Here is a 40,400-nt window from a genome sequence, read left to right on the forward strand (position 1 = left end):
GTATCCGCAAGCAACTGGAGTACTTCCCTACCTTGCGAGCGGCAATGGAGTATGTTCTGAGTTTAGTGTCCTAACCAACCTGGCGGTTGCTATAGAAAATACAGGAACCTATCCCACTATTCTAAAAATCCCTACTTCTTTTCGTAAAATGTGCTTGAAAACCTTGATTTTTCATTTTCCGTTCTCAATAAGCTTAAACTTTTTAGCACAAATATTATTAGTGGGATAGGTTCAGTTAACACGATTGTTTTATCGCCACTGCTATTTATTGGCAGGTTTTACCTATCTCCCTTTCACCTCAAATTAGAGAAATCTATCGAGATTGAAACACAAGACAAGCAAACTATCATCAAAGGACGAATTGACTTCTTACTTCTCAATCAAAAATTTTGGGTAACAGTTATTGAGTCTAAACAGATTGGTGTTTTACTTCTGAATTCTGAATTTTACTATAACTATCTTCCCAACTTATTGGGGATACCTTCACAACCGCCAGGGATAGTAGCTCTAGTTTTTTCGCCACCCCAAGTGCAACAGTAGTTACGTGTAGACTCAGACATCCGTTGCACATTGGTGAAATCGGCATTTTCCACCACAGCGCCAGTTTGTTCGCCGATTTCATAATCTGGTGGTTCAGTGCGACTGCGGGGTGATGCTTTATCTACTACGCCATAGAATAGGCGAATCCCGTTGATGTCAGCACCATTGAAATTAGCATTATATAAAATTGTGCGGGAGAGGTTAGCTTTTACTAAATCACAACCAGACAGGTTAGCGCGAACAAGATTAGCTTCGCTGAGATCAGTCCAACGTAAATCAGTACCAGAAAGGTCAGCTGCGGCTAGCATTACGCCTAAATCAATGACGCGCACACCTTCGAGGCGGTCTTCTGCATATCCGCCAGTTCCATCAAGAATGGCTCGACCTAATAAGCGATCGCGTTTTAGAGGTGACAGCAATTTGGAACGTGATAGAAACCGGAGAATTTTCGCTTTCCCACTACCATCGACACTACTTAAAATTGCCGCAGTGCGTCCTTCAGCGATCGCTCTCTCTTGGGGCCAATCTTCTAATAATCCTTCTTCATCTAATACCAAGTCGGAAACGCCTTGAAAATAGGAATCAATCGTCTGTTGCTGGGTGATAATATTTTGTTGAACTGTTAACAGGTTTTGCTGAATTGTCAAGTCTTTAGAAATGACATATTGTCGCCATGCTACGTAAACAGCGATAATGGCGATGAGAATTTGCCCCAAAGCGCCAAACCATTCTGCTAGGGTTCCAGAAACATCCCAGTTAATTTGGCGTCCTAAAACAAGCAAGCGCTCGCCTACACCTGTGAATCTAATCAAACCGATGATGGCTACTATTAGTCCCAAAAAAGCCACAAACAGGGTGCGTTCTTGGGGTGAAAACCATTCGTCTAAAACTTCTTGCAACCAAGGCAATAATATCGCTAAGGATAACAACAAAGCCATCAGCGTTCCGATAATGCCAACGATCCAGTTATTGAGGATAATTCCAATGAAGGTGATGGCGATCGCGATTAGAGTAATCAGCAATGCCCTTGGCTTAACTATAAATTTCTTAGTAATGGGTTGCTTGAAGTCAGAACGGGCTTGTTGTAAAGCAATTGTCTGTTGCGGAGATTTCAAAGATGCGATCGCCGCTAGAGCTTGTTGTGTCGCTAGTACTTCTGAGCTTAGGTTGTTATCAGTTGCACTCCCGTCAAAGTCATCCGGTTGCAAATCGTTTTCGGGGGCTGGTTCTGGGGTTGGTAGATTAGAGGAATTGGATTCAATTGTCATGTTTTCTATTTTGCCCCCTCAATCCAGGTTATGCAGCGTTCCTACCGCAGTAAATTCTTAAAAAGCAGGCTGAAGATTATTCTGCTTGTCCTTTTGGCAACTACGACTATTGCCCTGACAGCCATTGCCAGACCTGTTACTCACCTGACTTTAACAGCCTGGAGCGATCGCTTTATTATGCTTACTCCTTTGAGGTGAATGAGTATTCGTGACAATCGCAAATGGGGCGGTATCCAATCGCTTGATAAATATGATTGGCTGTGGAATTGGCTGAATCTGCTATGAGGAGACAATGGTGGCATCCCTGGTCTAGCAGTTTTTGGCTTAACGCTATGACACAGGCAGTAGCATATCCTTTGCGACGATACTCTGGTGGTGTATAAGCTAAATTGATCCGACCAATTGTAGGTAACACTTGTTTACCAGATGCAACTGAAACTGGAGTGCTATCAACCCATAAGTAAGTATTTTGCTGTTTCAACTGATTATCTACTTGGTGTTCGACATCTTCGCTCACTGCCTGATTTATCTCAGATAAAAATGCAGAAAGCCACTCGATCAAAACAGAGCGATCGCTTTGAGTTGCCAGTCTGAGATATCCACTGGCGGTTGAGACTTTTGGCACTGCCGTTAATTGGTAAATTTTCATTACCACCGACCGTTGATAAAATTGTCCTGTCAGCGCTTGCCAAGTCTGCGAAAATATATCTGCTTCTTTAGCCAGTCCCATGCTTCCTGGCAGTTGCTCTTGACGTAAATCTTGAGCAATCAACCGCAAGGCATCCATATTCTGGGCTTTGGATAATATCAATTTTTGGGGTGGGGTGCGGATGGCAACAGCTAGTATCTCGCCACTTGTTTGGACAACTGCTAAATAAGGCTTACCCAAATAACGTTCTGGGTTATGCAACAAGGTATGCGAAATACTGAGCAAAACATTATTTTCTACCTGATGCTGGAGTAAGTAAGCCTGAGTACAGTGCCAGAATTCCTGAATATTGTTAAATCGATGTAGTTGCATGATTTGCCTAACCAAGTAAAGAGTTGTGCTATCTAGAACTACGAAAACTTACTAGTTTACATAAAGTACTAAATATGTGTTGTCTGAAAACTATGTCTTATGGGCAATACCCTGCGGGTACTCCCTTAGAGAACTCGTAGAGTGAGCGTAACTCTTGGAGACGCTTTGCAAATGTGTTTACATGAATTGCCCTGACAACATAAATCTATTTACTATCAAATGATAAAAATATATATTGTGGGGTGGGCATCTTGCCCGCCCTGATTCATGAGCGTGCAGGATGTCCACCCCACAAAATTGAGTGATATACTTGTTGTAATTTCCAGTGCTTTACACGCAATTAAGGTGCAAGGGCATTACCCCGAATGAGACTACCAATGGTTTTGGCAGTAATTTTTAGTTGGGTGATGGGATTCGCTGGGACAACCGTCTTATACAGATAGCTATCGAATGTTAGCCGTTGTACATCGAGGTCATCACACATTTCTACAAATGCCTCGCGGGTAGCATCAGAACGATAGAATACGCTTTGCAGAATGTCTAGCACTTTGTAAGTGAGTCCGTATTTTTTATCCCAACGCTTCAGGTAAACCTTCAGGTCGCCTTCTGTAGGAATACGGCTACCACTATTAGATGCTTCCACAATGGTTTCAGCACACATCCGCCCAGATTTAGCGGCAAAATAAATACCTTCACCAGAAGACTTGGTAACGTAACCAGCAGCATCTCCCACTAAAGCAATGCGACCGACAACACGACGGGGACGGGGATGTTCAGGAATGGGGTGGGCTTCGACTTTGATGATTTTACCGCCTGCCAACTTCTCCAAAGCACGGGCGCGGATACCAGCTTGTAACTGTTTGATGCTGGCTTTATTGATTTGCATCGTACCAGTACCAACAGCTACGTGGTCATATTTGGGAAAAACCCAAGCGTAGAAATCGGTAGAAACGTCATCACCGACATACATTTCGGCGAGGTCGTTATAATAGGCCATTTTGTCTTCGGGTAAGCGAATTCGCTCTTGGAAAGCGATCGCATAATTGTAATCCCCAGCGTCCATTTCTTTGGCAACCCGAGAATTAGCCCCATCTGCCCCAATAATTACATCCACTTTCAGAGTTTTGGCAATACCCTGTGATATACCTTCTGTATGGTCAACGTAATGAATAGTATACGGTTCAGTATTGTTTCCTGGTATATCGAGTTTATGAACAGTGGCATTAATTAAATTTGCGCCTACTTTTGCCGCGCGATCGCGCAAAAAGCCATCTAACACTTCCCGGCGGCACATTCCTATATATTCATCTTCATTTACCAGATTGATATCTACCTCCCGATTGGAAGGCGAAATCATTTTCATCTTCCGTACCCGGCGATCTATAATCTCTGGTGGTAAGTCAAATTCACTCACCATACATAAAGGAATTGCACCCCCACAAGGCTTTGCATTGTCTAGCTTGCGCTCAAATAGGTAGGTTTCAATCCCAGAGGCTGCCAGTGTTTCTGCGGCAGATGAACCAGCAGGGCCTGACCCAATAACAGCAACCCGTAGTGTCAAAGGTCTTTCTCCCAATCTTCACATTTACCGAGAGCATACTACCACGGTCTTTCTAGTGATTTGGCGCTTTACCTTCAGGTTTCTGCTTAAATGCAATATTCCTTAATGTTTCGATACAAAAAAGAGATTAGGAATCAGGAACTTGGTTAATGGATAATTTTTGTAAACCAACTCAATTACCACCCAAAATATTAATCGTTATAAGGTTGTGGATCGAGAATCTCTATATCACCAGGTGATATTTCCCTTAGTCCACCAGTTGGAAATAAGTCTTCTGGATTGAGAATTTCAACGATTATTTTAGAACCATGACTACCCAATTGATATCCACCAAAAACTGCATATTCACCTGTACTCTTGATTCTTAAAATTAACTTGTAAACTTGCCCTGAAGTCTTAACAGCTTTGTACTCTTCACCTAACATCTGTTTCTCCTTATGCAAAAGCTCTTTTAGCAATCTTGCAGCCCGATCATTACCTTTTGGTAAAAATTTGGGCAACCAGTATGAAGCTTTACGTACTTTCTGAGGATGTTCTGATAATTTGTCAGATAGGATGTCTATAACACGTTGGAAGCCAAGACGCGGGAGTAAATACTTTACCCAAAGTTCTATTTCACTAGCATTTGCTTCTGCTACTCCTCGCTCAAGCAGAATCTCAAAATATCTTTTATTCTTCAGTATGGAATTAGCTAACTTTAGACCGATGACAGAATCTCGATCTAAGATAGCGTTGATCTCATCGAACTGAGCTTCCTCTGATAAACTCATCAGCCTCTTTTGTAAAGCTTTATGGTCTTCAAAATCTTTATCAGCAATAAATCGGCTAATCATATTCTTTATACCTATTAATATATGATAATCTTTATGCTCCGATTTAATTACATTCCAATGTTACCAAATACCATCTTCTATCTATCATGATAGAGGCTGTTTTGTCTTAATCATTACCAGAGATTAAATTGAGATTAATTATACTTTTGAATTGACCAGGCTCAAAAAGTTCTTGAGGTAGTAAATCTGCGTTACTTATGGATTCAGCGTTAGGTCGATAATGTCCAGATTCATTAGTCCACTTGCGGAGGATGCCTCTATTAGTGCGTCCTGAAAAGTAAAGCCGACCAGCGTATTTTACATCTTCTCCCTTTGCTAAATCTATATGACCAATTGCTCTATCTGCAACCCTAGCACTGGCTCTACGAATAAACACTATTCCTTCTAGAGTAACAATAAAATTATAGACTCCTGATGCGGTGCGTTCTTCGCGTTTGTATCTAACCTCTCGCCATTTTCCTTGCTTAACAACAAGCCGCGATCTTTGGATGATTCTTGGCAAGTCTTCGGGAAACAGGTTAGGAAATATCTTCAACCCCAAGATTCCTCACACTTTGCTTCTGATTGTAGCTTCCTCAATTGCAGCAGTTGCGGTAGCTAAATCTTATTCATGCATAAATAATGATATATGGTATATGTAAGACACAGTAATCCTACCAAGGATCTGTAGATTTAGTTGCAGAGGTATAGTAGCAGTGGGTATAGTAGTTGAGAACGTCTCCAAACAATTCGGGAGTTTTAAGGCAGTTGATCAGGTCAGCCTGGAAATTAAGAGTGGTTCGCTAGTTGCATTACTTGGGCCATCGGGATCAGGAAAATCTACCCTACTACGGTTAATTTCAGGTTTAGAAATGCCAGATAGCGGCAAAATCCTGCTTACCGGTAAGGACGCTACATACCAAAGCGTGCAACAGCGCAATATTGGCTTTGTATTTCAGCACTATGCCTTATTCAAACATCTGACTGTCAAGCAGAATATTGCTTTTGGCTTAGAAATTCGTAAGGCACAGCCAAAGAGGATTAAGGGGCGAGTAGAACAGTTGCTGGAATTGGTGCAATTGACTGGACTAGGCGATCGCTATCCATCACAACTTTCTGGTGGTCAAAGACAACGGGTAGCTTTAGCAAGGGCATTGGCAGTAGAACCGGAAGTTTTATTGCTAGATGAACCTTTTGGCGCCCTTGATGCTAAAGTTCGCAAAGACTTACGGGCATGGTTACGCCGCCTCCATGATGAGGTTCATGTTACCACAGTTTTCGTTACCCACGATCAAGAGGAAGCAATGGAAGTTTCCGATAAGGTTGTGGTGATGAATAAAGGACGTGTGGAACAAGTGGGGACACCAGCAGAAATTTACGATAATCCCGCCACTGCATTTGTGATGAGTTTTATCGGCCCGGTGAATGTGTTACCCAGCACCTCGAAGATTTTTCAAAGCAGCGGGTTTAATGCGCCACACCCACAAGTCTTTTTGCGTCCGCAAGATGTGATTTTAGAAAAGGCTGCTAACGGTACTACTACACCTGCAACAGTAAGCCGATTGATACATTTGGGTTGGGAAATTCAGGTAGAATTAACTTTCGATGATGGACAAGTATTGACGGCGCATTTAACACGCGATCGCTTTAATGACTTAGAGTTAGAACCTCTACAGCGAGTGTATGTGAAGCCAAAGGATGCAAAGTCCTTTCCAGTGTCTTATTCAATTTGAAAAGGGCAGAGGGCAGGAGTCAATATTAGCTAATCCTAAGTTATTCATAAATAATGAGATGCCCGATTTCTTAAAGAAGTCGGGCATCTCAGCCTGGGAATTTTTCCCAATCACATAGGATTGCTGTATATCTGATGTAATTAGTTGCCTTTGGTTACAGCATCTTCAGGGCCAGCAGTGACAATCACCAGATTTTCTGGCTTAATTAAATTTTCAATTGCCTTTTGTGTATCAGCCATAGTAACTGCTTGAATCCGCTGAGGAAACTCTCGGATTTCTGAGCGTGAAAGCCCTAAAACAGCATTATCCAAAATGATATCTGATACATTACTAGGATTAGCTAAATCCACAGGGTAGCCATTAGTAATTGAGCGTTTTGCTGCGTTGAATTCAGCTTCAGTAACTCCTTGCTCGCGTAACTGTTTTAGTAAAGCCAGAGTACTGGCGATCGCTTTTTGAGCATCTCCAGGAGCAGTTTGCATTTGAATCAAGAAGGGCCCCGGATTGATTCCGGCGGCAAAACCACTATATATACCATAAGTTAGACCTTGGCGATCGCGCACTTCCGTACCGAGGCGGCTGGCTAAGGTATCACCACCCAAAATTTGATTTAGCACTAGTGCCGCATAATAACGCGGATCTTTCCGAGAGATGCCGTTGTAGCCGATGTATGTCACAGCCTCAGCTTTACCGGGAATTACTTTGCTTAGTTGTGTCAAAGTTTGCGGAAATGGTACGGTTTGAATTTTGAGAACAGGTGGCTTACCTGTGGCTTGCCATTTACCAAACACCTCATTTAGCAAAGCTTTTACCTTAACTTGATCGAAGTCTCCAACTATTGCGATCGTTGTGGTATCCGGTCGGTAGTGTGTCTGATAGAAACCAAGCAAATCATCACGAGTAATAGTCTTTAAACTCTCGGCTGTGGGAAAGCTGTGGAATGGATGATTTTCAGGATAAATTGCCTGTTGAAATACTTGTCTTCCCAAACCTCTAGGGTCATCTAGCTGGACTTTCAGGCTTGTCAGCGCCCTTTGGCGACTCAGTTCTAACTGATCGGCGGGGAAAGTGGCGTTTTCTAACACATCTGCCAGAGTTTGAATCAATATTGGCAGATTTGCTGAAAGTCCCTCACCACTAATGTTAGTTCCCTCGCGGCTAGCACTGAAGCTCAAATCGGCTCCCAGGTCTTCTAAGGTTTTTGCTAAGGTCAGAGCATTTTTAGTCTGCGTCCCATTCATTAAGTTATTTGCAGTTAGATTCGCTAATCCAGCTTTTTGATTGCCATCAAATTCAGCACCAGCGTCAATTTGTCCGCTCAGGTTAATGGTGGGAAGGTTGCGATCGCTCAACAGCAGAACCTTCAAACCATTCTTTAAGGTAAACTCTTCTGGTAGTGATTGTTTATTAGAATCTGTCTCTGATGTAGCAGGTGGCAAATATTTTGCCAGTTCTGCTGGATCTACAGGCTTACCAGGGCTGAAATTTTCCACCGTACGTCCAGAGCCAGCGTTAGAACTCCCTGGTTTACCATCTGGTTGAGTCGGCTCAAAGAAGCCGATAGTTTGTTGAGCCGGATTGAGGTAAGTTTTCGCTGCTTTCTGAACTTGAGCAGGGGTAACTTTAGCGATCGCAGCCAGATACCTTTCAATAAAATGATAATCTCCTGCGATCGTTTGGTTATATCCCAGTTGATTAGCTTGACTAGTGATATCTTGGTTTCCCAAAATATACGAGGCTTGCAGTTGCGTCTTCGCTCGGTTCAACTCTTCTGAGGTGACAGGTTGCTGTTGCAATTTTGCGAAAGATTCCTGGATTACCTGGGCGATTTTACCCAACTCTTGACCGGGAGCCGCTGTAGCATTAATTTCATACCAACCCGGTTCGATCAGTTCAGCAGCACCGCCACTCACTGAACTCGCCAGTCCAGATTCCACCAAAGCCTGATAAAGCCTAGAGCTACGCCCACCTGTGAGAATAGCATCCATCAAATCAATTGCCGGAACATCAGGATGTTTGATATCTGGCAAAGGATACACTGCTTGCAATAATGCTGCACTTCCAGGTTGCTTGAGGACAATCGGCGCTTTTTTAGTAACAGGGGTAGATGAGGAAGCGTCGCCAATGGAAGAAGATGCCGAGGAATTATCAATTGCTCTGCTGGCATTATGGAGTGGCGTATTCTTTTTTGGTCGTTGCGATAACTTACCAAAAGTTTCTTGGACAACTTTGAGTGCAGGTTTTGTGGCAAAATCTCCGGTAATGACCAACGTGGCATTTTCTGGGCTGTAGTAGGTTTGGTAATAATTCCGTACCTGCTCCACCGTGAATTTTTCTACATCGGCTTTTGTGCCTCCCACCGATAAACCATAGGCTCGATTGGGGAAAGCAGTTCGCATCACTGCCTTACTCAGGCGATAACCTGGTGAATTTTCGTACCCCTGTAACTCAGAGATCACTACCCGCTTTTCACTGGTGAGTTGTTCAGGCCCAACTAAGGAGTTTTCCATGCGATCGGCTTCCAGTGTCAGCAGTGCTTCTAATTTGTCTCGCTGCACTGTGCCAAAGTAAGCTGTTTCGTCATAACTAGTAAAAGCATTGAACTGGCTACCCAAAGCACTAAACAACCGTCCAAACTGTACTGGACGGTCATTTGTGCCTTTGAACATCAAATGTTCTAGCTGGTGAGAAATGCCATTCTCTCCCTTCACCTCGTTGCGCGAACCAACTTTATACCAAACTTGCACACTCACCACTGGAGCGGTATGAACTTCTTTGGTTAGTACCGTTAAACCGTTGTCTAATACCGTTTTTTGCACTCCTTGAGTGAGTGAGAGAGCAGAGACAGGTGTGACTGTTGTTGGTGTTGCAGCATTAGTGAAATTGCCTGACAAAGGCACGATACTTAAAAGAAGGCTGAGGAAAAATCCTAGAAGCATGTACGATCGCCGTTTCATAAGCAATACAAAATTTCCAATTTTAAAATAAAACCCCAAAGGGTATTTCAAAATCTAAATCTAACTCAAGTTACTAGTAGACTGTGGCGGAAGTTTGCCTACCTTTAACAAGTCGCTCAAGCAATTTGTTTGGTTAATTGAGATGGTAAGCTGGATTTATTTCGTTAAATCTACTGAGGTTAATCAGGTTTGTAGATAAAATTTTTACGCAATCTCAGAAATTATTACAAGTAAGTATATTAACAACCTTTACAATGTGTTCCATTTGACACGATTTTCGGAATATGCTTTTTTAAAATTGATTTGATGCCTGTTGTAATTCCATTAGAGCAGGTATCTCCGTCAAAGCAACAACTTTTTGAGAGATGCAAACAACAAACTTAATTGGATCGTTTACATTAGGTATGCTGTTAACAGCAATACCTGTATTATCAGCTCAAGCCTCAGAAGCAGTACCAAACTTATACCAGTTTCAAGGTAAGAATGTCAGCATTACTTACTCAACGACAAGCTTTATTGGCAAGCCTCTTTTTACTTATAAAGATAAGCAACAGACATTAAACTTTCAAGGGACTGAGCAGATCCGTAGTGTAGAAACAGAAATTGGTACACTAGTAACTGTAACTATCCGTAAGACAGTAGATAGTGGCAACACCGTGTTTACCTTGGTCTTACCGCGTGTAAAGCTTGGAAAAAGCATCTCAGCGCCAGTTCAAACTAAGGGAATCACAACAACAAACCTCTTTTCTGTGATTCCTAAATTCAACCAGGGGCAAAGACAAACCTATACAACAATCGATTTGACTGGTACAGCCCAATCTGTCGCATTTTAACTATATAAGAAGGATAAAGATATTAAACTTTTGCTTAGATGGAGCAAAACATTAAGGGTGAAAGGAAATAATTGTTTACCTTCACCCTTTGCCAAGATTAATATCGTGTCATTTATGAAATAGATAAGAATTTAAATCAATAAACGATTATTTTAATTCAGCATCGAAGTAGAGTTGCTGGATAATTTTAAGATATCTCATAAAAATAGCTAATTTAGGCGATCGCTCCTCTTCTCTAGAATTACCGTTTAATTTGTTTAGGAAACTTAGGAACTAACAAAGATGCCCTAATTTCCCTTGTTCATTATAAAATTTCATTTGACCTTGTTCATTACATCACCATACTTCAATAGCTTGAGCTGATAAATATAAATTTCTTTTAAATTCTATTTCTTCCAAAGTGTTACCAGTTGATTTTACTCCTATACAAATTTCTGGTGCAATAGACGCTGATACTTCATCTTCAATTTGAAAAAATCGTTCTTTTGAACACCAGACAATATCAGCAACTTTCACACCGTCTGATGTGTTGATAGCACACTCTGGCATTACTTCTCCTGTATTTAATAAAGATTCCAATAAATTCACTCAAGCGTATTGCAGTATAAAGAGGTTTGATTTTTAATACCTATTACTGCAATTTAGGGATAATTCTAGGGAACCATATAACTGTAGTTTTCACTCCTGCTTTCTCACGTAATTCTTTTATGGCTCAAAGTTTATCTCCAAAAATCCAACTCACGACACCAATCAAAGAAGCTTCTTTAGAAACAACTGGTAATTATTTAAATATTAAATACCTCAAGCTTGTCAATCATACTGTTAGTGGAAGAAAACACTGGTCTTACAAAGAATATTGTAAAATTGATGCTCCTCCCTTCTATTTACATTGGGCAATGAACGAAGACAAGAAGAAAGGAATAAGCGAAGAGGAAATCAATAAGATATTGGCACGAAAAGAAAAGGATGCAAAGAGAGCAGTTCAAGGCGATCGCATTCTCTTGTGCCAAAACCATTACAATCATGGTCATCGCGTAACTCATGTGGTGGAAACAGTTATTTCCACTGCTGAGAAGACAGATCGGATGTGGACACGCCTAGTTCAGGTAGTTTGGGTTGCACAAGATCCTTGGGAATATGCACCAGAGACAAAAAATGTCATTGGTGACAAGTTTTTATTCAAAGGTGGTAACTTGATCAGTGCTAATGCTCCCTCAATTGTTCTGAATTTAGATGCACTGAAATAATTGAGCTTATGGAAATAATGTGGTGCGTTACACTGCGTCAACGCACCCTACAAATAAATCAACCTTTAAACTTCTACATTCAAAGTCCGCACCAAAAAAGCCCATTTGTCTGCGGCTTCTTCGATAATTTTAGCCGTGGGTTTACCTGCGCCATGTCCTGCTTTAGTCTCAATTCTAATTAGCGTTGGCGCATCACCTGCGTGAGCCTCTTGTAAAGCTGCGGCAAATTTGAAACTATGAGCAGGGACAACGCGATCGTCATGATCGGCTGTGGTAATTAAGGTTGCTGGGTAAGCTGTATCTGGTGTGATGTTGTGTAATGGTGAATAAGCATACAGTGCGGGAAACTCTTCTGGATTATCTGCTGAACCATATTCGGAAGTCCAAGCCCAACCGATGGTAAATTTATGAAACCGCAACATATCCATAACGCCGACTGCTGGTAAAGCTGCACCAAATAAATCGGGACGTTGCGTTATACAAGCACCCACTAATAAACCGCCGTTACTACCACCTGCGATCGCTAGCTTCTCAGTTTTAGTATACTTGTTAGCAATCAACCACTCAGCAGCTCCAATAAAGTCATCAAAGACATTCTGCTTTTTATCCTTCATTCCTGCTTGATGCCATTCTTCACCGTATTCTCCACCACCGCGGATATTAGGCATAGCATAGACACCACCCATCTCCATCCACACCAACAAACTCACAGAAAAGCCAGGTGTCATTGAAGCATTAAAACCGCCATAAGCATAGAGATAAGTAGGGTTATTTCCATCTAATTTAATGCCCTTTTTGCACGTAATAAACATTGGTACTCTAGTACCATCTTTGCTGTGATAAAAGACTTGTTTTGTCTGGTAATCATCAGGATTAAAATCTACCTGCGGCTGGCGGAAAACCTCACTTTTTCCTGTCACCATGTCATAGCGATAAATAGTGCCTGGTATGGTAAAGCTGGTAAAACTATAAAAAGTTTCAGTATCATAACGCTTACCTCCAAAGCCTCCGGCTGAACCGAGTCCGGGTAGTTCTACCTCTCGAATAAACGCACCTTTGAGGTCAAAAATTTTGATTTGACTGTGAGCATCTTTGAGGTAATCAGCAACGAACTGATTGTTAAGTATACCGACACTTTCCAATGTTTCCGCAGATTGGGGAATGATTTCTTGCCAATTTTTGGGTACAGGGTTTTTCGCGTCAATCGCAATAACCCTTCCCCTTGGTGCATTTAAATCTGTACGAAAATAAAAGACATTATCATCATTGTCTATAAAGCTATAATCTGCCTCAAATTGGTTAATTAGTTCTACAACTTCCGCATTAGGGTTAGTTAAATCTTTGAAGAAAACCAAATTTTTAGAGTCAGTACCTAGCCAAATCGAAATTATTAGATAACGTCCATCTTCAGTAACGCCACCACTAAAACCCCATTCCTTTTGGTCAGGACGATGGTAAATTAGTACGTCTTCTGATTGAGGTTTACCTAGTTGATGATAGTAGAGCTTTTGATAATAGTTGACATCTTCTAATTGAGTTTTTTCATTTGGTTCATCGTAGCGACTGTAGAAAAAACCTTGATGATCGTGTGTCCAAGATGCGCCAGAAAATTTAATCCACTTCAGATAATCTTGGAGGTCTTCACCAGTTTCAACATCGCGGACTTTCCACTCTTGCCAATCAGAACCAGAGGAGGATAAACCATAAGCTAAAAGTTTACCATCCTCGCTAATCGACAATCCTGAAAGAGCAACAGTGCCATCTTCTGAGAGTTTATTGGGATCAAGTAAAACTTTGGGTTGATCCTCAAGGGTTTTCAAGGTGTAAAGGACACTTTGATTTTGCAATCCGTCATTTTTGAAATAAAAGTAGTGATCGCCTTCTTTAAAAGGGATACCATATTTTTCATAATCCCAAAGTTTGGTAAGGCGCTGTTTAATTTTTTCCCTAGCAGGAATTTCACTCAGGTAGCCAAACGTAACTTGATTTTGTGCCTCAATCCAAGTTCTTGTTTCTTCAGAGTCAGAATCTTCTAACCAACGATAAGGGTCTGCAACTAAAGTACCGTGGTAATTATCAGCTTGATTGCTCTTATGGCTGGTTGGGTAAGTAAGAGATTTTTCAGAAGAAGGCATAGTCTTAGGTCAAAGTGCTTCTTTACATACTACAAAGATAGACCCAAGACTTGGGGTTATACACTCTAATTGTTCTCAAAGAGAAAGCCCCAGTTTCTGGTGGGGCCAATACGTGCTATTGATCTCTATAGAACAATTGTACTATAAAAACTAGTATCAGCTTTAACGAAATTAGAAGCGTGTAAAGTTTTCTCTAAAATCTAAGTCTTTTGGTTGGTTTAGCTAACGAGTTTCTCTCCTTTCAGCATCCGCGCTGCGGCTTCAAGTAGAGCTTCTTCAAGATAAGGCTTGGTAAAGTAGCCACTAGCACCGAGTTGAGCGGCAATTTGTCTGTGTTTGTCTGCACCCCGCGAAGTGAGCATAGCGATCGGTAAGTGGTTGAGGTTGGAGTCTTTCTGGATGCGAGAGAGTAACTCTAGACCATCGCAACGGGGCATTTCGATGTCGCAAAATACGATATCGCAAGGCAGACCGGAGCGGAGTTTATCCCAAGCTTCCTGACCGTCACGCGCCTGTTCTACGCGATAACCTGCTTTATTAAACGTTAGGGAGAGCAGTTCTCGGACTGTAATCGAGTCATCAACAATCAGCACTGTCGGGTCAATCTTTGTAGGAGAGGTATCTGGGGGAGTAGTTTTCTGTTGCCAAGAATTGCCACCAGTTTGTGTAGAAATCCGTCCTTGGAAGATGTCAATTATTTCCAGTACGTCAGCAATGGGCATAATCCGACCATCGCCCAAGACTGTAGCACCAGCTACACCAATGGGTTTAGGTGCTGGACCTTCAAATTGCTTAATTACAATTTCTTGTTCGCTCAATACCAGGTCAATCTGTAGAGCAATCAGGGTATTTGCCGATCGCACCACAACCACAGAAACCATATCATCATCTCTGGTGCCGCCATAGACATTACCGCGACTGATTTGGCGATTGAAGGTTAAAAGTTCCTTCAGAGGTCGGAATGGTAGCACCGTATCGCGCCAAGAAATAAATGATTGCCCATTGGCATCATGCTGAATATTTTTGACTGGTATATCTAGCGTATCTTCTACACCATCCATCGGGAAGGCAATTCTGGCGCGATCGGAGACGCAGCAGAGAGCTTTACAAATACTTAGAGTCAGTGGTAAACGAATGGTGAAGGTGGTTCCCTTGCCGATCGCAGAATCAGTGTTAACTGTTCCCCGAATTTCGCTAATTTCGGAGCGCACTACGTCCATACCCACACCACGACCGGAAATTTCATCGGCTTGGTCTTTGATCGTAAAACCAGACTGGAACAGCAGATCGTAGACTTCTAGACGAGACATAGCTTTTGCCTGCGCTTCTGTAATCATGCCAATCTTCACCGCCTTAGCCTTAACTCTTGCAGAATCGATACCTGCGCCATCATCGCCTACAGAAATGATCGTTTGGTTGCCTTGGTGGAAGGCACGGATAGTAATGATTCCTACAGTTGGTTTACCAGCAGCTTGCCTCTCTTCTGGCCTTTCAATGCCGTGAGCGATCGCATTATTCAACATGTGAGTCAGTGGATCGGTAAGATGATCCAAAATCATCTTGTCAATTAAGGTATCGCCACCTTCGATCACCAACTCTACTTGTTTGCCACACTTAATGGCGTTGTCGCGCACTCCTCGCCGCCAGCGATCAATAGTTTGAGCAAAAGGCACCATTCGCGCTCTAGTTAATCCCTCTTGTAACTGGGTGGTTACTTGGCGGAACTGTCTGGCGACTCGTTCGGTTTCTTCGGTAACAAAATCAATGTCACTAGCCGACTCACGCACGCGTACAATCCGCTCAATCATCTGCTGTGAGAGTGTATGGAAGGGGGTAAAACGATCCATTTCTAGCTCGCTAAAACCCCTGTCAGCATTGGAATCAGAGGCTTGTAAGCCGGAGTCTTTCTTTTTACGTCCAGCTAACAGAGACGCTTCCAGTAGCGATCGCTCATACAACTCCTGCATCCTTGCACCTACATCTGAGAGTTGTTGTACCTGAATCAGCAAGTTATCCAATGACTGTCGCAGTCGTTCATGATCCTGTTCTAAGGTATTGCGGTTTACCACCAACTCCCCAACTAAATTACTCATATCGTCCAGTTGCTTAACTGGAACCTTCATCGTTTCTTCAAATCTCGCAGCCCGACGAGTAGAGGGGCCAGTAGTTTTGTTAGTGTTCGATTTTACTACAGTAGAATGGGATATTGTTTGATTCGCTTCTGCCAGCAACTTCTCTAAGTCACCAAATTCGTCTTTTATGGGTGGTGATGGAATAGCATTTTTAGCTAAGACTGGTTGAGTGTTGAAAGGCTGGCGTTGGCGTGGCCCGTCGTAGACATTGCTGTTGTTATCTGTACTTAGCAATTCTTCCAGAGCAGCAAAATCTACTTCTGGTATCTTCTTAGCTTTGGGGATAGGTGCTACTTCCTCTCCTAATAATGCTGCCAAGTCTGCAAATTCATCTTCTTGAGCAACTATTTCAGTGGTTTTTGTAAACAATAAATTATTTTCAACAACTGTGTTTTCTCTTAGATCAAAGGTAGTTTCTAAATTATTATTTTCCTCATTTTCTAAAACTTCTGGGCTTGGCTGGGCTGAATCTGAAGTTTTTCTCAAACTGATAGTTTCTGATAGTTCATCCACAGTATTCTCTATGGTGTCCATCTGAATATAGGTCAATTCATTTGTTGCAACATCTTCAAACAGCAGTTGTGGATTTTCATCGAAAGAGCCAAACAAATCACCTAGCTGTTCTTCGGGTGATACTGAATTTGAACTTTCTCCAAAGCTGACGGTTTTTGATAGTTCATCTACAGTATTCTCTGTGGTGTCCACCTGAATATAGGTCAATTCATTTGTCGCGACGACTTCAAACAGCAATTGTGGATTTTCATCGAAAGAGCCAAACAAATTACTTGGTTCTTCTTCAGGTGATGCTGAATCGGAATTTTTCCCAAAACTGATGGTTTCTGATAGTTCATCCACAGTATTCTCTGTGGCGTCCATCTGAGTATAGGTCAATTCATTTGTCGCAACGACTTCAAACAGCAGTTGTAGATTTTCATCGAAAGATCCAAACAACTCATCTAGCTGTGCTGGAGAAAATTCTGAATTTGAAGTTTCCCTATAACTGACTGTTTCTGATAGTTCATCCACAGTATTCTCTGTGGTGTCCATCTGAATATAGGTCAGTTCATTTGTCGCGATGACTTCAAACAGCAATTGTGGATTTTCATCGAAAGAGCCAAACAAATTACTTGGTTGTTCTTTAGGTGATGTTGAATCGGAATTTTCCCCAAAACTGACGGTTTCTGATAGTTCATCCACAGTATTCTCTGTGGCGTCCATCTGAATATAGGTTAATTCATTTGTAGCAACATCTTCAAACAGAAGTTGTGAATTCTCATCAAAAGAGCCTAATGAATTAACTTCCAGATCAACAGCAGATATGTCTGGTGTCTGATTAGTAAATTCTGGAACAAAATCTAAAGATTCTGGTTGTTGTGGTCTGAGAATTTCTTCCCCTGGATGCGGCGTTAACAAAGGCATTTCAGGTGTGGAGATATCGTTGATTATAGGAGAAATAGTTAAGATACTTGATGTTAATTCATCAAATAAATTATCTCCAGAATCTGATGATAATATCAAATCTAGCTGTTCTTGATGCTGGAAATTGATATCAAAATCTTCTTCTATATCAAAACTGGCTATAGGAGAAGGTATAGACTGCTGATTATCAGCAAAAATATCATCAGCCGCCGCAGTAAACAAACTTTCATCTAACGCCCTTTCCAGATTCTGCTCAATTAAGGAATCGAATTCGTCCTTTTTTTCTGTAGTTCTCTGGTTCCAGAAGTTGCTCAGATCATTTTCTGATTGAGAAAACTCAGGTTCTGTTATTGGAGGTGTATCAAATAAATCACTGATTTCTGATTCACTTGTCGATAGTTGTGGCTGTTCTTCCATTTCAGCAAACAAGTTGTCCAAAGACATGTCTGTTGGCTGAGATAATTTTATGTAGTCATTAGGGGTAATTTCTTCTACCCAATTTGCATTTTTAGTTTCTAAGAATAAGTTATCAAAATTGTTTTGTTGATTGGTAGATAATTCCAAACTGTTGAACGGTTTAGTTTCTGGTTGAGTGACTTTGCTTGTTGGCAATAGTTCATCATCATCTAACCCCAGTGTCAAGAAATCTTCGAGTTCACTATTTTGGACAATTTTGTTATTAGTCTGGTTTGTATCACTAGGAATATCAATAAATTCTTGTAAAATTTCGGAAGAAGATGAGTCTAAATTTATCTCAAATTCATTAATATTGCTCAACTCTAGAGGCGTAGCAGATATTTGTTGATTTTGCAGTTCTGAATTATCTTTTTCTAGGAAATGGTCGCCAAATAACAGGGATAAATCTTCTGTTGTGGCTGTGGTTGTTGGGTGCAACGCGTTGCTTATATCTTCATTAAAGGAGAGTAAATCAGATAAATCGTTATGAGCCTCTTCAGCCTCAGTGCTGCTCAAATCAATTCCAAAGTCATCGATAGCAACGATATCTAAGGTTTCTTCTTGATGCCAACTTTCATCTAGTTCGGGAGTCTCACCGTCAAATAAATCAGCAAGAGTATTTAACTCAGCTATTCCTACCTCTGGCCCATTGGGGTCAAGATTGTTACTGATTGGATGTGCTTCGTCATGTGTGGTGAAAGTAAGACAAGTGTTTCTACTTTCGTTTAGTGGTGTTCCTTGTAACTGAAGGGAGGGGTGTTCGCTACTATCATTGTCTAAATTCAGTTCTTCAGTTGTCTGGGCTAACGCCTTGGTGTTACCAGATAGAATTGGCTCTGATTCTGTCAAAGCCGCAGGCTGCTCATCAAATAAATCAGGGGTAATTTCTAATAACTCAATTTCTGCAAAGTTCAAAAGTGCTTCTAGTTGCTGACTAATTGCAATTTCGGCTTCTCTACCTTGCAGGACTAATTCTTGAGCTTGTTTGATTTCAGTAATGACAATTTTAGCTAAAGTCAGATAAGTATTTTCAGGATTGCCGATCGCACTGGCTGCTGCTTGACACAAACCACACCACTTGGACAAATTCCAAGTTTCACCAAGTTTAACTAACTGGTGACAGCATTGCTGGAGGTTTTGCCGAGTTGAGGGTGTTGTAGTTTGCTTAAATAATTGCAACATTTCCCGCAGTGTTTGCAGCACTTGGGACTGAAACTCGCTCCAATTATTATTTTCTTTAGCAGTAACTGGCGATAGCGCAGCGTTAGCGAGTCCGCGAGCGTCTAGCACCTCTTGGGTTACTACCGAGTCTGGAGATTCCTGATGGGTGTCTTCTACCAGATCGGGAATATCTCGCCGCAGGAAAAGTTCTGTTTGTGTGGAGACATTTTCTATAGAGGTTGTAGGTTCTGTTGCGTCAGGACTGCTGGCTACTCCACTCTTTCCTTGTTCTACAAGTAGTTCCAGATGCTGATACAGCCATTGAAAGACTGGCTCAGTTTCTGACATCAAAGTATTAGCTGCATCTTCAGAAAGACCATAAGGCCCACTCAAATGCTCTAACAGCGATTTTAGAGTATCAGATACACCAAGAAATAAAGACTCTAACTTTTGGTCAATCTGAACCGGATTATCTTTAAGAACTTTGAAACAATCTTCCAGACGGTGGGAGGTATGCTGAATGCTAGTTAATCCAAGCATCGCCGCTCCACCTTTGATGGAGTGAGCCGCCCGGAAGACCTCACTGATCATTTCCGGGTCGTTCAGGGTACCCTCTAAATTCAGTAAGCCCTGCTCAATGGTATTTAGGTGATCCCTGGCTTCTTCAATAAAGTAACCCAAAATCCGCTGTTGTTGTTCCGGCAGCATAGCAAAAGTTATGAGTTATGAGTTATGTAGTTATGAGTTATGAGTTATGAGTTATGAGTTAGGAGTTGTGATTTTTATTTCTAACTCCTCACTCCTAACTCCTAACTTTTTTACCTGGTTTCCATAGTTTCCACTCGGAAACGTTCAACGGAGGCGATCAAGTCACGGGATACACCTACTAAGTGTTGTAGGGCACCTGAAACTCGCTGCGCTTCTTGGGAAGTTTCTTGGGCGGTCAGCTCTACTGATTGCATTACATGAGCGACGGCGCGGGAGGTTTCTGTTTGTTCCACAGTATCGCTGGTAATGGAGCGCACCAGAATATCGATGCGATTCGCCACTTGAATAATGTTCTCGAGCGATCGCTTGGCATCTTCTGCCAATTTTGTACCTTTAATTACTTGTTGTGTGCCTTCTTCCATTGCGGTCATTACAGAGCCTGTTTCGCTTTGGATTTGCATTACAATTTGTTCAATTTCCTTCAGGGATTTAGCAGATTTATCTGCTAACTGGCGCACTTCATCTGCAACGATCGCAAACCCACGTCCAGCTTCTCCGGCTCTTGCCGCCTCAATACTAGCATTGAGTGCTAACAAGTTTGTTCTGGAAGCAATTTGAGAAATCAACGCCACAATTTTAGAAATTTCTTGAGAAGATTCCGCCAATCGCTTCACTTTCCGGGTGGTTTCGGCAACAGTTTCTCGAATTTCTAAAATCCCCGCCACGGTATTTTCTACTGCTTCGCCACCTTTCAAGGCGATCGTACTAGCATCACGAGCAACGGTTTCGGCTTCCCGCGCCGCCTCTGCTACCCGCTGAATCGAGTCAGTCATCACCTGTACAGAATTCAGCGTCACCGCTAACTCTTCTGCTTGGCGTAAAGCATCACTAGATAAAGCTCTGGCAAAGGTTTCGGAGTTGGTTGCACCTTTTGTCACATCCTTCGCCGCCACTTTTACCTGTTGAACGATATCCCGCAGGTTTTGAATTGTCAGGTTAAAGGCGTCAGCTACGGCTCCCAGTACGTCGGCTGTCACTTCCGCTTGAACTGTTAAATCGCCTCTAGCAGCTCCTTCCACATCATCTAACAAACGAATCACTTGACGTTGCAGGTTTTCTTTGGCTTCCTCTTGTTCATCGGCTTTGCGTTGGGCTTCACTTGTGGTTGTGAAAATTACCCGCGCCATTTCATTAAAGCCAGTGGATAAATGCCCCAATTCATCTTCGGAAAACACTGTGGCTTGAGCATTCAGATTTCCTTGACGTACAGCCTCAAACTGAGCTTGGAGGTCATCAGTTGTGCGCCTAATTTGTTTAAGCGTCAGATTCCCCATGAAGCCTGCGGTAGCAAAACCTGCAATTCCAGCGGCTAGTGACATTGCCCAACCTGTGTTTCTTACTGATTCTCGCTGTTGGGCTGGCGAAAATGTGGTAGCGACAAAGCTAACTGTAGCTACAACCAGCGCAGAGACAATGCCTACACTTCCAGCAATTAGCCATTGTTTCCGTTCAATGGAAGCATTTTCTAATGGTGCTAACCATCCTTGCTCGATGCTGACGTTGGGTTCTAGTTTCGAGACATCTGTTTGGGTAAAGACTGGAACGGCTTCATGGGAACCAGTCATTGAGAACAGTTCCTCTTCGCGATCGCTAGGAGGTGCATTACTTAAAAAAGCCTCCGCGCTTTGAAGGCGTCCAGTGTCACTAGTTTCTACTGGAGCAGAATGCATTGCGGCATTACCGAAGTTAGAATCTCCTTCGATTAGGTCAAACCCTGGAATATTGCCTAAATCGTCAAATTCCTCAAAGTCATCTAAAAACTCGATATTGCTCTTAGAATTTTCTCCATTCAGTATATTGCTTGAGTCTTCATAAGAGTTTAAACTCTCTGAACCAAAAGCAGACTCAAATGCTTCCATATCAAAATTTTCATCGTCATCGAAGCTATTTTTACCAATGAATTCGCCTGATTTAAACTGCTTTTCCTTCCGAGGTAAATTACTATTAAAAGATGATTCATTATCAGGTATCGGCTGAATAGCAGATTTTTTCTCTACTTTTTTTGCTATTAACCAGTCATGGGATTCGGTTTCAGATAAGTTATTTTGACTGCCGTATTCCAACTTACTTGTTGTTGACGAATCATTTCTCAGTTCTTCTGCAACAATCAGTAAAGTCTCGTCTCCATAATTAGATTTTTTATATTCTAAATTCCCCATACTCTGCTCTGGAGATTTAATATTGCTCAACAAATCAGGGAAATTATTCTCGTTATTACCAGTTTCTGAGTTAGTTAATAAAGAGTTATTATTGTTAATATTTGAATTTTCGTAAGGAGAATTTATCCCATTATCTGAGAAGTGGCTATTAGCTAATGATTCTTCCGAAATATCTTCTGATATACCTTCCTGCCAAAAAGCAGGTAACTCTAATTCTGTATTCTCCTCCCAGTTTTTATTTGACTCTTGTTCCTGTGAGTCTTCATGTATAGCAAAAGGATCATCACCAAAAGCTATAGAAGAATCTAATAGTTTTTCTCTTCCAATACTATCTTCTGTGGGTATATCAAATGGACTTTTTGAAGATATCTCTTCAACGCCATTTAAACTTTCTTGATGCTCGTCAAAAAAGTTTAAATCAAGGTTATCGCTGTCAAACTCCTGATTAGCACCCAAATCTTCTAATTCTGGTTCGCTATATGCCAGTACATCAGATATCTCTGAGGAACTTATTTCCTCTTGACTTTCTGGTAGCTCGATTTGCCCACCGAATGACTGTAAATATTGATTGATATTGTCAATTCCATTCTTGGCAAAACCAATAACTTCTTGATCGTTAGTCAAGCCTAATACTTGTTGATATTCTTCTTTTGCTACATCGTACTGCTGTAAAACATAGTAGATGTGACCCCGCAATAAATGGGTATTGGGGTCATCTGGTAAATTTTGCACCACTTGGTCAACTAAAGTGGCCGCAACCTCATAATTTCTTTGAACATAGGCGGTCATCGCCTGTTGATATGTTGGCTCGTAATTATCAATACTTGCTGCCATTTCCTCCTCCAATTTCATCCTGCCCACCTAGCACTTCGTACAATTGCCATTTGATCGAGCAGTCGTAGACACTGGTTAGTTTTAGCACCTAATGACCACTCTCCACGTAAAAAGGGAGCCATCGTATCTGGAACACTAGTTGGTGGCATAAGATTCTGGACATCTAACCAGTCCATGCCACCAATTTCCTCTACTGCTAAACCGACTATTGTGTCTTGCTCTTCAATAGCAATCACCGAAATTTCAGCCCTATCCGTGTTTAACGCACCTGCTTCCCCCAGAAATTGACCCAAATCAGCCACCCAAATAACTCGACCTCGTAAATTTAGAGTACCCAAAAGTAAAGGAGAAGCATTAGGAATTGGGGTGATTCTATCAGGACTTAGTTCTATTACCTCTCGGATGCCAGTTGCTTGTAGCGCAAACTCCTGATGCGAGGGAATGTAAAACCTCAAATGTAACTCACCTTCAGGACTTTCTACTTGTAATTCTGGTCGAAAGTGGTCTTGACCGCTGCCACTTAAAAAGTCCGGTTTGCTGACCATGTTGTTTTTATCCTTATCCTCGCAGCAGTTGTTTGACTGTTCCTACCAACTCGGTTGGTTGAAACGGTTTGGCTATGTAAGCGTCTGCACCCTGCTTCATGCCCCAATAGCGATCAAATTCTTCACCTTTAGAAGAACACATAACCACTGGGACATTTTGGGTTTTTGGATCGGATTTTAACCGCCGACATACTTCGTAGCCGTTCATTCGGGGCATGACAATATCCAATACCACTAAATCTGGAGGTGCTATTTGAATTGCCTCTAATGCTTCTAATCCATCACTAGCATGGGTAACTGTTAGGCCAGTTGCTTTCAGGAGGTCTGTAATCATCTCCCTTTGCGCTATACTGTCTTCCACAATCAGAACTGTGCTCATAAGTGTCTATTTACCTCCTGATTTAGACGTTCCTAATTGGAACATTCCCTGATTCCTCCGCAAGTATCAACTGTATAAATTAATTTTATGTTTTCACTATTTTCCCGGAGATTGACGTTTCACTTAGTTAACTGACTCTGTGATAACATCTTTTTACTCATCTTTTAGTAGATCAACAAATCTTTGATCTCTTTATATGCCCCATAAACTCCAGAGATGAGGGAAAAATAATTAATGCCCCATCCCCAATGCCCAATTTTCATTGATTGTTGATATATTTCTCTACGAGCATCAGTAACTCAGTGTCTGTAAACGGTTTTGTTAAATAATCTGTTGCCCCCACCATCTTAGCTTTGACTCGATCCATAAACCCATCTTTCCCAGTAAGCATGATAATCGGCGTGAGCCGAAATGCTGTTGAATGTCGCAGCATGGCGCAAACCTCGTATCCTTCCAATTCCGACATAGCAATGTCGCATAAAATTAAATCCGGTTTGAGCTGAAAAACCAGACTCAGTGCCTCTAAAGGATTAATAAGAGCGATCGCTTCATAACCTTGTGGTTGTAAGATGGAATTTATAGTCTCACCGATGGCGATCGCATCGTCAATACATACTATCCGCCCCGTCGGTTTTCCCTTCAATTCCCAGTTATCCGTGTGTGTATCTGGTTGATTAGTCTCTGAATATACTAGTTGTAGCCAACTTTGTTGTACATAAGGATATATTGCCTTAGCGACTGTCAAAATGTCTCGGTTGAGATGGCGAGCTAGTTGTCGCAAGGATGTTTTACCATCAGCCCAATGTTGTAGCTTATTCACGATTGCTTCTGGTAAAGAAGATTGTAGCTGAACTTTGTCAGATAGCGCTGGCAATTGTTCTGGAGACTGAATGTGTGGATAGAGTTGCTTCCACTCTTGCAGCTGCTTGGTAATTTTTGTTACAAGTGGAGCAATCTCGAAAGTATTTAATTGCGGGGCAAGTGCTGCACCCTGATGGAAAATGAAGTTACCTTGGCGTAAACTCAGCAGATCAAAGAGAGTTTCATGCACCAAACCGTAGATGATACTACCAGCTATTTTTGGGTTGATAATATTCCGCTCCAACAGTGCCCAAAGATAGGCATACTCTGGGGCATCGGTTGGTGGTAGAGAGACAATTTGTTTGTCGGTGAGTCGCATCTTAACTTGATAATGACGTAAATAATCGCTAATTCTGGATAAACTACTCTCGCCTTCTTGGCAATAGATAATTTGACCATTAAGGAAAAAGACGAACCAAGACTGTTGTTTAGGGCGATAAATGTTTGCTCCATCTTTGCCCAGTTTGTTGTTCTGGTAAGAGCTATAAGCTTCCACCCATAGTTGCCCAGTTCGCTGTCCCAATTCAATCAATTGCAGAATACTGCAAATATCAATTTCATTTAAATTTCCCTGCATTTAGCTAAAAAGTACTCCTTAGTATTGCTGAATTCCAAATTGTGAATTATGACTTCTTTAAGTATTGATTATGGAGTATTGAAAAGATTTTTACTTTGTTCTGATTGTGATTAGGGAATACATTAAACTATAAACCTTCATTTTTCGTAATACACTTTGACAAAGCTAGTGTTAACACGGAAGTCATTATCACTGTCATCAGTACAAAATATAAAGGCGCGACCAGATCGCTTCTATAAGTATCAAGACGTAACATCTTGCGTCTATAGTTTTGTCTGTCTTGTTCTCCTAAACCCTGGTTTAATGAGACAAGTTAACAGAATTATTTAAGGTATATTTCAAAACATGAACTTTAAGTGCATCAATAAAGGACTAACGGTGTGCTGTATTTAGCAGAAATACAAAAACAGAAAGGTGGTTTACTCAGTGGCGGTGGCAAAACCGAACTGAAACTGCTAGCTTGTCAGCGAACTGACCAGAATTGGAGTACTGTGTCGGAAGAGGTGATTGCAGCTGAGGAGGCAAGCAAATTAAATGATGGTGCTTTAGTATTGGTTGAACTGAATCCAAATCGTCAAGTGCAACGGATTCAAGAAGCAGGGCGTCCACTCGTCAACATTTTGCAGAATTTTTCCCGCCAGTTGGAGAAATTTAAGCTCAAGGAAGATGAGATCGATCAGTGGAAACAATCACTAACGTTTCAGGCGCAAGAGTTGAACCGCCGTGAAATGGATATGGAGGTACGGTTAGAACAGCTGCAACAATTGGAAGATGAGGTACAACACCTAGAGGAGCAAAAACAGGAAGTTGACACCTCTCGCCAGGAAATTGAACGATTACAAGGAGAAATTGAGCGCAACCGCCAAGAGTTGGAAGGCGCTTGGGAGCATTTACGGGGTGAGCAGCGTCGTCTGGAAGAACGCCAAGCGGATTTTCAACAAGGGACGGTTTTAGATGAGGAACAAAGTCGAGTAATGAGTGAGTTACTTGATCGCTTGTCTAGTCGTGTTACTGCTACAGGAACAGTTAGAGAACATCTACATTTAGCCTTTGAATTGGTCGAAAAGCAGCAAGCTACTCTTACGCCACACTGGCAAAAACTGGAGGAACATAAAAGTGCAATCGCACAACAGCAAGAAGAAGTTGAGCGCCTATCACAAACTTTTAGCGATCGCCAAAATGCATTGCAACAAGCACAAAATTCTCTAGTTCAGCAAACAGCCCAATTACAAATAAATACAGCAGACCTTACCAGCAAGCAAGAGTATGCTCGGCTCGTCAAAGAGCAGTTACGAAACGCCGAAGAGTTATATCAACAGATGCATTCTTTAGCTGCAACATCTAGTGATGTAGTTCTTGGTAAGCAAGCTGATGTAGAGGCTTTGAATAAAATGCCTTTAGAAGAACTACAAAAGATAGTGCAAGACTTGCAGCATAAGTTAGAAATCGACGCTAGCTTTGTTCACGATCAAGAACAAGAACTGAAATATAAACAAGAAGCTATAGAAGAACTCCAAACTAAATTAAATCACGCATCTGACCATGACCACATCAATTTGGAACTGGAACTAACGGATGAAAAAGACCTCTATCAGATGCTAAACTCCAGTTTGGTGGGACAACGCCGCAATATGCTACAGCGTCAGAAGTTTCTCAAGCAACACCAAGCTGTACTGCTGCGACGCCAAGGACATACTGTTGCTGATGAAGAAGAAAGCAACAACAAAATTAATTTAGAACCGATTCTGTTACAAATTGAAACCCAGCGACAACAATATTCACAGGAAATTCAAAAGCTGGAACGTGAAATTGAGCAGATTCGTTCTGGTGTTGAGCTAAATCAGGGAATGATTGAGAATCAAATTCACAATCTAGATGAAAAGCGCCAAGAACTGAAAGCGATTGAGGAGAACTTGCTATCCTTACGAAGAACAACTGCTGAATTCTGTGGTCGAGTGAATCTTTATCAAGAAGCACTACAACCGATTCAGGATTCTCTAGATGGATTACGGCAAAAGCTGCAAATAATTGGAGAATCTCTGGATCAATTCCAAGAAACTGGTGATTATCAATTCCAAGCGATCGCTCAGTTGCGTCATACTCTCCAAAGTTTAATGCCTCAGCCAGAATTACTAGCTTCTTAACAAGTACTGGGCTTTAGCCTAGCTAAAGTCCAATTACGAATTATGAGCTTAGTTATTACTGTATAAATAAACTAGAGTCTACATTAAAAAACTCTCCCAGCTTACGCGCTTGTTCTATATTTATCTTCTCTTGTCCATTTAAAATATTATCAACCAAATCTTTTGTCCCGAAAACTGATACTAAATCATCTCTACTTTTCTCAGATTATTCTAAAATAAATAGCAAAATAGATAGAGAATTATTTTGCTGGCTTGGCTGATAATATTTTTATTCAAACTTTTTAATTAAAGTAATTAATAACTGATAAAGTTCGTCTTCTTCTGTGGTGCGTTCCCGGTGCATTAAATCTTCCACTATCCTTAAAGCTTGCTCATTTTCAGCTTCACTTTTTATCAGCTTGGGAAGATAAGCTGTTAATAATTCCTTGTATTTATCTGAATTAAAAGTAAGAGCTAATTCGTAAACTCAAGTAAAGTACTTGTCTAGTAAGGGTTTCAGGAATTTAAGTCAATAAAGCACTTATTCGCTGAAACTCAGACCTAGTAATGAGTTGAGTACCCTCAAGATTTTCTTTACGAATCAGCTCTAAGGGTCATTTTTCTAGTTCTCTTTATCATATTCCTCATGGGTGAAGATATTTCAAGCAGATCCAGTCGCCTTCTACTTGAGCGATCGCACCACCAGGAAATGGATCTGTTTGCGATCGGTTGGGCGCTATAATTAAAGCCGTTAATTTTTCGATGTGTTCAAAACTGGGCGCATCACTCAGTATTTGCTGCAATACCTGACGCATCACCCGACGTTGCAACGCCAATGGCGCTTTCTGCAATACCCGACGATTTAACTGTAAGGAAACAAGAGTAAGGAAATCTTCTCTATGCCCAATGCCCCATGACGGCAGTTGCTCCACTTGGGGAAACCCCATCGCCCTTGGCGTCTCCCCTTGGGAGAAGACCGCACTGCCTCCTCCCCTATGCCCAATGCCCATAGCCTTTTGGCGCAACTCCTGGGCAACTTTTTCCAAATATTCCACTTCGGCTTGTAAAAGTTCTGCTGTTTGGGCTAAGGCTGATTCTACTTGGGGGTTGAAATTATCTCGCAAATATGGTAGTAACTTTTGGCGAATGCGGTTGCGGGCATATTGCAAATCTTGATTGGTGGAATCTTCCCAAATTGGTAATTTAAATTCTTGACAAAATTGCTCTGTTTGTATTCGAGTAATTTCTAAAAGTGGACGCACTAATATAATGCCTGTAGTTAGAGGGCGTTGCCAAGTTAGGGCTTGTAAACCATCAGCACCAGTACCGCGAATTAAATTATAAAGAAGAGTTTCAGCGCGATCGCTGGCGGTGTGTCCTGTAACTATATATTGATAATTATTTACCTGAGCGATCGCACTTAAAGCTTGATAGCGCCAATCGCGTGCAGTCGCTTCACTATTTATCGGCTTATTCGCTGTTTCTAAATAAAAAGATATACCCCAAGTTTTTGCTAAGTTTTCGACGTGATAAGCATTAGCTTCGGAGTCAGAACGCCAGCGATGATCGCAGTGAGCGATACCTAAATGCCATCCCCATTTGGATTGTAAATCTAAAAGTAATTTTACTAAACATAAAGAATCTTGTCCGCCGGAGACAGCGACTAATAGCCGCTGGTTGCGCTCAAATAAGTGGCGCGATCGGATGGTACGATGTATTTTTGCATGTAGGGGAGTCCATACCATTTTATTTTTTTCAGTGCACACAGACACAAATAATTTCTATTATATCTGTGTAGATCAACTCAGGTATTAGTTTTTACCATCCTTGAGTTGCTTCCGAAGGTCGTCAAGGGGAGAGTTTTCCTGTTTGATGTCTAATCGATTATCTTCGATTTCAGTTTCATCAGGGCAAAATTCTAGGCATACTCTAATTTTACCTGTTTGCCATTGTTGACCAGATATTAAAACACAACATTCAAATCCATCTCCAAATACTCTTGATCCTGACGATGTAAAGTGTTCTGCCCAAATTTTTTTGACTTCCTTTAATAACTGAAACACTATTTGAGTGCGGGATAAATTTTCAAATGCATCTTGATAAAAATACACAACATCATCATCAGGATTTAGAGGTTCCCATTCATCATTCATAATCAATTTCCTGTAACTCAATTTATAGTTCCCAAGAGTTCGGAATTAATTGTTTAGATTTTACTTGTAGCCACAACTTGTTTAAGGGGATTGTTTAATTGTCTCTACTGAGTTGAAAGAAAGTAATAAAAAGTCTTAAGTATCTGAGGCAATGTTAAGTAATGATAATCAGCCTAAAAATAAGGCAATAGTAATTTACTTATATTTAAATTGTGCTAATTAAAACTATGTATCTATCTGCTACCCAAGGGAGAGGGACATTATACATCATAAATTTCTGTTGTAATTAGTGCAGGGTAGAGCTAGCGTAAAGTGGACAATTTGACAATCTTTAATACTAAAACTACTTGGCGTATAGTCATAATCTGTCCGCACGCAAGAAGAACGTAAGACACTTGATATATGGTTCAGAATCTCGAAAGAACACGCCAGAGTGCAAGGTTTCCAGAAACTGCACCGGCTGCCAATCCCGTATTTTTTAGAACCTATAGCCGCCGGACAAAGGCGGGACTAAGGGAAACATGGGATGAGGTATGCGATCGCACTCTACTCGGCTTAGTCGAGTTGGGAAAGCTAACTCCAGAAGAAGCTGTGATACTGGATAAGATGCAGCGCAACTTGAAAGCTATGCCCAGTGGGCGCTGGCTCTGGGTTGGTGGTACAGACTGGATAACCAAGCCAAAGAACTTTTCCGGGGCTTATAATTGCACCTCTACCAATCTCGAAGACTGGAATGCCTTCGGCTTAATGATGGATTTAGCAATGATGGGCTGTGGTACTGGAGCCGTCTTAGAACCACAATTTATTAACCAGTTGCCCCTTATTCGCAATCAACTGAATGTCACTGTCCAAGGCGAAATTGGCAGCACTCCTGTCCAACAGCGGCGTGAATATACTGAAACTCGTATAGAAGGCAATAACGTCATTATTCACGTTGGAGATAGCCGTGAAGGTTGGGTTGAATCATATCAAGCCCTATTAGAACTCTCTACTAATGAACAATTTTCAGCAGAAGTTGAAGTATTAGTTGATATCAGCGATGTCCGCAAATCAGGAGAAACTCTTAACGGCTTTGGAGGAGTTGCAAATCCTGTAAAATTGCCCGGACTTTATCAGTGTTGTGCATCTATTTTGAATAAAGCTGTAGGACGACAATTAAATTCAGTTGAATGCTGTCTATTAATCGATCAAGCTGCTGTCACAATTGTTGCCGGTAATATTCGGCGATCGGCTGGCATGAGGCAAGGTTCTAGCGAAGATAGTTTGTTCGCCGATGCCAAAGATAACTTATGGCAGCAAGATGAAAATGGCAACTGGCGAATCGATCCAGAGCGTGATGCATTACGTATGGCAAATCATACCAGAGTTTTTCACCGCAAGCCGACTTTAGAAGAATGTATCGGTGCTGTCCGCAAACAATATCATAGTGGCGAGGGAGCGATTCAGTGGGCTGGTGAAGCCGTAGCGCGATCAAACATTGATTTGCTGCCAACACAGGCTATGAAAGTTAATTTTTTGCAAGCCTATGAACAAGGAACAGCAAAACAATGGTTAAAAGAACGTTATTCAAATCTGGATGCTAATGAGTTAGAACATCGTTTAGCTCGTTATGGTTTAAATCCGTGTGGTAATTGATTTTGCCTCACGTTAAAAACCTCGCAAAAACGGGGAAAGCTGAGATGCTAATCCCGTGGTAATCAAAGGAAGTAAAAAGCCTTTGACACCGTACAGCGTAGAGAGTGAAACTAGATTACATCGAAAATTGGTATCTAGAATATAATCTCTCCAAGAGTGCGGGGGCAGATGTAACAAGTCAAAAGTCAAAAGTCAAAAGCCAATTTGAACTTTGACTTACCCAAAGGAAGTGTCACATCTGCAAAATGTACGCGGAGCTACTGCAAATAATCAAGCAGTAGAACTAGGGGATAAAAAGCCTCTAGGGTAACAAAGAAAGGAAATCATCGGTAGTAACTTCCACTGCAATTTGTCTGAGGTTCACCTCAATCAAATCGACCCACATAACTACAAAGAACAAGAGGAGGCTTTCACTGCTGGGGCGCTATCTGTAGCAGTACTTTTAAATCACAAATTCTTGGAACCACGCTATCAATATAGCCGTGAATTAGACCCGATTGTGGGAGTTTCTTTTACAGGTTTATTTGATTTCTTTGTCCATGCTTTTGGTGTTGATTGGCTGCGCTGGTGGGAAGCAGGAAGACCTGCAACTCCACAAGGATTAGCTTTCAAGCATGAGGAAGAGAAATACCTTAGTTCTTGGAGAGATATTGTACATCGGGTGGTTTGGGATTATTGCGATCGCCACAATCTCAAGCGTCCAAATCGTTGCACCACAGTCCAACCCAGTGGCACTAAAGCTTTATTAACTAATGCTAGTTCAGGGTGGCATCCTCCCAAAGCCCAAAGATTCATTCGTCGAATCACTTTTGGCAAAAATGACCCAGTAGCCTTAGCTTGTATTGACTATGGTTACAACGTCATTCCCTCTCAATCAGACAAAGATGAACAGGGCAATTTGCTTAACGATCCCTTTGATCAAAGGGTGAGTGAATGGCTAGTAGAAATCCCTGTTTCTGTGACTTGGGCTGATTTACCAGGGGCTGATGAAATTGATGTTTCTAAATTTTCAGTCTTAGCCCAATTTGATTTTGTCCTCCAGGTTCAACGTTGGTACGTGACTCACAACACATCAGCAACTTTGGAACTTCGCTCTGATGAAATCGAGACTTTGGGAGAACGCATTTACGAAACCATCCAGAATGATGAAGGATATATTTCAGCAGCTCTTTTAGCACGTTTTGACGATTTGCAATCATTCCCACGTTTGCCATTTGAACCAATAAATAAATCAACCTACGATCGCTTAACTCAAGAGGTGAAAGCGCGGCGCAAAACAGATGATTTCTGTGCAGTACTAAGCCACTACGATTTAGGCGAAATGACAGAGGCTGGTCCTAGTGGTTGTGATTCTGATAAGTGTATGTTTCCCGATCAGCAACCAAACTCATAAGGCGAAATGACGGGGGATTGGGGATGAGAGAGCAGAGGAGCAGAGGAACAGGGGAGCAGAGGACAAAGGGGACAAGGGGGACAAGGGGGAATTATTGAACAAATCTCTCCCTTGTCTCCCTCCTCTTCTTCGTCTAGCTTGTCTCTTCTCCATGCCCAATGCCCAATCCTTTAACACGTTACGATCAATTAAGAAGTAATAATTTTTTACGGCAGTGCCAGGAGTCTTTTTATGTTCATTGATGAATTGTCACCTATATTCAGAGAATTTACTCAGCATCCAGTGTCATTTGTAGGTGGGTTTTTCTCTGGTGTGCTTCGGCTTAATCTTGCAGATGATCCGGTTAAAAGCTGGCTAGATAAACAGACTCGCTCAAATAGTTACACCAGCAGTACTATAACGGATGCACATAACGGCAAAGCCACTGGCCCTCAGCAGATTTCGATTGACTAAAGACTTCAACCATAGATAGTTGAATTTACTACAAAACAGGGAGTCAGTGCTGCCGTTGGTAGCGCTGACTCCTACTTTCTACAATAATTATTTTATTTTTTGGAAGTCACTTACTGGTTGATTGGTACCCAGAGCATGAGTGCACCCAGCTAGTCTAACGTGGGGCCGGTCTTAAATTTGATATGGTACAGTGTACACTCCGCCCTGAAGTTGCTGAGGGGAATCAAGTGTCAATAGTACTGTTATTTGCCCAAAATAGGCGTGAGCAACACGAGCAGATATGCTGCTGTTGAGCGAACCTATAATCAAATTATTGTTTCAGCCATCGCCTTATGCGACAATTGGTGCTTTATAGCGATCAAGTTATCGCAGCAAATCAGCAGGTGGATTGGTATCTGCTTCAACTATTAGGCACGATCACTGCACGCATTGGCTATATTTCCTCGTCAAGCGATCCAAAACGTCAGTATTTTACGGTAAAACAACAGTACTATCAACAGTATGATCTCGAACTCGCGTTCTATGTTGAACTCGATGTGGCAAACAATTGATCTTCTCGATCAATTGTTTGCCTGTGATGCGATTCATTTATCTGGCGGTAATACCTATTACTTCTTATACTGGCTCCAGCAACGCGGTTTAATGGAGCGGCTTCAGCACTATGCTCTCCATCAAGGCGTGTTAATTGGCATTTCGGCTGGGGCAATTATAATGACGTCGGAGATAGCCTCGGCGCGGCTGTGTGGTGATGCGCCGTATGTACCGCTTACTACCTACCAGGGATTAGGTCTAGTAGACTTTGCCTTTGTACCGCATGTGCAGGATACACCAGAGGACTATGCCCGTATGCAGGAATATGCCAACCACCAGCAACGAGTGCTATACGGCTGTCATGATGGGGATGGGATTGTAGTCGCTGGTGAAACGGTTAGGTTGGTTGGCAATGTTGTAAGTATGACACCAAAAAATGTATGAGTTATGCTCCACCGGGTGCGTGTTCGGCAAATATCTGATTGATAGGTCGCCTCTACCGAATGTGTTGGATGATGTTGAGACTTTGATTTTGGCTTGAGGGATTGAGAAGTTAGCCAGTAAACGTTACTCTAATCTAACGTGAGTTCGACGGGTATAAAAGCCAAAAAAGCTTGCTAGATATGAATTTGCTTAACAGGGTAAGCGAAGTGTGATCGCTACAATTGATTGAGAATCAGCAAAAAAGTCACAAAAAAATGCCGAGACTAATAATATCTAACAAAAATCAGGGTCTCGGCTATGTCTACCATGATATCTCGCCTCGACATCACGCAAATTTTCTGCGACATAGATGATTTCTGTAACCAATGGGAAAATCTCTGGCAGAAAGTACCACAATTGCCATCGACAACAGGAGAAAGGCGCAGCACTTCCCGAATGCATCTATCAGAAGTGATGACAATAGTCATCGCATTTCATGGCAGTGGATATAAGACTTTCAAGGAATTTTATACCATGCATGTGCTGACAAGTTGGCGTGAAGCATTTCCAAATCTGGTCAGCTACACTCGGTTTGTGGAACTGATGCCCTGGTGTTTAATGCTGTTATGTTGCTTTTTACATATACGTACAGGATAAATTACTGGGATTAGCTTTATCGATTCCACCCCAATTAATGTTTGTCACAACTGTCGGGCGCATTCTCACTCTTGTATTTAAAGGGCTAGTGAAATGGGGCAAAAATTCTGTTGGGTGGCACTTTGGATTTAAACTGCATTTGATTATTAATGATTGCGGAACCTTGAGCATTTTCACTAACCCCAGCGAATGTGGATGACCGAAAACCAGTCCCAGAAATGACTAAAGACTTAATTGGTAAATTATTTGGTGATAGAGGATAATCTGGTCAAAAACTATTTGAGGAGTTATATGAGCGAGGGTTGCAGTTAGTTACAAAATCTAAGAAGAAGATGAAAAATCGTTTGGTAAAACTGATTGATAAGATTCTGTTACGCAAACGTGCTGTAATTGAATCCGTCAATGACCATCTGAAAAATATATGTCAAATCGAGCACTCTCGTCATCGTAGCCCATTTAACTTTTTAGTTAATTTGATGGCTGGTTTAGCTGCTTATACCTACTTGCCTAAAAAACCCTCGATTGACATTTACCCAAAAGATTTACCTGCACTACCTCCTGCCATTTTTTAGTTCCGTCGAACTCACGTTAATTTGGAATGGGTGGTTTATTTCCGCCGTACTGTACTAGTTAGTTGTTCCCCTATTAAGGGATACTAAAGCCAGGTACATAGGCAAGAAAATATGGAATCCCTAACCTCTCGTATGCAGGCGGTACAGTCGCCAATTATTCCTGTGGTTGGGGAACTGATTAAGAACTCTCCTGGAACTATCTCTCTAGGGCAAGGTGTTGTTTCTTACAACCCACCACATGAAGCCATAGAATTTTTAGCCAAATTCTTAGCCGAAGCTACAAATAATTTATACAAATCAGTTGAGGGAATTCCCCCTTTACTGACAGCACTTGCAGGAAAATTGCAAGCCTTCAACGAGATTGAAATCAACGAGGAAAACTGCATTGTCGTGACAGCAGGGAGCAATATGGGATTTATGAATGCCATTCTTGCTATCACTAACCCAGGCGACGAAATTATTCTGAATACGCCCTACTATTTCAATCACGAAATGGCGATCGCAATGGCTGGTTGTCGTCCGGTATTAGTAGCGACAGATGAAAATTACCAACTGCGCCCAGATGCGATCGCTCAAGCAATTACTCCTAAAACACGGGCTGTGGTGACAATTTCCCCAAATAATCCGACTGGAGTTGTCTATTCTAAAGCCGCATTGCGCCAAGTAAATCAAATTTGTAGCGCTCGCAGTATTTATCATATTAGTGATGAAGCTTATGAATACTTTACTTATAACGGGATAAAACACATTTCACCTGCTGCATTTGGTAATAGTAGCGAGTACACTATTTCTCTCTATAGCCTTTCCAAAGCATACGGTTTTGCTAGTTGGCGCATTGGCTACATGGTGATTCCCAAACACTTACTTGTCCCTGTTAAAAAAGTCCAGGATACAATTTTGATTTGTCCGCCAGTCATTTCTCAATATGCAGCTTTAGGGGCATTGCAGGCAAAAGATGAGTATTTGAAGAGTAATATAGGAGCTATTGCTCAAGTACGCCAACTAGTATTAGACTCCCTTAACCGTCTACAGAGCTTATGTAGCATTATTCCTGCCAATGGCGCTTTCTATTTTTTCCTCAAAGTTCATACCCAAATAGATGCTTTTGAGTTAGTCAAAAGATTGATTCAGGAACATAAAGTAGCAGTTATTCCAGGTACAACCTTTGGCATGGATGACGGATGCTATCTACGTGTTGCCTATGGAGCGCTGCAAAAAGAGACGGTAAAAGAAGGTATAGAGAGATTAGTACAAGGTTTGGAAACTATAGTCAGGAGTTAAGAGCCATTCAATTCCTGCCTCCTTTAAAAAGGCGTTAAGCTATGTTAGCGTACCTCGTCTGTAATCCTAAATAGAAAATTCAACAGATGTCAATTATTAATAAGTTAATTGAAATTGAAACTGAGCCAAAAATTAATATTCATAATATTACTCCACAAATTCAAGATTTTATTGCCTCAACACCAATTAAAAATGGACAAGCTTTAGTATTTTCTCGACATACGACAACAGCATTAGCTATCAACGAAAATGAAGTCAGATTATTAGAAGATATAAAAGTGTTCTTGCAAAAATTAGCACCAGAGTCAGATAGCTATTTGCATAATGATTTGCATTTAAGAGATGTTCCAGAAGATGAGCCGATTAATGCTCATTCTCATTTGATGGCAATGATGCTGACCACGAGTGAGATAATTCCCATTGTGGATGGTAAATTAGCTTTGGGAACCTGGCAATCTGTGTTGTTTTTTGAGTTGGATGGCCCGCGAAAAAGAACAGTATTTGTCCAAATTTCTGGCGAATAATGCAACTTCACACCCGCAGTTATCCTAGAACAACCTAAATCTGATTTATTTTTCTTAGATATTTTTGATCTCGGCATTTTTTGTCACTTTTTTACCGATTCTCAATCAATTGTCGCGATCGCCTGCTGTTGCCCACCTAGTTGAGCAAATTCATATTTAGCAAGCTTTTTGCATTTTCGTAACCGTTGAACTCACGTTAATCTGGCGCAGCTTCATAAAGAAATGGTATGAGCCATTGTTGCTATTTTGTAGTATACCGTTGAAAAACTGAAGTTTAATGAGAATGAACGAAGAAAAATTAAGAAGTCGAAACGTTTAATTCTCAATAAATTGGTCACTTGTGAAAGTTGTAATTTAATGTAGTATAAAGTATAATAATTTATTACGCTCCCTCCTACGTATGAGCGGTAGTTCAGCAAGACTTTCCTTCCACTTGATTGGGTGAGTTATTTGAGCTATTCGGAGTTTGCGTTCCAGAAATATTCTTCAACCCCCATTTTGCAAGTGCTTTCAGCACAGGTTCAAGATCGCGGCCGCGCTCGGTTAGAGTGTATTGCATCCGTCGGCGATGGCAGCTGTAAGGCTGCTTCTCAATCAAACCGAGTTGTTCTAAGCGGTTCAATCGCTCCGATAGAACGCTGGTTGAGATTTTTTCGGGGGATTGTAAGAACTCTTCAAACTTCTGTTTGCTAAAGAACAGCATGTCGCGGAGCACGAGCAGTGTCCAGCGATCTCCAATCACGTCCAGAGTACAAGCAATCGGGCAAGATGAGCGTCTGATTTGCATAAGAATTTTAAGCTACTCAAATTTGACTTGCAATTTACCAGTTAGATAAAGTATACTCAATTTAACTTTTAGATTGCAAGTTAAAATCTAGTATTGGTGAAGCAAGTATGTAAGCACAAACAATTCTCGTCATAGGCGCTACTGGACGGCATAGTGGTACTGGTGCTCGCATTGTAGAAATCTTGCGGCTCCAGAGCTTCCCTGTAAAAGCTATGGTTCACCGCAAGGACAAGCGGAGTTCACTCTTGGAACAGATGGGAGCAGAAGTTGTTGAGGGAGACTTTCACAACTATCCTCACTTGCCAATGCTCTTTCCGGTGCGACCCGTTGGCTAGAAACTAGTCTCAAAAACTAGGGGGTTAGCCGCAAGTAAAAACAATCAGTTCAAATTAGGAGCTTGCCATGAAAGCATCCAAAGGATCAGCCATTGTCACCGGAGCGTCGTCGGGAATCGGCGCTGTCTATGCCGAGCGTCTAGCGGGGCGCGGCCACGACCTGGTATTGGTCGCGCGCCGCCGCGACCGTCTCGAAAGCCTCGCAGAGAACCTGCGCACCCAGTATGGTTGCAAGGCCGAGGTGGTCTCGGCCGACCTTGCGAACGAGGCCGATCTTGCGAAGGTCGGGGCGATCGTTGAAAACACCGCCGACCTTGAGCTGATTGCTAACTGCGCCGGACTCGGTGCGCTTGGTCTTGTTGCCAAGATCGATCCTGCGACCCTGGACAGCATGGTCAAGGTTAATGTGCTGGCGCTCACGCATCTGTCAGTGGCGGCGGCCCGGCGCTTTGCTGCGGCCAAGCACGGCACGATCATCAATATCGGGTCGATCATCGCGCTGATGCCCATCCCCGGCGCAGGCGGCTACAGTGGGTCGAAGGCCTATGTCCTCAATTTCACCCATTCGCTGCAGGCCGAACTGGCCGATAGCAACGTGATGGTGCAGGTCGTCCTGCCCGGCGCCGTTCGTTCGGAGTTCTTCGGCAACAAGCCCGCGCCATTTTCCGACCAGCTTTTCATGACTCCTGAAACCCTGGTTGATACCGCGCTCACCGCGCTCGATCAGGGGGAAACCGTATGCTTTCCGACACTTCACGACACCGCAGCGTGGCAGCAATTCGAGGGCGCGTGTAGCGGCCTTGCCAAGGCTGTGACACAGAGCGGCCTTCCCGCTGAACGTTACAAGCACGCATCAGCCTGACCGTACACCCCCCAAACCTCAAACCATCAGGAGAAAACCATGCCCCTCTGGCAAATCTACCACCCCGAAAAAGCGTTCTCTGACGAGGACAAACAGGCGATCGCACAGCACGTCACCGACATGTACGAGAGCTTCATGCTGCCGCGCTTCTACGTGAACGTCTTCTTCCACGCGTTGCCCAAGACGTCCTTCTACATCGGCGGCGAGCCGTGCGATGATTTCGTGCGGGTCACGATCGATCACATCGCCCGAGCGATCAAGGATGCCGAGACCCAGCAGAAGTTCCTCAAAGGCTGCACTCGCCTGTTGAACCCCTATGTTGCCGGTCGTGGACTGCGTTGGGAGTTGAACGTGGATGATACGCCGTTCGAACAATGGATAGTGAATGGCTTCAAACCGCCCTTGCCGAATACCCCAGCGGAAATTCGGTGGCGGTCTGAGAATCGACCATCAGCTTATGAGACCTAAGAACAGACGATAGGCCTGGTGAATCATGCATCATCGAAAGGAGAAACTGATGCAAGTAATCATCATAGGTGGTGGAATTGGAGGATTGACGCTGGCGTGTGCCTGTGTTGATATGGGCATTCCAGTAAAAGTCTATGAAAAGTGATCGTTGCCTGAAATGCTGTCAGGACCGGGCGGTATTTTTCTTCAGCAGAATGCTATGCGGGTCTATTAACTGCTCTAGGATGGGCAACTTTATGATCGCCTCTATCGGCAAGGGAGCAACATCCGAGAGGGTGGGTTCTTTAGCAGCAAAGAACTGCTTTACCTCAACTCGCCCAAATTCGTGCAAGCCGATAACCTGGGTGTCTGTTTGCTGCGACCCGAATTGTAACAAATTCTCTATGAGGCGCTGCCAGAAGGAACGGTAAAAACGGGATGTGCTTTCAAGACCTTTGAGGAAAGCAAAGACACGGTGCGAGTAGTCTTCCAGAACGGCACGCTTGCAGAAGGAGATATCTTCATCGGTGCCGATGGACTGTACTCTAACGTGCGGGCACGCTTGCAGGGAAAAGAGCGATTGGAATTGCCAATTTACAGCGACACTAACTGCTGGCAAGGCTATTTTGAGGGGGCTGGTCTACCCCTGAATAAGCGGTACAGTTGGGCAGAATATTGGGGAAAGGGCGATCGCTTTGGCTATTTTGATATTAGCTCTGGTCGGTTTTCGTTTTATAGCGGTTCTCAGTTGGGTGCAATATAGTAACAGCAGTGGGTGAACCATCCAATAATGTCTTTTTTAGTTACCGCATTCAGAGCATTTGTA

At 42.2% G+C, this 40,400-nt stretch carries 33 protein-coding genes and 2 pseudogenes; 18 read left to right on the forward strand and 17 right to left on the reverse strand.

Annotated features, from left to right (window positions below):
• A partial coding sequence (locus tag V7K89_RS24330; protein WP_335191732.1) for a hypothetical protein occupies positions 1 to 229 on the forward strand: 229 nt, incomplete at its 5' end.
• Between the two features lie 226 nt (positions 230 to 455).
• Here the strand turns inward: V7K89_RS24330 and V7K89_RS24335 are convergent.
• On the reverse strand, positions 456 to 1,808 hold the full coding sequence (locus V7K89_RS24335; RefSeq protein WP_335191734.1) for a pentapeptide repeat-containing protein: 1,353 nt from the start codon (positions 1,806 to 1,808) through the stop codon (positions 456 to 458).
• 30 nt (positions 1,809 to 1,838) lie between these two features.
• Here V7K89_RS24335 and V7K89_RS24340 point away from each other — a divergent pair, with 30 nt between their 5' ends.
• Positions 1,839 to 2,006 (forward strand): hypothetical protein, encoded by a 168-nt coding sequence (locus V7K89_RS24340; RefSeq protein WP_335191736.1) that lies wholly within the window; start codon positions 1,839 to 1,841, stop codon positions 2,004 to 2,006.
• Here the strand turns inward: V7K89_RS24340 and V7K89_RS24345 are convergent.
• From V7K89_RS24345 to V7K89_RS24360, 4 genes are all read right to left on the reverse strand, one after another.
• The gene (locus V7K89_RS24345) at positions 1,990 to 2,829 is read right to left on the reverse strand and encodes a GNAT family N-acetyltransferase (protein ID WP_335191738.1); all 840 of its coding nucleotides are present in this window, start codon (positions 2,827 to 2,829) and stop codon (positions 1,990 to 1,992) included. The genes V7K89_RS24340 and V7K89_RS24345 overlap by 17 nt on opposite strands.
• 340 nt (positions 2,830 to 3,169) lie before the next feature.
• Entirely contained in the window at positions 3,170 to 4,390 is a 1,221-nt protein-coding gene (gene chlP, locus V7K89_RS24350; protein WP_335191739.1) for a geranylgeranyl reductase, read from the reverse strand.
• A 191-nt stretch (positions 4,391 to 4,581) separates the two neighbouring features.
• A complete protein-coding gene (locus V7K89_RS24355) occupies positions 4,582 to 5,223 on the reverse strand; it encodes a hypothetical protein (RefSeq protein ID WP_335191741.1) in 642 nt (213 codons plus the stop codon).
• A 106-nt stretch (positions 5,224 to 5,329) separates the two neighbouring features.
• The gene (locus V7K89_RS24360) at positions 5,330 to 5,758 is read right to left on the reverse strand and encodes a hypothetical protein (protein ID WP_335191743.1); all 429 of its coding nucleotides are present in this window, start codon (positions 5,756 to 5,758) and stop codon (positions 5,330 to 5,332) included.
• Between the two features lie 160 nt (positions 5,759 to 5,918).
• Here V7K89_RS24360 and V7K89_RS24365 point away from each other — a divergent pair, with 160 nt between their 5' ends.
• Complete coding sequence (locus V7K89_RS24365) at positions 5,919 to 6,935, forward strand: sulfate/molybdate ABC transporter ATP-binding protein (protein ID WP_335191745.1); 1,017 nt, start codon at positions 5,919 to 5,921, stop codon at positions 6,933 to 6,935.
• Between the two features lie 140 nt (positions 6,936 to 7,075).
• Here the strand turns inward: V7K89_RS24365 and V7K89_RS24370 are convergent, their stop codons facing one another.
• Positions 7,076 to 9,892, reverse strand: coding sequence for a M16 family metallopeptidase (locus V7K89_RS24370; protein WP_335191747.1), 2,817 nt, complete (start codon positions 9,890 to 9,892; stop codon positions 7,076 to 7,078).
• Between the two features lie 365 nt (positions 9,893 to 10,257).
• Between V7K89_RS24370 and V7K89_RS24375 the strand changes: the two genes are divergently transcribed.
• Positions 10,258 to 10,725, forward strand: coding sequence for a hypothetical protein (locus tag V7K89_RS24375; RefSeq protein WP_335191749.1), 468 nt, complete (start codon positions 10,258 to 10,260; stop codon positions 10,723 to 10,725).
• A 336-nt stretch (positions 10,726 to 11,061) separates the two neighbouring features.
• Here the strand turns inward: V7K89_RS24375 and V7K89_RS24380 are convergent, their stop codons facing one another.
• Positions 11,062 to 11,304 carry a hypothetical protein gene (locus tag V7K89_RS24380; RefSeq protein WP_335191751.1) on the reverse strand — a complete coding sequence of 81 codons (243 nt, stop codon included), beginning with the start codon at positions 11,302 to 11,304 and terminating at the stop codon, positions 11,062 to 11,064.
• 128 nt (positions 11,305 to 11,432) lie between these two features.
• Between V7K89_RS24380 and V7K89_RS24385 the strand changes: the two genes are divergently transcribed.
• Positions 11,433 to 11,972 (forward strand): hypothetical protein, encoded by a 540-nt coding sequence (locus V7K89_RS24385; protein ID WP_335048855.1) that lies wholly within the window; start codon positions 11,433 to 11,435, stop codon positions 11,970 to 11,972.
• 65 nt (positions 11,973 to 12,037) lie between these two features.
• Here the strand turns inward: V7K89_RS24385 and V7K89_RS24390 are convergent, their stop codons facing one another.
• The 6 genes from V7K89_RS24390 to V7K89_RS24415 all read right to left on the reverse strand — a co-directional run bounded on the left by V7K89_RS24390 (position 12,038) and on the right by V7K89_RS24415 (position 25,398).
• Positions 12,038 to 14,107: a prolyl oligopeptidase family serine peptidase gene (locus V7K89_RS24390; protein ID WP_335191752.1), complete on the reverse strand. Its 2,070-nt coding sequence runs from the start codon at positions 14,105 to 14,107 to the stop codon at positions 12,038 to 12,040.
• Positions 14,108 to 14,325: 218 nt separating this feature from the next.
• Positions 14,326 to 19,983, reverse strand: coding sequence for a hybrid sensor histidine kinase/response regulator (locus tag V7K89_RS24395; RefSeq protein WP_335191753.1), 5,658 nt, complete (start codon positions 19,981 to 19,983; stop codon positions 14,326 to 14,328).
• Positions 19,984 to 20,093: 110 nt separating this feature from the next.
• Entirely contained in the window at positions 20,094 to 23,036 is a 2,943-nt protein-coding gene (locus V7K89_RS24400; protein ID WP_335191755.1) for a methyl-accepting chemotaxis protein, read from the reverse strand.
• A 14-nt stretch (positions 23,037 to 23,050) separates the two neighbouring features.
• Positions 23,051 to 23,581, reverse strand: a complete 531-nt coding sequence (locus V7K89_RS24405; RefSeq protein WP_335191757.1) for a chemotaxis protein CheW — start codon at positions 23,579 to 23,581, stop codon at positions 23,051 to 23,053.
• 13 nt (positions 23,582 to 23,594) lie between these two features.
• Positions 23,595 to 23,960 carry a response regulator transcription factor gene (locus tag V7K89_RS24410; RefSeq protein ID WP_069073698.1) on the reverse strand — a complete coding sequence of 122 codons (366 nt, stop codon included), beginning with the start codon at positions 23,958 to 23,960 and terminating at the stop codon, positions 23,595 to 23,597.
• Between the two features lie 259 nt (positions 23,961 to 24,219).
• A complete protein-coding gene (locus V7K89_RS24415) occupies positions 24,220 to 25,398 on the reverse strand; it encodes a response regulator (RefSeq protein WP_335191759.1) in 1,179 nt (392 codons plus the stop codon).
• Between the two features lie 380 nt (positions 25,399 to 25,778).
• Between V7K89_RS24415 and hmpF the strand changes: the two genes are divergently transcribed.
• Positions 25,779 to 27,542: a pilus motility taxis protein HmpF gene (hmpF, locus tag V7K89_RS24420; protein WP_335191761.1), complete on the forward strand. Its 1,764-nt coding sequence runs from the start codon at positions 25,779 to 25,781 to the stop codon at positions 27,540 to 27,542.
• A gap of 623 nt (positions 27,543 to 28,165) precedes the next feature.
• Here the strand turns inward: hmpF and tilS are convergent.
• A complete protein-coding gene (gene tilS, locus V7K89_RS24425; protein ID WP_335191763.1) occupies positions 28,166 to 29,266 on the reverse strand; it encodes a tRNA lysidine(34) synthetase TilS in 1,101 nt (366 codons plus the stop codon).
• Between the two features lie 66 nt (positions 29,267 to 29,332).
• Complete coding sequence (locus V7K89_RS24430) at positions 29,333 to 29,674, reverse strand: KGK domain-containing protein (RefSeq protein ID WP_335191766.1); 342 nt, start codon at positions 29,672 to 29,674, stop codon at positions 29,333 to 29,335.
• A 402-nt stretch (positions 29,675 to 30,076) separates the two neighbouring features.
• On the opposite strand from V7K89_RS24430, the pseudogene nrdJ reads away from it, so the two are divergent.
• The 7 genes and pseudogenes from nrdJ to V7K89_RS24485 all read left to right on the forward strand — a co-directional run bounded on the left by nrdJ (position 30,077) and on the right by V7K89_RS24485 (position 37,143).
• Positions 30,077 to 32,702 (forward strand): annotated as a pseudogene (gene nrdJ / locus V7K89_RS36045) (ribonucleoside-triphosphate reductase, adenosylcobalamin-dependent).
• Between the two features lie 231 nt (positions 32,703 to 32,933).
• A complete protein-coding gene (locus tag V7K89_RS24445; RefSeq protein WP_335191768.1) occupies positions 32,934 to 33,155 on the forward strand; it encodes a hypothetical protein in 222 nt (73 codons plus the stop codon).
• A gap of 332 nt (positions 33,156 to 33,487) precedes the next feature.
• Entirely contained in the window at positions 33,488 to 33,706 is a 219-nt protein-coding gene (locus V7K89_RS24450; RefSeq protein WP_335191770.1) for a hypothetical protein, read from the forward strand.
• Positions 33,678 to 34,130 (forward strand): Type 1 glutamine amidotransferase-like domain-containing protein, encoded by a 453-nt coding sequence (locus V7K89_RS24455; RefSeq protein ID WP_335191772.1) that lies wholly within the window; start codon positions 33,678 to 33,680, stop codon positions 34,128 to 34,130. The genes V7K89_RS24450 and V7K89_RS24455 overlap by 29 nt, the downstream gene beginning before the upstream one ends.
• A gap of 297 nt (positions 34,131 to 34,427) precedes the next feature.
• Positions 34,428 to 35,338: pseudogene (locus V7K89_RS36050) on the forward strand (IS982 family transposase).
• A gap of 111 nt (positions 35,339 to 35,449) precedes the next feature.
• Positions 35,450 to 36,619 carry a pyridoxal phosphate-dependent aminotransferase gene (locus tag V7K89_RS24480; protein WP_335191776.1) on the forward strand — a complete coding sequence of 390 codons (1,170 nt, stop codon included), beginning with the start codon at positions 35,450 to 35,452 and terminating at the stop codon, positions 36,617 to 36,619.
• An 86-nt stretch (positions 36,620 to 36,705) separates the two neighbouring features.
• A complete protein-coding gene (locus tag V7K89_RS24485; protein WP_335191778.1) occupies positions 36,706 to 37,143 on the forward strand; it encodes a secondary thiamine-phosphate synthase enzyme YjbQ in 438 nt (145 codons plus the stop codon).
• Positions 37,144 to 37,555: 412 nt separating this feature from the next.
• On the opposite strand, the gene V7K89_RS24490 is transcribed toward V7K89_RS24485, so the two are convergent.
• Positions 37,556 to 37,930 carry a winged helix-turn-helix transcriptional regulator gene (locus V7K89_RS24490; protein WP_335191780.1) on the reverse strand — a complete coding sequence of 125 codons (375 nt, stop codon included), beginning with the start codon at positions 37,928 to 37,930 and terminating at the stop codon, positions 37,556 to 37,558.
• 122 nt (positions 37,931 to 38,052) lie between these two features.
• Between V7K89_RS24490 and V7K89_RS24495 the strand changes: the two genes are divergently transcribed.
• From V7K89_RS24495 to V7K89_RS24510, 4 genes are all read left to right on the forward strand, one after another.
• Positions 38,053 to 38,265, forward strand: a complete 213-nt coding sequence (locus tag V7K89_RS24495; protein WP_442941755.1) for an NmrA family NAD(P)-binding protein — start codon at positions 38,053 to 38,055, stop codon at positions 38,263 to 38,265.
• A 67-nt stretch (positions 38,266 to 38,332) separates the two neighbouring features.
• A complete protein-coding gene (locus V7K89_RS24500; RefSeq protein ID WP_335191782.1) occupies positions 38,333 to 39,127 on the forward strand; it encodes an SDR family NAD(P)-dependent oxidoreductase in 795 nt (264 codons plus the stop codon).
• Between the two features lie 39 nt (positions 39,128 to 39,166).
• Positions 39,167 to 39,595 carry a tautomerase family protein gene (locus tag V7K89_RS24505; RefSeq protein WP_335191784.1) on the forward strand — a complete coding sequence of 143 codons (429 nt, stop codon included), beginning with the start codon at positions 39,167 to 39,169 and terminating at the stop codon, positions 39,593 to 39,595.
• A gap of 25 nt (positions 39,596 to 39,620) precedes the next feature.
• Entirely contained in the window at positions 39,621 to 39,740 is a 120-nt protein-coding gene (locus tag V7K89_RS24510; RefSeq protein ID WP_335191786.1) for an NAD(P)-binding protein, read from the forward strand.
• Between the two features lie 18 nt (positions 39,741 to 39,758).
• Here V7K89_RS24510 and V7K89_RS24515 read toward each other — a convergent pair whose 3' ends face one another.
• Entirely contained in the window at positions 39,759 to 39,971 is a 213-nt protein-coding gene (locus V7K89_RS24515) for a hypothetical protein (protein WP_335191788.1), read from the reverse strand.
• 78 nt (positions 39,972 to 40,049) lie between these two features.
• On the opposite strand from V7K89_RS24515, the gene V7K89_RS24520 reads away from it, so the two are divergent.
• Positions 40,050 to 40,337, forward strand: a complete 288-nt coding sequence (locus V7K89_RS24520) for a hypothetical protein (RefSeq protein WP_335191790.1) — start codon at positions 40,050 to 40,052, stop codon at positions 40,335 to 40,337.
• The last annotated feature ends 63 nt before the right edge of the window (positions 40,338 to 40,400 follow it).

The organism is Nostoc sp., assembly GCF_036917515.1.
Taxonomy (GTDB): Bacteria; Cyanobacteriota; Cyanobacteriia; order Cyanobacteriales; family Nostocaceae; genus Nostoc.

Bases quoted from the DNA above. Each gene is read 5' to 3' on its own strand.
- V7K89_RS24335 (WP_335191734.1), bottom strand. From the start codon at position 1,808: ATGACAATTGAATCCAATTCCTCTAATCTACCAACCCCAGAACCAGCC.
- V7K89_RS24340 (WP_335191736.1), top strand. From the start codon at position 1,839: ATGCAGCGTTCCTACCGCAGTAAATTCTTAAAAAGCAGGCTGAAGATT.
- V7K89_RS24345 (WP_335191738.1), bottom strand. From the start codon at position 2,829: ATGCAACTACATCGATTTAACAATATTCAGGAATTCTGGCACTGTACT.
- V7K89_RS24355 (WP_335191741.1), bottom strand. From the start codon at position 5,223: ATGATTAGCCGATTTATTGCTGATAAAGATTTTGAAGACCATAAAGCT.
- V7K89_RS24370 (WP_335191747.1), bottom strand. From the start codon at position 9,892: ATGAAACGGCGATCGTACATGCTTCTAGGATTTTTCCTCAGCCTTCTT.
- V7K89_RS24375 (WP_335191749.1), top strand. From the start codon at position 10,258: ATGCAAACAACAAACTTAATTGGATCGTTTACATTAGGTATGCTGTTA.
- V7K89_RS24385 (WP_335048855.1), top strand. From the start codon at position 11,433: ATGGCTCAAAGTTTATCTCCAAAAATCCAACTCACGACACCAATCAAA.
- V7K89_RS24390 (WP_335191752.1), bottom strand. From the start codon at position 14,107: ATGCCTTCTTCTGAAAAATCTCTTACTTACCCAACCAGCCATAAGAGC.
- V7K89_RS24395 (WP_335191753.1), bottom strand. From the start codon at position 19,983: ATGCTGCCGGAACAACAACAGCGGATTTTGGGTTACTTTATTGAAGAA.
- V7K89_RS24400 (WP_335191755.1), bottom strand. From the start codon at position 23,036: ATGGCAGCAAGTATTGATAATTACGAGCCAACATATCAACAGGCGATG.
- V7K89_RS24405 (WP_335191757.1), bottom strand. From the start codon at position 23,581: ATGGTCAGCAAACCGGACTTTTTAAGTGGCAGCGGTCAAGACCACTTT.
- V7K89_RS24410 (WP_069073698.1), bottom strand. From the start codon at position 23,960: ATGAGCACAGTTCTGATTGTGGAAGACAGTATAGCGCAAAGGGAGATG.
- V7K89_RS24415 (WP_335191759.1), bottom strand. From the start codon at position 25,398: ATGCAGGGAAATTTAAATGAAATTGATATTTGCAGTATTCTGCAATTG.
- tilS (WP_335191763.1), bottom strand. From the start codon at position 29,266: ATGGTATGGACTCCCCTACATGCAAAAATACATCGTACCATCCGATCG.
- V7K89_RS24430 (WP_335191766.1), bottom strand. From the start codon at position 29,674: ATGAATGATGAATGGGAACCTCTAAATCCTGATGATGATGTTGTGTAT.
- V7K89_RS24445 (WP_335191768.1), top strand. From the start codon at position 32,934: ATGTTCATTGATGAATTGTCACCTATATTCAGAGAATTTACTCAGCAT.
- V7K89_RS24450 (WP_335191770.1), top strand. From the start codon at position 33,488: ATGCGACAATTGGTGCTTTATAGCGATCAAGTTATCGCAGCAAATCAG.
- V7K89_RS24455 (WP_335191772.1), top strand. From the start codon at position 33,678: ATGTTGAACTCGATGTGGCAAACAATTGATCTTCTCGATCAATTGTTT.
- V7K89_RS24480 (WP_335191776.1), top strand. From the start codon at position 35,450: ATGGAATCCCTAACCTCTCGTATGCAGGCGGTACAGTCGCCAATTATT.
- V7K89_RS24485 (WP_335191778.1), top strand. From the start codon at position 36,706: ATGTCAATTATTAATAAGTTAATTGAAATTGAAACTGAGCCAAAAATT.
- V7K89_RS24490 (WP_335191780.1), bottom strand. From the start codon at position 37,930: ATGCAAATCAGACGCTCATCTTGCCCGATTGCTTGTACTCTGGACGTG.
- V7K89_RS24500 (WP_335191782.1), top strand. From the start codon at position 38,333: ATGAAAGCATCCAAAGGATCAGCCATTGTCACCGGAGCGTCGTCGGGA.
- V7K89_RS24505 (WP_335191784.1), top strand. From the start codon at position 39,167: ATGCCCCTCTGGCAAATCTACCACCCCGAAAAAGCGTTCTCTGACGAG.
- V7K89_RS24510 (WP_335191786.1), top strand. From the start codon at position 39,621: ATGCATCATCGAAAGGAGAAACTGATGCAAGTAATCATCATAGGTGGT.